Source organism: Caballeronia sp. LZ035 (assembly GCF_031451175.1).
In the GTDB taxonomy this organism is placed as follows: Bacteria; Pseudomonadota; Gammaproteobacteria; order Burkholderiales; family Burkholderiaceae; genus Caballeronia.
Window position 1 is genome coordinate 2,806,770 of the sequence record NZ_JARUXS010000001.1, and the last position, 57,671, is coordinate 2,864,440.

Below are 57,671 nucleotides of genomic sequence, written 5' to 3' on the forward strand. Positions count from 1 at the left end.
CGAGACGGTCAGCCTGAAAACCGGCCTGAACGGTTCCTATAGCCGCCCCGGCGATATCTTCGCGACGACCGACCCGACTCGTGCAGGCCTGCGCATGGGCGGTCGCACGCTGCGCGGCAGCACGAGCACGCATGTCGTGCTTGATGCACCGGTCACGCTGACGAGCAATGTCGGCACGACGCTTTCGCTGTTCCTGCCGAACGGCCAGTTCGAGACACGCACGCTCAACTCGATCGGCACGAACATGAGTGAGCTTGACGTGACCGCTGCATTCTCGATGCCGCCCACGCTCGGAACCGTGTGGTCGATCAGTGCCGCGAACCTCGTCAATGAGCAGTGGCGCTGCGTCGGCGTGACCGAGGGCAGCGACCATAATATCGAGGTCTCGGGCGTCGCGTACCGGCCTGACAAGTTCGCCGCGATCGAGCAGGGTTTGCAGCTTCAGCCGTTGCCGACTTCAGTCATCGACCCGTTCAATGTCGGGCCATGCACCGAACTGAAGGTGACCGAAAGCAAGTACGCGATCAGCCCGGTCGTCGTTGGGGCCAGGGCGACGTTCTCATGGTTGCCGCCGCTCGGCGCGGTGCGCTTCACGGTCATCTATCAGAAGCAGGGCGACGCCGCAGTGACGATCGACACCGGCATGCCCTCTGTGGATATCCAGCCGACCGAGGAAGGCCTCTGGACCTTTACCGTCATCGCAATCAATTCGATCGGCGTGCGCTCACCCGCCGCGACGCTTCAGGTGCAGCTACGCGCCCTGAACCAGCCGCCGCAGGACATGCAAGGCTTCCAGCTTGATATCTATAACGACAGCGCACAGCTTGCGTGGTTGCCCGCGACCGACCTCGATGTGATAGTCGGCGGGCAGGTGCATATCCGGTACTCGGGTCGCATGACGACCTCGGTCACATGGGAGGAGACGAACCCGATCGCGCAGTTCGCAGGCTCGCAAAGCAATGGCTTCGTGCCGCTGATGAAAGGCACATACCTCGGCAAGTTCGTCAACTCGTCGGGAGCGTTCAGCACGAACGCCGCTTATATCATCAGCACGACCGGCCCGCTGCGAGATTACAACCTGATTTATGACGTTGCACAGGACCCGACCTTCGCCGGCACGAAGAACGGCATGGAGGTCCGCACAGGCGTGCTGTATATCGCGCAGAACGCGGACGGCACCGCTGTCACGACGACGCCGACCTACACCTTCAGCCCTGCCTATATCGACCTCGGCAAGGTGTACACAATTCGCTGCTCGGCCTATATGGACGGCGCGATGTATAGCCTGCTCGATGACGTGGACAAGTGGCCCGACTTCGATGCTCGGCCTGACGTGGACGGCTCGAAGATCGACGAAGGCGGCGCGGTCGTCATGGTCTCAATGACCAACGTCGATCCGAGCAAGGCCGTCGCCACCGACTGGAGCGCGTACAAGCGGCTCGTCGTGGCCGACCTCACATTCCGCGCGGTGCGCTTCATGTTGCAGGAGGTCGTGCCCGACAACACGACCGGCATCGGCATCATTGATTTGGGCGTCAAGGTCGATGTTCCCGACCGCATCGAGTCGCGCAATAACGTGCCGGTCGCTGCGGCAGGCACGACGATCAAGTTCACGGTCCCGTTCAAGGATGCGCCCGCAATCAGCATCATCGCGCAGGGCCTCGCGAGCGGTGACAAGTGGGCCATCACCGGACAGACCGCGAGCCAGTTCACGATCCAGTTCCAGAACTCAAGTGGCACCGGCATCGCCAAGACATGCGACTGGATCGCACGCGGCTACGGCTACGAGCATACCGACCTGCTCGGCATCGGCGCGGTTGACCTTGAGCGCGGCGACCTCGATGTGCTGATCGCGCAGCGTGCAGCGATCGGTCCTGTGATGCAACGCTCGAACGAACTCGGAGAACTGCTATGACGCAAGTAACCAGCTATCAAGTCCCCGCCCATCCGTCAGGGCTGGACATGCGCACGCAACTGAACGCGATCGTGCTCGCGCTCGTCGGTGACAACGCAGGCCCGACCGCACCATCGCCGACCTATCCCGGCATGATGTGGGGCGACACGACCGCGAACCGGTTGAAGCGACGCACGAACGCCAACGATGCGTGGATTGACCTCGGGCCAATCGACAACTTCCTGAGCGAGATTAAGGCGAGCGTCGCGAACTGCGTGCTGCGCACAGGTGACACGATGACCGGGTCGCTGACCCTCGCCGCGACCGGCGTTATCTCGCAACCGCTCATGATGAAGGCAGGGAGCTATAGCCCGCACATTCGCAGCAACAATTCGATGTACGGCTTCGAATGGGTCAACGGCGCGAACAATGCCGTGCCGATGTGGCTCACCGATGCGGGCACGCTTCAGGTCGCGCAGGGCTTCACGACCGGCTCGCAGGGCGAAGTCCGATACTCGCATTCGAAGGGCATTATCCGCGTGCGTGGTGATGGTGGCATCGGCTATAACGGCGGCTTCGGCTTCGTCAATAGCGCAGGCACCGCATGGCGTTTTCAGATGTCCGACGAAGGCTACTGGAGTCTGCCGAACTACGGACAAGGCCCGATCAACGTTAGCAACAGCATCGCCGCGCCCGACACGAACGGCTATCAGGGCACGCTCGGTGCAGGCTTTATCAAGCTGAACGAATACAACTATGGGGCCTATATCGACTTCGCGCGTGCGCGCACGCAAGACTTCGTGTGGCGGCAGCATTACAACTTTAACAATGGCTATCTTGAGTTCATCGTCAACGGCGGCGGCTCTTGTTATATGTCGTCCGACGGCAATTTCTATGCGTCGGCGGTTGGCTGGCTGAGCAACATTAACGGCAGCATCGGCGGCAAGGCGAACGCAGGTGCGCGCGTGCAGTGGGATTCAGGCGTCAATGAGTGGGGGCCAATCAATGGGCCGACGACGCTCGACATGGGTGCGCCGTGGGTGATGGAAGGCTGGCGCACGAACTCGAACGGCAATTGGGTCAGCGGCGCACAGTGGATTCGCGGGGTCGTGCTGAGGAACCAATGATGACAAACGAAGAGCTTTTCTATCTGCTGCAAAAGTTCTATCCCGGCACGATCAACGGCACGCACTACCTCACCGGGCATCGGCTCGACACTGAGGGCAAGCAGTTCGGCGAAGCCTTCCTGCAATTCTGGAATCTGCCTGACCCGCAACCGAGCAAGGGCCAGTTACTCGGCTGGTGGGACGAGCACAAGGCAGAGATTCAAGACACCGTTGCGGGCGTGCATCATCGCTGGGAGCGTGCCGAGCGGCTGCTCAGGGCTGACGCGCTCGTGTATCGCGCCGAGGATGCAGGAGACAAACCGAAGGCCGCAGCGGCGCGTGCGTACCGGCAGGCCCTTCGTGACGTGCCGCAGCAGGCCGGGTTCCCGCGTGCGTTCGCCTGGCCTGTGCCGCCCGAGGATGACGAAGTGCAGAATGTCGCACGGCGTGACGCGGTGCTGCTGGAAGTCGAAAAGGCCGCGGCGAATCCGCGTGCGGTCATGAGCATGCCTGACGACCTGCTGCCGCCTGCTGAGCATGTCATCTTCCCGGACCTGCTACCGGACCCGCCGCCGCCGATGGCGCAGTATGGCAACCTTGAGGCGCACTATGCCGCGCAAGGTATTGCACCTACGACCCCGCCGTCAGTCCCATCGGCACCGGGCGATGCAGAGATAGCGGACCAAGGGCCGCAGCCCATTGTGCCGGTTCTGGATCAGCCAGCCGACGATTACGACCTGCCGCATCCGCCTGATCAGCTTCCGCCGCTGCCCGACGTGCCGGTCGAGCCTGTGCCGGAATCTGAGCCTGTGCCGTTCACGCCGAGTCCTGAGCCGTCTATCGACAGCGGCGGCAATGCGGCCGTTCTGAATGAACTCGCGATGATGACGGACCCGGTTGCGAAGCTGCACGCCTTCCTGTCGGCGAACCCGGACGTGGTGAACCTGATCGAAAGCTACGTGCCGCCCGATCACGAGCCGCCATCCGATGACGGCGGCACGACATGACACCTCGTGCGAAGGCAGTCGTCGGGCTCGTGCTGCTCGCCTGTATCGTCGTGCTCGGCATCTTCGGTATCGCAGCAGTCCTCACGTCATGCACGATCGTCTATGTGCGCGGCAATGACATATCACTAGAGCAGATCGGCGGGCACAACGGCTGGACCATCACGCCCGCGACACGCGACACGCCGAGCCTGCGCGAACGCATCTTTGGTCAAGGCCCGTCCGAGCCTAAGCCCGAAGTACCCCGGCAGCATAAACCCTTGGAGAGAGAGCAGCCATGAAAGTGAAGATCGAGAATCAGGGCGACAGTGATATCCGCATCGTGGCGGCTCACAACACGATCAACGACACCACGCTAGTAGCTCCGGTTCTGCTAACTGCTTTCCATAACGCTTACCTGCGCCGCTGTTAAGTCGAACAGCCCATAAACCTCAAGGTTCATGTTCTTCTCACATGTTGCAAGTTCAGCATTTATTTTCGCAATACGTGCACGGTCCTCATCAAATCTCGTCTGCCAGTCATCCCGTTCGTTGAACGGAATGGTAACGTCGAAAACCTTTTTGAGCTCCGACTGTAGTCCTTTGAAGTCCAGCAAATGCCAGTTCGTTAGTTTGGTAGAGGGCTTCTTGCTCGAAGTGCTTGCCACAAGGTCGGAAATCATTCGGCGAAGAAATGCTTGCAAGAGCATGTAACGTTCTTCCGCTAGATTTTGTGCCGACTCAGCGAGATCGGCTAGCTTCTTTCGGACAGCGGCAGACGCGTCAGGTATTGGGAGCGCCTCAACGTATTGTGAAAAAAGTCGAGAGAAGCCACCTCGATATGCCGTTGCCAGCCCTTTGGCTGCAAACCACAGCGTTTTAGAAGACAGAAGTGCAAGCAAATAGAGATCGTCACTAGGTATGAAGTAGGCGGTGTTCGCATAATAACTTCCTGATCGATCCAGTGAGAAGCGCGGTTTGTCCGCCATGTCGACGTATCCGATCTTGGGCTTTTTCATCGCCTCTTCATACGCGAGTTGCGCCTGTTGCAATTCGAACCAAGCTTGCTTGGTCGCTCGCCCCTCCAACTTTTCACGAAAGGGCAATAAATGCGCCTTTATCGCGGGGTAGTCGTCAATATTAATCTTATTTTTCGGTACGTAGATCAACCAGAGATCTCTCGATTCGATTCTCCACGGTTTGAGGTCCGTCCCCTCAATCAATGGCTTCAGTAGCACTTCGCAGCGGGGGTCGGCAGCAATGATGGCGTCTCTCGTTTTACGGCTGACGATGAATGCTCCGTTGAGACCAGTCTTGACACCGTACAGAGGTGACCCGTAAACCTCCTTAAGGGTCCGCCGTCCGTCGAAGAGTTTCTTACGTATCGCGGCCGAAGAATCCTCTTCCAGTTGCCAGCCATCTGTGCCGAGTTGCGCTTGGGGCATCAGCCTGGCGTTCTGCTCGAATGTCGCCGCAATACTCTCAGGCATCGTTCCGTTTAGAGCAAGGAACCGGATTTTGGGATCATCGACATGCGGGACCTTGCAGTCTGTGACGACAATGGCCGGATAAGTCGTGACACCTTCGAAGACTTGGATGTCACTGAAGTCGATCAAGTTTCTAATAGTGCTCTTTTCGAGCAAGAACTGTCTCAAAGGGCGGCCGGCGTTCGTTTTAAAGAAGGTCGACGAGGAGATGTACCCAATCCTTCCTTTCGGTTTGAGCAGGCGCAAGCCTAACTCGTAGAAGTAGCAGTAGAGATCGGCTCGCTCGCTTGCTACTGCATAGTGACTTTCGAGATAAGGCTTCACCGGTTTCAGCCGTTCCATTCGCACATACGGCGGGTTGCCAAGCACCACATCGAAGCCGCCGTCCGCGAATACGTTCGGAAACGCATCGGACCATTGGAAAGGACGATCCGTGAATGCGGAATCGGTTATTAGGCTGTTCCCGACGCGCAGATTAGCTTCGAGGCTCTCAAGCGGCTTTCCATGCTGTGCCGTCTTCAGCCAGAGAGACAGCTTCGAAATCTCAATGCTTTCCGGGTTAAGGTCGACCCCGTAGAGATTTCCGTTAAGAATTTCCCTGTTAATGTCAAAGAGATCAGGATTGCCTGTAATCGCCTGAATTTGTTCGTTTACACGTCGATATTCGGCGTCGAGCAATTCAAATGCGGCGACAAGAAATGCGCCCGATCCGCACGCCGGGTCGACCACCCGTATGGTTTGAAGTTTGTCACGCCACGCCGACCAGAACAGGAACTCAACGAGACGTTCGCTGTTTTTTAGCTTGGCTTGCCGTTTGCGGCCTGTGTAATCAGATACCTCAGCTTTTGTTGGCTTTCGCCATACGTCGCTCTCATTGTCCGATTTGGCATAAGCACGCCGCAAGGTCGCCTGCTGTTCGTTCAGATAGCTACCCAGCGTTTCCTCGACAATGAAGCGAGAAATTGCGTCGGGCGTGTACACGACGCCGTCCGATTTCCTCTTACCAGATACGGATCGCACTGACTCGCGAACTTGCAGCCTAAGCGCGCTCACTGTTAGCTCATCAGCGTCCGCGAGTTCCTTCAATTGCTCAAGGTCACTGATCGACTGCTCGAATATATGTCCCAATACCGTTACTGAGACGTCGTCGGCGAAATCGTATTCACCTAGCGCGGCGAACGTCTTGCAACTGTCATCGGAAAGCGGCAAGTCATCAAGCGCCGGATCAGGCGCGAACAATCCGCCGTTGTACGCGGGAATGCCTAAAGCAACGTTGCCTTTGTCGATGGCTCGAAAGAGGCCTAGAAAGTTCTGCCAAACAGGGCGGGGGTTGTACGGGTCTCTATGCGTCCAAGCGCCAACAAGGGATTTAGGAGGCAAAAGGCCTCGATCTTCCGCGAATGCCACGAACAACACACGATCAAGGAGTTTCTGTACCGGCTCCAAAAGCTCGTCTGCGGGCTTGCCGGTCGATTGCATCAAAGCAATCAGCAGATTTACGCGCCAAGTCTTGTAGTCGGAATAGAGCCTGCGAGTGACTTCTTTCTCTGCGAGGCCGCTTTCTTTCAATAGCTTGGTGGTCTCGCCGTTGAGAAAGCGGTCCGCGCCGAGTAACTGGCGAAACTTCCAATATGCGGCATCGGAGTCAGCTAGCTCAAGTATGTCAAATCGCTCATAGACCTGACGGGTATGGCCGACCGCATACAACCGGATCTCCACCATGTTTGAGACCAGTAGAAACTGACAGCCAGGAGTGTCCATCGCATACTCCCAAGCTTGCATTACCGGGCTTTTGTGACGACCCGGCATGATCGCGTCTAGGTTTGGAGTGTCTGCTCCTTTAAGTTCTACGGGAGCAAATACCCGCTTATCCGTCGCGTCATAATGGCCGAGCGCGGTATCAGCCGACCCGTTACCGGTCCGCTTCTCGTCGTTGATGGTCCAGTTGTGACCTCCCGAACCGAACGGCCGGTACCCTAAGATATCAACAAAGAACCTTTGAATGAACGGGCCACGAACCTCTGTCTCTTTCTGCTTGCGTAGCGTGCCCGCCTTTATCGCACTTGCCCAGTCGTGCAATATTTTTTTGTGTTCGGGCGGCGTCGGTTGACTCGATACGCGGTTGGCGAGAAAGCGCTGATTGAAGAGCGGCTCGTGAGAGGAAGGCATTCTAGGATGTTCGAGCGAGATCGCGAGGCCTGCATTCTACATCCCATCGCTTGTCTTGCTACTCGGCGCTCGTTAACTGAATGGGCCGATGCTTATTCAGGTCCTTGACCGACGAAGTATTACGCCGCAGCGTCGGTCCAAGAAAAGCGAGACACGACTGCACGACGAGGGGCGGCGGCTAGGTTTCCGAGACGAACGGCTAGGGCGTGGCGCGCTCCGCCTCATAGTCAAATTGAAGCTGAGGTGAGAGGGCCGGCATCGGCACTTCCCACGTCAAGATAGCGTTGAGCCCGTTTTCGGCCGCATGCTTCGCAAGCGTAGTGTCGCCCGTGTACAGCGCTTCGACCCGATTCGCTTTCGCGATGGCGATCACTTGACGGTCGAACTTAACCTTGGCCTTCGTTTCATTGGGCGTGAGCTTTCTCTTTCGTTTCGAATCGCCATCTTCGATCATTGCGCACTCAATCGCTGCGCGTTGATCGAAAGGAACGACCGAAAAAGCCCGAGAGCCCGCAAAGACTTGCAGCCGCTTGTCTTTGTCGTGTCCGCCTTCGACAAGGTACTCAGCCAACACAGGGGTAGGAATGAGAATACGTTGCTTCGACACACTTAGGGTGCGAATCAAATGATTGATCCGCTCTGCGCACTGCGTCAGTGGTTCTCGAGTCGTTGGGTCGAGCGGGACCTTGTAATCGCCGTCGAAGGCGAGTGCGAGAAAAGATGTATCAAACACTACCATCAGTGCAACCCGTCACTTTCGCCCCTCAAGGCGGTAATGTAGCCGTCCATGTCGTCATGCTTGCTCCAGCCGGAACTTTCCAGCTTACGGAGCCTATCCGTAACTTCGAGAAGTGTTTCATCGTCTAGGACGCTGAACTCGTTAATCTTCAACGAAGTGACATACCATGCACCGTCCTCCCGACGCTCCCAGCGAGCATCGCCGTTTACCCGCAGAATCGGACCTCTGTAGAGAAAAGGCGCGAGGTCTTGCGCGAGCTGGCGGCTGATCTCGCCGTGCCATGAGCGGCCGTCGGGGTCGATGATTGTGGCATGAGCACTCTTATCTCGACCGCCGACTCTGACGAGCTCGCCGTCGAACGTTGCGGATTCGGTGAACGGTCCGAATGTGAGTGGCGGCGGTAGGTCCTTGCCGGGAAATCGGAGGACGACGGCACTCGATTCTTGGCCGAGGAAGCGCTGGCGGAGTTCGCCGGTCGCATTATCGTCACGAAGCAGAACGTTCAGTTCGTCGTATCCAATGCGAGCATCGTTTGCAGCTTCCCCTCTGCTAAGGTCGGCGATGCGTGCTGACACTCTGGACACGGCCTCAACGTCGACCTTCAGAACGGGCATAGTGCTGCCTTCCTCAATGTGATCGAGGTGGACGCTGGCAGCGTTTCCGAACAGCTTTGCAAGCGAAGTCATGTACTTCGCAAGGCGCTCCATCGGTATTGTTCCCGGCGTGAAGGCGCCTATCCGAAACAGATATTCGTCTTGGTCATCCATGTCTTTAAGCCTCCGCTTCGTCAGGGCACCGTCGCGCATGGAGCAGCAGCACCGAACGTAGCTCCGCAAAGCCGAGCTAAGCTGGCGGATACTTCCCTATTTTCAGTCGGTTATTTGTCGACAGTGATCATATCAATGTCGGGGCGCTCAAGAAAAGGGGGCAGCACCACAAGTCTGTTCATATCCCAATTTCGGCATTCACTGTGTCATCGAAATGGGACATGCAACGTCCGTGCGCGACTGGGATGCCTTATGCCGGCTTTTTCGCGGTTATTCTTGTGCGGCGGGCGAGGCGCGACGACCGGCTGTTGGATGGAGTGTTGGATGGAAAAGAGGGATTTCCCCTGAAAATCCCTATCCACAAGGGTTTGAGCCTCATTCCCGTCTTTGCTGCTGCAAAGAAAGTTACCCCCGCCCCGGGGAGGGGCAGTGCAAATAGACCGACGCGAACACAGGAAGTCCATAGAAGCGCAGGCGAACACAAGCACCCCACGCGAAGGCCAAGAGCGCAAAACCCCGCCCCGGCGAGGGGCAGTGCTAACAGACCGACGCGAACACGAGAAGTCCATAGAAGCGCAAGCAAGCAGAAACAACCAAGCGAAGGCCGAGAGCGAAGAAACCTCAAGCCTGCTTGCCACCGACGAGATCGACCTCAACCTTCCTGCGAGCGGGAAACCACGCATCCCTGATGCGTAAAAACGGAAACTCGACGGCCCGCGTCGTCACATACCCCACGACGATGGCAATGGCAAACTGCGCCCCCATGATGGCAAACCACGCCGGCACGGCAGGCAGATGCAACGCCGCAGCCTTGCGGATCAACACATCACCAGGCGCGAGCGCGAGCGAATGCCACAGGTAGATGCCATACGAATACACCCCGATCCACCCGATCACCCGATACGCCTTCGACGTCCGCCAGGACCCGGAATATTCGAGCGTCAGCACGATCAACGCGCAAAACCCCACAGCCTGAATCGTGTACCCGATACTCTGATCCAGCGCGACATCGCGCGTCCCGAGTACGAGCCAGAACACAACCCCGACAACCATCGCGATCAACGTTCGCTTGCGTCGCGCAATCGCCTGATACACCGCCGGCTTCATCCAGTAGAGCGCTGCAAGCATCACCCCGAACAACAGACTGTCGATGCGGTACTGCGTATAAAAGAACGTCCCTTGCAGATCCCCGCGATAAACCGCAAAACTACGCGCCACGAGCACAACAAGACATAAGGTCCCGAGCACGCCAAGCAGTGCATCCACCCGCGTCCGCCAGCGCGCCAGCACGATCAACAACACCGGCAGGAACAGATAAAAATGCTCCTCGACCGCAAGACTCCAGGTCTGCGCAATCGACGACCCGAAGTAGTTCTGCAAATGCGTGAGGTTCTGCACGAGAAAGGTATTCGCCGGATGCCGCCCGACAATCACATGGAACAGGATCAGCACGTAGTACGCCGGCCAGATCTTGAAGATCCGCCGCACGATGAAGCGCCCCGCGTCGATGCGCCCCTGCTGCGCATACTGCTTGAGCAACAACCCGCCCACCAGAAACCCCGACAGCGTGAAGAACAAATTCACGCCCTCGTGACCGAAGTTCTTCAGCGGATATTCGATCGCCGCAATGAACGCGCTACCCGTCGGATACGAATGGAAGTGATACCCCATCACCGCGATGATCGCGAGTCCCCGGATGAAATCCAGTTCGATCGACCGGCTGGGTCCCTGCATGCGTGTCGCGCCGAACAAGCCCATGCTCTACCCCGTCTGCGAAGGTCGTTTATCGTCATCGAATCACGCGCGTGCGGCCGCGCAGCCCCATACCGGCGCTGCTTCTCATCTTCCTTCCGCCAATTCGGGGCAATCCGCCAGAATCACGCCATTTGCAGACATCAACCCGCGCCCACGAGGCACGCCCGGCCAGCGTGGTGCGGCGCACATGCGCATCCGTCCTTTCGCGCCGAACGCTAGTCGCTGGACGCCGCGCCGACGGCACGCCGCATGGCCCGCTGTATAGTCGGTTCACCTTTCCGGCACGCCGGGAACAACGCATTCGCCGGGCACATCGGCCCGGCACGGCATCGACACCGCGTTGAAGACTCGAAAGAGTGCTGCGATTCTCGAGAGAACGCCATGCGCAACAAGTTCGCCGTCGTCTGGGTCTGGCTGTTCCTGCTCCCGCTCGCGTTCGATTTCAAGGGCGCCGAAACGGCCAGCAAAGCCATCCAGATTCTGCTCACCGTGCCCTCGATTCTCGCGGGCTGCTTCCTGCTGCTCATCGCGCCGCGTTTCGCACAGCGCTCGCGCTTGCGCACGCTGGTCACGTCGCTGTTTCTCATCACGATACTCGGCAGCATCGCCACCCAGGCCATGCAGGGCAACGACTCCGGCAACTACATGCGCGTGATCCTGCCGTTCGGGCAAATGCTGCTCGGCTATTTCGTCGCCTGCCGGCCATGGGACTCGAAGCGCCTCGGACAGCTCGAACACGCCATGTACTGGTCGATGATCGCCTCCCTCGTGTTCAGCTTCGGCTTCGGCATGGCCACCGGCGGCAATCTCGAAAGCGTCCGCTTTCGCATCGTCTCGGTCACCTTCCTCTGTCTGCAAGGACTGCTGCTGCATGAGTTCGTCGTGGTCAAGCGCTACTCCCGCTTCACCGTGCTGCTGTTCCTCGCGACCATCGTCATCGAATTGCTGAGCGTGACGCGCAGTCTCGTCGTCGGCACCGTGCTGCTGTTCGCGTTCGCCACCTGGCTCGCCGCACCCTCATTCAAGAAGCTGCTGCGCGCAGGCCTGCGCGCCGTCGCCATGATGACCCTGCTCGGCGCGCTCGCAGTCGCGGCCAGCGCGTTCTTCCCCGGCGTCGGCGAGCACTGGATACAGCGGATGTCGTTCAAGAAGGACACCGAGTCCGGCCGCGATCCGACCACCATCACGCGGCTCGCCGAAATGAAGGACCAGCTCGATCAGACCACCGCCTCGACGCTCGGCACGCTCGTCGGCATGGGCTACGGTCACGACTATCGCTATTCGCCCACCTATCTGCCCGACCTCGCCGGCCAGTTCAGCAAGAAGGATTTCTACGCGATCAAGGAATGGTCCGCAGGCCACAATTTCTGGGTCTACCAGTTCTTCGCCGGCGGCCTGCTGTTCGGACTCGCGCTGCCCCTTGCGCTGCTCTGGGCACTCTGGAAAGGCTCGATGGCCTATCGCTCGTGGCGTCATCGCGCGCCCGAGACGCTCTATCTGCCCGTGCTCGGACGCGCACTGCTGGTGGTCGCGGCGCTGCCCGCCACGTCGATCGGCGGCAATCCGCTCGGCAACCGCTTCTCGGGCGTCGTGTTCGGCGTGGCGCTCGGGCTGCTGGTCGCGTCCTATGCGCGCATCGCTCACGCCATGCGCATGCGTGCCGCCGAAACCGCGTCGCAGCAGGCGCGCGCCCGTCGGCGTCAGGACGGCATGCCCGGCGCCGTGCCGCCCGATCTGCGCCCGCACGACGAACCGTTGCCGGAAATCCTGCCCGCCCACAGCGCCGCCGCACCGGGTCTGTCGCACGGCGCCGGACGCCACGAGCCGCCGCCCGGCGCCGGTTCGTTCGCGCCCAACGCCTGAAGTCACTGCGCTCGTTCACGGACCCGGCCTGCCTGTCATGAAGATCCTGCACCTGCTCTCCACCGTCGATCCCCGCGCCGGCGGCCCCACCGAAGGCGTGCTGCAAAGCGGCCTCAGCCTGCGCGCGATGGGACACGACGTCGAAGCGGTATCGCTCGATGCACCGGATGCGCCCCATGTCACGGGATTCGGTTTGCGGCTGCATGCGCTCGGACCGTCGCGCGGTTTCTACGGCCTGTGTCCGGCGCTCGTGCCGTGGCTGAAGCAACACGCGCCGCGCTTCGACGCGGTGATCGTCAACGGGCTCTGGCAGTACCACAGCTTCGCCGCCTGGAAGGCATTGCACGGCGGCAGCGTGCCGTATTACGTGTTTCCGCACGGCATGCTCGACCCATGGTTCAAGCGGACCTATCCGCTCAAGCATCTGAAGAAATGCCTCTACTGGCCCTGGGCCGAATACCGCGTGCTGCGCGATGCGCGCCGCGTGCTGTTCACGACGGAGGAAGAACGCCTGCTCGCGCGCGAATCGTTCCGGCTGTATCGCGCGAACGAGGAAGTGGTGGCGTTCGGTACGCGGCCGCCGCCCGAGGATTCGGCTGCACTGCGCGAGGCCTTCCTCGCGAAGTTTCCGCAACTGGCGGGCCGGCGCATCATCCTGTTCCTCGGCCGCATTCACGAGAAGAAAGCGTGCGACGTGCTGCTGAACGCCTTCGCGCGCGTGCGCGACACCGATGCGAACGCACACCTCGTCATGGCAGGCCCCGACGACAACGCCTACGCCACGCAGATGCGCGCACTCGCGGGTGAACTGGGTATCGAAGAGCGCGTGACCTGGACCGGCATGCTGAGCGGCGATTTGAAATGGGGCGCCTTCCGCACGAGCGACCTCTTCGCGCTGCCCTCGCATCAGGAAAACTTCGGCATTGCCGTAGCGGAGGCGCTCGGTTCGGGCCTGCCGGTACTGATCTCCGACAAGGTCAACATCTGGCGCGAGGTGCAAGCCGATGGCGCGGGCATCGTGACGACAGATACCGTCGAGAGCGCCAGCGCGGGTCTGTCAGCCTGGCTGGCGATGGATCCCGTCGCGCGCCACGCCATGCGCCAACAGGCGCTCGACACCTTCACAAAACGCTTTCATGTGGAAGCGATGTCGAAGGATCTGTTGCGCGTGCTGCGCGAAAACGCAGACCCGCAAGGCGGCGCCTTCACGCCCGCTACCTTTCCTGCGCGCTGAGGTTCGCGAGATCAGTTCGCGGGCAGGCGCGCCTTGAGATAAGGCACGAAACCGTTCTGAACCGAGAGAATTTTCTTCGCGCAATCGTCGAAGTCGGAGCCGCGTGCGCGCTCGTCTTCATACATGCCCTTGCATTGCGCGAACAGCGATACCGTCGCGCCGCCGCCGGCCGTAGCCACACGCGTCGCCGAGAACACCGGCTTGCCCGAACCGGACGGCACGTCGGTCTCGATCGCGAAGGCATCGGCGCGGGTCAGCCGCTCCTTCGAATTCTGCTCGACGTAGGTTTTCGTCAGCGACCACACGGCGTCGCATTGCGCGGCATCCCGGCAGGCGACGGTGGCGTTGCGCTGCGCGTCGTCGAGCGACTGCTGGGAGAGCATGAACGTGCGCTCCTTGCTTTGCTCCTTCTCGGCGGACGAGCAAGCGGCGAGATACATGGAAACGAGTGCGAGTGCGGTGAGCTTTTTCACGAGCGGGACACCAAAAAACCAGGTCGGACGGCGATTATAGCGATGCCCGACCCCCCCACACCGTTTCCCGCCCGCGCTACTTCTTCACCATCTGCAAGGGCAACGCGACCCCGGGCATATGCATCGCCGACGCGGCCATGGGCAGCGTCTCGCCCGGCGCGTCGCTCCTGACCGGCATGGCGGCCGGCGTGGCCAACGTGCCGGCGACATCGTCGCCCTTGATGACGCGCCCGAGATGACCCGCGAGCCGCAGGGTCAGCGCGGCGATCGTGATGGTCGGGAAGTTCGCCCCCACCGTCGGAAAGACCGAGCTGCCCGCCACATACAGATTGCTCATGCCGTGGATCTTCAGGTTGCGATCCACCACGCCCTGCTTCTCCGAATCGTGCATGCGCGTCGTGCCCATGTGATGCCACGTGCCCTCGAGCTGCGCGGGCCAGGGCTTGCCTTCGAGCGGCTCGTCGAGCGTCACGTCGGCCACGCCGCTGCGCTTCAGGTCCGCCGCGATATGCGCAACCGTGCGGTCGAACGTGCGTTTCACGAGCTCGGTCACGCGCCAGTCCACCTTCACGCGGTTCATGCCGAGAACGTCCTTCTGTGCCGAAAGCGTCACGCGGCTGTCGCGGTTGGGCTCGGCCTCGACGATCGTCTGGATCTTCACCTCGGTGATCAGCGGGCGCGGCTGCAACAGACGCGCGAGACCGAAGCAGGCGGTATCGACGGGATGGGTCGCCATCGCGAGCAGGTCCGCGGCCGTGCTGAAGCCGGGTTCGTCCTTTTTCAGGAGCCGTTGCTTCATGCGGATCAGCGCCTCCGAGCCCTTCGTGTTCTCGCCGCGAAACACCGAATAAAACCAGGCGCGCGCATTCAGCAGCTGTTCCTTTTCGAGCACCTGTTGCGTGAGCGCGAACTGAGACGAGATGAAGGTGCCATGCGCCGATACCGCACGATTCTGATAGTGATACTTGATGTCGTAGAGCTTGTTGCGCGCCCACTGTTTCGTGAAATGCACGTTCGCCGACATGATGCGCGGATGATCCATGAAGTAGCGGCCCACCAGATCATGGCCGTTGCCCAGTCCCGCGGCCTGCACGCGGTTCGACGACAGCAACAGGCGCGCATTCTCGATGCCGCCCGTCGCCAGCACGAAGACCTTCGCGCGCACCGCGAAGCGCCGGCCCGTCAGCGTGCCGACATCGATCTTCGTGACCGAACGCGCGTCGGCGTCGGTATCGATGTTGAGCGCGTTCGCGAAGAGCATCACGCGCACGTGCTTCGCATCCAGCAGATGCTGCCGATACACCTTGCCGAAGCGCACTGGCGGGCTGAACTGGGAGATCGTGTCGCGCACGGTGCCGCTCGGGAAGGGATGGCGCTTCACGTCGTCGCGATGAATCGCCGCTTCCCAGTAGGCCGGCTCGAAGTTGCTCTCGCCCAGTTGCAGCAACTGATGGGTGCGGGCGTAGTACGGCCGCAGTTCGTCGAGGCCGAACGGCCAGCCGCTGTCGGTGACCCAGTCGCGCTTCTCGAAGTCCCATGCGTCGAGCGGACGGCACCAGCCGCCCCAGCAATTGCTGCTGCCGCCGAGATAGCGGCTGCGGCAGCCGTCGGCGAACTCATACGGCACGCCGACGTTCTCGCCGCGATACAGGTCGCGGGTATCGTCGTCCGGCTTGTAGCCGCCGCTTTCCAGCATGCAGGCGTCGATGCCCTGCTTTTCGAGTTCCAGCGCCAGCGTGATGCCCGCCACGCCCGCGCCGATGATGCACACCGTGGTCTCGATGACTGCGCCTTCTTCCACACTCCGGCTGTCGATGAACATGCCCCGTGCTCCCTCTCGTTCCGTGCTTAAGAGCGGTGTCATGCAATGCTCGCCTGGTCACCGCGCTTCTGACCCAAGATCCCTGACGCCGTATCGCGCGCGCCATGCGCAACTGTCGATACGAACGATCCCGACGGTGTTCCTTCGCGTGTTCGCAGCGCGCGCCTGTCGCGCAGCCGCGTTCCCCCGGAATACCGCTTCGGCTTCACTGCCTCCTTCGCAAGTCGGTCCACGAAATCCCGGTGCTCGGGGCGGCTCCTTCGTGGAGCTCTTCGGTCCGTCGCGCCGGCGCGTTGTCTGTCTTGCCGCCTTCAACGTCATCTGCAACGTTGCAACGACACACGCCACGCCCAGGAATACCCCGCGCATGGCTCATCGGTTCAAACGGGAAAGCGCTTTCTGATGAAGCGCACAGGATTGCCGCCGTACACGCCTTCCGCTTCGAGCGAGCGATGCACGACCGAGAGCGGCGTGACGACCGCCGACCGCCCGATGGTGACGCCCATCTGCACCACGCATTTGGATGTGATCCAGACGCCGTCCTCGATCACGATCGGTGCGACTTGCAGGTCCATGTTGCCGCCCACGTCATGCGAGCCTGTCGTCAGGAAGACGCCCTGCGAAATGCAGACGTGATGGCCGATGCGAATTCCGGCCTGGTTGTAGATCCAGGCATCGACGCCGAACCAGCAGTGGTCGCCGATCTCGAGGTTCCAAGGCGCCTTGACGCGGATGGGATGCGGCATGCGGCAGCCGCGGCCGATACGCGCGCCGAACGCGCGCAGCAGCGCGACGCGCACGAACGACACGGGAATGAGTTTGTTGTTGATGAAACAGGCTTCGACGAAGAACCACACGAGTTCGGTCAGAAAACCGCGCTTCGCGACGAAGTTGCCGGGACCGGCCCGTGAGAGGTCGATCACGCGGCCGGGCGCCGTGGTGCCGCGCGTCGCGCGTGCGCCGGCATCCTCGGCGTGGCCGGCGCAGTGCTCCCCGATCGCTTCGTCCATATGCCCCCCGCGCGTTTGCTGCTGCTCGCTGCTTCTGGCCCAAGGGCGCCTTGCGGCGCGCCACGCATATCGTTTGAATCGTTCTTCGTTCGCAGCTTCGTCTGCCGGCGAAGACCTGCGCGATGACGTGCACGAGGTCTTCCGGTGTCTGCTTGTCTTGCCCGCATGATCCACGCTGAAGAGCGTTCTGTCGTCCACCCATTCGCAGGGAACGGACGCCCTCGCAGCGGCAGCATGCGGCGTGTGGTGAATGGATTATCGATGAAGGTCGCGCGGCGTCATCCGCGCCTTCACGCGAATGGCCGCTTCAGCAAGGCTTTTGGCGTTAGCGGGCGGTGCCGCGCAATATGCTGTTTTCATGCGCCGGGCCAGCGTTCCCGCCTGCTGTCCGGCGCTCCCCGAAACGATGCGCGATGCCTCGTTGCGAAGCATGGCGAAACGTTGCAACAGGCCCGGAGAATCCGATGAAACACGAACCGCGCACGGCGCTGCGCCCGCTGGTCATGACCGCTTTCGCGGCCGCTGCGTTCAGCGTCGTGCCCATCGCACACGCGGGCAACTTCTCTGATGCGGCGATCAGCAAGGGCGAAGCCGGCGGCGCCGCGCCGGCGGAGATGGACCTGCTCGGCAGTCCGGGCGCGTACTCGGACCCGTATGGCGCGCCCACCAATGGCCGCGGCGGACAGCGCGGACCAATCACCAATGGGCAGACCGCACAAGGCGTCTCGCCCACGGACAAGCTGCTCGCGCAACAGAACGGTTACGCCGGCAATGCGGGCGCGGGTGCGCGCATGCGTGCGACCGGACGCAAGCCCGACACGAAGGCCACGATGATGCCGCAAGGCGCGGCGGCAGCGCTCTATCCGACGCCCAACGGCCTCAAGCCGCCCGCGGCCAATGCGGCGCGCGCGCGGGACATCTACAAGTCGCCTTATTGATTTGAAAGTCCGCGTAACGGCGCGGTTCGCAAAAAAGGAACCGCGCCGGGGCAGACGCTATTCGATCTTCTCGACCTGCGGCAGGATCGGCGCGCGTTCCGTCTTGCGCGCCAGCGTGACTTCGGGGCTGTCGGCGGGCCGGGTCTGGGACACCGCTTCGCGCACTTCCGCCGCGTTCGGCAGACGCGATCCCGACAACTCGAACAGACGCTCCTCGAGCCGCGCGAACACGGCCGCCGGCGCGAGCCGTTCCTGCGCGAACCGACGGCCTTCCTCGCCGTGACGTGCGCGCAGTTCCGGGTCGGCCACGAGCCGTTCGATCGCGCCGATCAGCGCCTGTGCATTCTCCGGCTCGATCACCTCGCCGCGCCCGCTGACGGCTTCGAACAGCTCGGTGCCCGGATGCGCCATCGCGATCACGGCGCGCGCGCTCGCGAACATGCCGGTGAGCTTCGACGGCATCACGAGATCGGCGACGTCGCCGCGTTGCGGCAGCACGTGGATGTCGGCGAGATTGAGCAGTTCGTTGAGACGCTCCAGCGGCTGGAGACTCAGAAAGCGCGTGTTCGGCAATCCGGCGCAGCGCTTCTGCAATTGCAGCCGCGTCGCGCCGTTGCCGCAGAACACGAACACGATATCCGTGCGGCCGGCCAGCGCGGCCGCTGCCTCGGCGAGCACTTCGAGGCCTTGCTTCGCGCCCATGTTGCCGGAGTAGAGCACGACCGGCGCATGCTCGCCGATGCCGAGTTCACGACGGAAGGCGCTCCGCCGATCGAGCGGAAAGATCGCGGTCGTGTCAACCCAGTTCGGCAGATGGAACACGCGTGACAGCGCGACGCCCTTGTTCACGGCGCGATCGACCATCTTGTCCGAGATCGACGACACCACGTCGAAGCGCTTCATGAGCCAGCGCTCGAACGCAAGCGCCAGGCGGCCCGCGCGCGGGTTCTTGAGCATGCCGAGGTCGAAGGCGGCATCGACCTCGAAGTCCTGGATATGCAGCCACGCGCGCGCGCCCGTCATGCGCGACAGCATCAGCGCGCCGGGCGCGTTGAGCAGGCTCGGCGCAATCGTCATCACGACATGCGGCCGCCACAGCGCATGACAGGCCAGCGCGGGCAGCGACGAACACGCGAACGAAGCGAGATGCAGCATGCGCTTCGCGCCGCTCGGCTTCGCGGGCACCCACAGCGGCGCGCGCCACAGACGCACGCTCGCGCGGGTCTCGAAGCAATACTGCCAGCTCCGGTAGCCCTGCCCCACCTTCCACTCCGGGTAATACGGCGGCGCGCAGACGACGCGCACCTGATGGCCGGCGCCGGCCAGCGCCTCCGCCATTTCCGCCGTGTACTTTCCGGTACCCGTCAACTCGGGCGCGTAGTTCAGCCCGTAGATAAGTATTTTCATGTGGTCCCTCGCCCGACATGCGCGCCCGAATGCGCGGGCGTGTCCTCGCCGCCCGCCAAAGCGCCGGCCGCCGGGTACGCAGGACCGCGTGCCCGGCGGCGTTGGTGACAGCCTGTGGTTCCTCCTTCCAGGTCCTTCCAGTGGTTCCGGTCCTGTCCCGCTCAGTTCGTCAGCAGCAGCGCGCAGCCGCGTGCGATGTTGGCCGCCGCGGACGGCGGATCGAAGCGCTGGATCACATCGGTGCAGCGCACGGCGACACCTGCCGTATCCGCGAACGCCTCCAGCGACTTCAGCATCACGCGATGCAGCGCCGGCACGTCACCGGCGGGAAAGGCATAGCCGGACACGCCGTCGACGACGAGTTCCGGCACACAGCCGCAACTCTCGCTGACGAGGACCGGACAACCATGGGCCAGCGCCTCGTTGGTCACGAGACCCCACGGCTCGCGCACGCTCGGCAGCACCATGCAGGTGGCGCCGAAATACTCGCGCGAGAGCGGCTCGTCCTGCAGACTGCCCAGGAAATGCACGGAGTCTTGCAGACCGGCGTCGGCGACTTGCTGTTTCAACTGATTGCCGAGCGGTCCCGTGCCGACGATGCGCAACTCCGCATCCGGCACACGCTCCTTCAACATCCTGAACGCTTCGACGAGCGTGTTTATTCCCTTCTCCGCCGAGAGCCGCCCGACGAAGAGAAACACCGGCCGGCCGCCTTGCCGGTGCGCGAGCCGGTCGGACACGACGGTGCCCGGCGAGAACGCGCGCGGCAACGCGGCCGCCTGACACGGACTGAAGATCGTGTCCTGCTTCGCGCCGAGCGACATCAGATACTCGCGGCTGCGCATGCCGAACGCGAAATAGCCGTCGCACAGCGTGAAGAACACGCGCTTCGGAATCGAGGTGAGCATGCGGCGCGGGTTGTCGCGCGCGGTCGAGTCGCAGAACACCGCACGACGCTTGCCCGTCACGATGCAAGCCCCCAGCATCGCCCAGTATTCAGGACGATGATAGCCCGGCAAAACCACGAGATCCGCCTTGGTGCGGAGCACTTCCCACGTGAGGCGCATCGTCATGCGCCATCTCGGCACGTCTTCATAGCAGCCGTTGAAGAGCTTCCTCATCGGGTAGCGGTGAAACGAGTAGTCCACTTCCGAGAAGCCGATGCGATCGTGTTCCGTATCCGCGATCTGCACCATCGAATAGCGGATCGCGCCGGACCCCGAGATATGGTGGAGCGCCGACAGCACCTCGCCCTTGTGCCGCGACCACACGACGTTGTGAAAGATGGTCACTGATGCAGACATTGTTGTTCTACCCTGTGTCGTTTTTGTCGTAAGCGATGCCGGCGCGTAGCCTTAAGCGGCAACGGGCGTCTGCTGCATCGATGCGTAGCGCGTCAGGAAATCTTCATACGTCGCGCGTATTCCCGCCTCCAGTCCGATCGACGCCGTCCATCCCATGCCGCCAAGCTTCGAGACATCGAGCAGCTTGCGCGGCGTGCCGTCGGGCTTGGTCGGATCGAACATCAGTTCGCCCTGGAAGCCCGCCACGCGGCAGATCGTTTCCGCCAGTTCGCGGATGGTCAGGTCCGTGCCCACGCCGACGTTGAATACGCCCTCGCCCACGTCCTGTTCCATCAGGAAGATCGCGGCGGCGGCGAGGTCATCGACATGCAGGAACTCGCGGCGCGGAGTGCCCGAACCCCACACGGGCAGCGTCGCGTCGCCGCGCAGACGCGCTTCATGCGCCTTGCGCAGCAGCGCGGGCAGCACGTGACTGCTCTTCAGGTCGTAGTTGTCGTTCGGCCCGTAGAGATTGGTCGGCATCAGCGAGACGAACTTCGTGCCGTACTGGCGGTTGTAGGCTTCGCACATCTTGAGACCGGCGATCTTCGCGATCGCGTAGGCCTCGTTGGTCGGCTCCAGCGCGGACTGCAGCAGGTATTCCTCGCGGATAGGCTGCGGGCAGTCCTTCGGATAGATGCACGACGACCCGAAGAAGATCAGCTTCGACACGTTCCAGCGGCACGCCGCATGGATCACGTTGGTTTCGATCGCCAGGTTCTCGTAGATGAACGAGGCCGGCCGCGTCGAATTCGCGAGAATGCCGCCCACGCGCGCCGCCGCGAGCAGCACCACGTCGATCTTCTCTTCCTCGAAGAACAGGTTCACGCCGCCCTGGTCGGTCAGGTCGAGATGCGCCTTCGTGCGGGTGACGATGTTCCGGTAGCCGGCGTCCGTGAGGCGGCGCACGAGCGCCGAGCCGACCATCCCGCGATGTCCTGCAACGAAGATCCGTGCGTGCTTGTCCATGCGCTTACTCGTGATGTTCGAGGGCCTTGAAACCGGCGAGCGTGACGAGCGCGTCGCGCCGGGCAATTTGAAAATCCGCGCGCACCATCTCCTTGACGAGCGCCGAGAACGGGGTGGCGGGCCGCCATCCCAGCCGGGCGTGCGCCTTGGACGGATCGCCGAGCAGGGTTTCGACTTCGGTCGGACGGAAGTAGCGCGGATCCACCCGGACGATCACCTGACCCGGCGCGAGCTTGGTTTCGCGGCTCTCGACGTGGTCCACGATGCCCACCTCGTCCACGCCTTCGCCCTCGAAGCGCACGTGCACGCCGAGTTCGGCGGCCGCTTGCTGGACGAATTCGCGCACGCTGTACTGCACGCCGGTGGCAATGACGAAATCCTCAGGCTTGTCCTGCTGGAGCATCATCCACTGCATCTCGACGTAGTCGCGCGCATGGCCCCAGTCGCGCAGCGCGGAGAGGTTGCCGAGATAGACGTCGTCCTGCAAACCCACCCCGATCCGGGCGATCGCGCGCGTGATCTTGCGCGTGACGAAGGTTTCCCCGCGCACCGGCGACTCGTGGTTGAAGAGAATCCCGTTGCACGCGTACATGCCATAGGCCTCGCGGTAGTTCACCGTGATCCAGTAGGCGTACAGCTTGGCGACCGCATACGGGCTGCGCGGATAGAACGGCGTGGTCTCGCGCTGCGGGATTTCCTGGACCAGCCCGTATAGTTCGGATGTCGAAGCTTGATAGAACCGCGTTTTCTTCTCGAGGCCGAGAATCCGGATTGCCTCGAGAATACGCAGCGCGCCCAGGCCGTCGGCGTTGGCCGTGTACTCGGGTTCCTCGAACGACACCGCCACATGGCTCTGCGCGGCGAGGTTATAGATCTCGTCCGGCATCACGCGCTGGATGATGCGCACGAGGCTGGTCGAGTCCGTCAGGTCTCCGTGATGCAGGAACAGGCGCTGGTCCGCTTCGTGCGGATCGCGGTACAGATGGTCGATGCGGTCGGTATTGAAGAGCGAACTCCGGCGTTTGATGCCGTGCACTTCATAACCCTTGCTGAGCAGCAGTTCGGCAAGATACGACCCGTCTTGCCCAGTGATGCCCGTGATCAACGCGACTTTGCGGTCCATGCGTAACCTCTCCATCTTCGGTCTCAAGATGCGGCGCGCGGGGACGCGCCGACATTGTTGTACCGGGCACTTCTACCGAGCTATTGTTTTGCGCTGGTCACTCCGCGATGCTTTCGTAGCCGTAATACCCGGCGTATGTACTTCCCATCAACATCTTCGACTGCGGCACATCCGTCAGCAGCACGCCCTTCATGTTCACGCCGCCGTGGTGCAGGCGCTTCATCGTTTCGCCGATCTCCTGCACCTGGTTCTTGCCATGCCGCACGACGAGCAGGCTCGTGCCCGCGTGCTTGCCGATGACGGTCGCGTCGGTGACAGCCAGCACGGGCGGCGTGTCGATGATCACGAGGTCGTAGCGCTGCTTCAGCTCACCGAGCACCTCGCCCAGCCGGTCGCTCGCGAGCAGCTCCGACGGATGCGAGGGCAGCGAGCCCTTGGTGATGAGGTCGACGCCCGGCAGGACGTCGGTGAGAATCGCGCTCGTCACGTCCGCGCCCATCAGGACGTCGGAGAGACCCGGCGAATGACGCACGCCGAAGTGCGAGTGGATGTCGCCGCGGCGCATGTCGCCGTCGATCAGCAGCACGCGCTTGCGGGTCGAGGCAACCAGCGTCGCGAGATTCACGGACAGGAACGACTTGCCCGCCTCCGGCCGCGAGCCGGTCAGCATGACGACGTTGTTGCGCGCATCGGCGAGTTGCAGTTGCAGCGAGGTGCGCAGGCCGCGAATGCCTTCCACGGCCGCATCTTCCGGCGCCTGCGCCGCGAGCACATGCAGTCCTTCGCGGCGCATGCCGACCTTGCGTTGCAGGCGCAGTTGCTCGGTGCTGCGCGGCACGATCGCGAAGACGCGCACGCCCAGTTGCTTCTCGATCTCCTCCGGCCGCTCGACGCCGCCATACAGCGACTTGCGCACGAACGCGAGCAGGATGCCGAGCACGAGGCCCAGGCCTGCCGAGATCAGGATCACGAGCACGCGCTTCGGGCGTACGGGGTCGTCCGGCGTCTGCGCGAAATCGACGACGCGCACGTTGCCGATCTGGCCCGCCTTGGCGATGCGCAGCTGCTGCGCGCTGTTCAGGAGATTGGTGTAGAGCTCGGTGTTGACACGCACGTCGCGCAGATAACGCAGCGCGGTCTGCTCGGTATCGGGCAGCGTGGACACGTTCTTGGCCATGCGCGACTGCGCGCCGGTGAGCGAGGCAATCTGCGCGTCGAGCGCCTGCACCGACGGATGGTTCGCGGTGAAGCGCAACGACAGTTCGGCGCGCTGCTGTTGCAGGTCCGAGAGCTTGGTCTTGTTGTCGACGATCTGCTGGAGCAGCAGGCGGCTCTCTTCCGAGAGATCCACCGTGCCCTGCTTGTTGCGGAACGAGTTGTACTTCTGCTCGGATTCGTCGAGCTGCTTCTTGAGAATCGGCAGTTGCTGGTCGAGGAACGCGAGCGTGTGCTCCGCTTCGGCCGAGCGCTTTTCCGAATCCTGCGCGACATAGCGGTTCGCGATGTTATTGACGATCTGCGCGACTTCCTTCGGGTTGCTGCCTTCCAGGCTGAGCCCGATGATGCCGGACTGCAACGCCGTTTCCGCGACCGTCAGGCGCTTCTGCAAACTGTCGATGGTGGTGAGCGTCGAGAAGCGCTGCAGCTCGAACTGCACGCCCGGGTTGCCGACGAGCTTGTCCACCTTGAGCTTGACCGGTCCCTGCTGCGTCACGCCCGATGCTTCCTGGCCCACGCGTCCCGTGAGAATGGCGACGCCGTCCGGATCGTTCAGCACGTAGCCGCCGTTCTCGCCGGCGACCAGCGTGAACTTCTTGTCGTAGAGATCTTTCGGCGTGTCGAAGAGCGGCACCTCGATCTGCTCGCCGCCCCATGCGAAGCGCGACAGATAGCCCGAGGGCACCGTCATGTTGAACATCGAGAAGGCGCTGCCGAGCAGCCCGCCCAGTACGGGCAAGCCATGCGGCGCCGCGCTGATGTCGAGATGCAGGCGGCGCACCGCGTCGTCCACCACGAGGCGCGAGCGCAGCAGTTCGATTTGCGCGGCCGTGGTGGCCTTGCCGTCGAACATCTGCGACACGGCCTGCACGGCATTGGCGTTCGCGTTCGGATTGTTGTTCGGGTTCGTTTCCTCGACCTGGATGAGCGCGTCCGCCTTGTAGGTCGGCGTCGCGATGAACGCGTACGCCGTTCCTAATGCGACCACAGCGAGCATCACGACCGTCACGAGCTTCCAGTTGCCGAGTACGGCCGCCAGATAGTCGGAAAGCCGCAGTTCGTCGCCCGTCGATACGTCGGAGTATCGTGAATCGAAGTTCATCGCCATGGTCTCGCTCGCTCAGTTCTTGAAAACGAACAAACAAACCACCGGCGCGCCCCTGCGCGCCGGCCACAACCCTTACTTCGTCAGGACAGCCGCCGTCAGACCCGCATTGATGGCCGGCAGGAGCAGGTTCAGCACACGCGAGAAGCGAACCAGTCCGTTGTTGTCCACATAAACCACGTCATGCGGCTGCAATTCGAAGCCGTTCGCGAGCAGCATCGACACCGGCGAACGCGCGTCGAGGTGATACACCTCGGGCTGGTCGGACTGGCCGTTGCGGATCACGTACACCTGCTTCGGATCGGACGTCTCCGGGTTGAAGCTGCCCGCCTGCGACACCGCATCCGACAGCGTCAGCTTGCCGTTGCGCATCGGGATCACGGTGGCCGGCTTCGACACTTCGCCCATCACATAGACGCCGTTGTCTTCGCGCGAGTCGATGCGCAGCGCATCGCCCGGCTTGAGCATGATGTCCGACGGGCTCTTGCCCTTCGACGTCATGCCCGCCATGTTGATGTGATACGTGACGCCGTCGCGGATCAGCGTGACGCGGCTCTGGTCCGCCGTCGTCGCGAAGCCGCCCGCGCGGCCGATGGCCTCGGTGAGCGTCATCGGAATGTCGTTGATCTGCTGCGAGCCCGGCGTGCGGACGTCGCCGTCGATATACACCTGCGACGCACGGAACGATGCAACGCGCACCGTCACCTGCGGCTTCACGAATACTTTCGAGAGCTCCTGATACAGCTCGCGCTGCACCTGGCCTTCGGTCTTGCCCGCCACATGCAGCGGCCGGTTGACGTACGGGAACTGCAGGTTGCCGTCGGCATCGACGACGAAGCCCGGCGCGGCATCCGCGGTACGCGTCTGCTGCGGCGGCTGGCCGAGCGCGGCGACGAGTTCCGGGTGATCCCACACGGTGACCTGCAGGACGTCGCCGACGCCCAGCTTGTACGCGCCGGCCTTGCCGTACAGCGAAGCGTTCGGGTCGCCCGTGACGACCGGTTGCGCGGCCTTCATTTTCTTCACGAGCGAGAGGTCGATCGGCGTGATCGGAATGTTGACCGTGGACGCAGGATCGCCCTGGTCGTTCGAGGTTTCGACGAGTTGCGCCGGCTGCTCGAAGTGCATGCCCGGCGCCAGTCCGCAGCCCGCGAACAGCACGGTGAAGGAAGCAGCCGCAGCCAGGCTCGTGAGGCGGAAGATGCGCGACACGTTGGTATTGGCGGCCATGGAGGTGGTGCCCGGTTGTTGTTGATTGTGCATAATGGTCGTCCCCTACATCAGTAAGCGTTGGTGTGGCGTAGTCCCTTGAAGATCGTTGCGGCGATGATTCTCATGTCGAGGCCGAACGACCAGTTACCCAGGTAGTACAAATCGTGTGCGACGCGTCCTTCCATCTTCTCGATGCGATCAGTCTCTCCTCGAAATCCGTTGACCTGGGCCCAGCCGGTAATGCCCGGCTTGATCCGGTAACGATGGATGTACCCCGATACGACCTTCTGATACAGGTCGTCATGTTCCAGTGCGTGTGGACGCGGGCCCACGACCGACATGTCGCCGAACAGAACGTTGAGGAACTGCGGCAGCTCATCGAGGCTGGTACGGCGCAGGAACGCTCCGACCCGGGTCACGCGCGGGTCGCCGCGCGTGGCCTGCTGGAGCACTCCGGCCTGTTCCGTATGCAGACGCATTGAACGGAATTTGTAGATTCGGAAGACGCGGCCATCCGCGCCCTTGCGGCGTTGCCTGAAGAACACCGGCCCGCGCGAGGTCAGCTTGATCGCGAGCGCAATGCCGAGCATCAGCGGCGCGACGGCGATCAGCGCGGCCAGCGCGAACGCGCGGTCGAACAGTTCCTTCTTCAGCAGCGCCGACGCCGACAGCGGCGACGCCACCAGGTTGATCGCGGGCGTGCCGAGCAGATCCGTCACGCCGCTTTCGAACAGCGCGAGACTGCGCACGTCCGGGATGAAACGCACGTTGATGAGGTCATCGCGGAACTCGTTCACGAAGCGCAGGATCATGCGCTCCTGCGACAGCGGCAACGCGAGCCACACTTCATCGACGTGCTGGGTGCGCACGAAATTGACGAACGCCTCGTAGTTGTCGAACACCGGCACATCCGTGTTGATCGCGCCGCTTTCCGGCGCCGCATTGAAGACGGCGGTGGCGCGGAAACCGGAGTCGGTGGCGCGGTCGACCTTGCGGATCATCGAATGGCAGTGCCGCCCGCAGCCGACGATCGCCACCTGATGCAGGTTCATGCCCGCATGGCGCATGTGCGCGAGCACCGCGTGCGTGATCAGCCGGCCGGCGATCATCAGGCCGCCGGACATCGCGGTCCAGTAGGCAAACCACAGACGCGACACATAGTCGAGGCGATGCAGGGAGAACATCAGTGCGAGCGCGCAGCCTTGCACGACGAGCCAGCCGAGCGACACCTGGCAGGCCAGTTGCAGCTTGCTGCGGCCGCGCCACGACTGATACACGCCAAAGCCCGGAAACAGCGCGAGCGAGAACGCCGCCGCGAACGCGACGAACGCCACCGAATAGGCGTGAGCCTCGATGTACTCGAACCTGATCTGCGATGCCACGGCCGCGCCGCCGACGATCACGATGACGTCGAACAGCCTGGCCAGCAATCCCTGTAAATCGCGCATGTCATTCCCCCGAATGCTTATCGCCCCTGTACTGCACCCGCTCGTGCCCTCCCTCGCCAGCCAGTCTTTGATCTGGTGTGAAGCCGCTGCAAAGAAGTGTCGCGTGCTGCCTGTTTGTTGCCTGTTCCTGCTCTCGTGCCGTGCTCAGTTGCAGCGGCCGTAGGTGTCGTCGAAGCGCACGATGTCGTCTTCGCCGAGATAGCTGCCCGACTGCACCTCGATGATCTCGAGCGGCACCTTGCCCGGGTTCTCCAGCCGATGCGTCACGCCGAGCGGAATGAAGGTCGACTGGTTCTCGGACAGCATGAACTGCTCGTCGCCGCGCGTGACCAGCGCCGTGCCGCACACGACGATCCAGTGCTCCGCGCGGTGATGATGCATCTGCAGCGAGAGCTTCGAGCCCGGCGACACCACGATGCGTTTCACCTGGAATCGCTCGCCGTGTTCGATCGAATCGTAGAAGCCCCACGGACGGCGCACCTTGCGATGCGCGTTGGCTTCGGGCGCATGCTGTTCGCGGATGCGCGCCACCAGTCCCTTGATGTCCTGCACGCGCGAACGGTCCGCCACCAGCACGGCGTCATCCGTCTCGACCACGACGATGTTGGTCGTGCCGACGCACGCCACCAGGCGGCCGCCTTCGGAGCGCGCATAGCTCGACGTGGCGCCTTCGAACATCACCCGGCCGCTCGCGACGTTGCCCGACTCGTCCTTGTCCATCGCGTCCCACACGGCGTCCCACGAGCCGAGGTCGGACCAGCCCGCCACCAGCGGCACCACCACGCCTTCGCACGGCCGGTTGTTCGTGCCGATGTGCTCCATCACCGCGTAGTCGATCGAATCCGACGGCGCGCGGCCAAACTCGGCGGCCGACGGACGCACGAACTTGCCGTCGTCGCGACCTTCAGCGAGCGCGGCGCGGCAGGCCGCGTGCATCTCGCCATTGAGCTTCTGCAACGCGGCGAGCCACACGCTCGCGCGCACCACGAAAATGCCGCTGTTCCACCAGTACGTGCCGGCCGCGACGTATTGCGTCGCCAGCTCGGCCGCGGGCTTCTCGACGAAGCGCTCGATCTTGTGCGCGCCGTCTTCCAGCGCCTCGCCCAGGCGGATGTAGCCGAAGCCGGTGTCGGGGCGCGTCGGCGGAATGCCGAGCGTCGCGATCACGCCGCGTGCCGCATGCTCCGCCGCGATGGCAATCGCGCGATGCAGCGCCGGCAGGTCGGCGATCGAGTGATCAGCGGGCATCGCGACCATGATGGCGTCCTCGCCGTCCTTGATCGCCGCGAGTGCGGCGAGCGTGAGCGCGGGCGCCGTATCGCGGCGCGCCGGTTCGACGATGATGCGGGCATCGACGCCTGCTTCACGGGTCTGCTCTTCCGTGGTGAAGCGATGCTCCTCGCCGCACACGATGATCGGTGCAGCGGCCACCTTGAAGTCGCCCGAGAAACCCTTGAGACGGCCGACAGTAGCCTGCAACAGCGAATCCCGGCCGACGATGCCGATCAGCTGCTTCGGGAACTGTTCACGGGACATCGGCCACAGGCGCGTGCCCGAGCCGCCGGCGAGAATGACCGGCACAAGCCTGCGGCACGCGGCCGTCTCCATGCTTGTCGTGCCAGTCATCTTCTCGCCTACCGTGCGTGCCTCATTCGTCATATGGACTCCTGCCTGCGATTTCGGTCGGGCAGCACACTGCCGCCCGAGCATGATTGAGTGCCGAACCGTTCTGGTCCGGCCAAACCTTCGACGGTATACGCCATCGTTGTTCAGACCATGCGCGCTAGCGCGCTTATCAGCCGTTCGGCCGTTCAGCCGTTTGCTTCGCGCCTGCTCTGCGTCCGGTACTCGGTCGGAGAGATCAGGAGGCGCTTGCGAAAAATCTTCGCCAGCCGGTCGCCGTTGCCCATGCCGCTGCGGCGCGCGATCTTGTCGACCGGCAGTTCCGAATCCGTCAGCAGCGCACAGGTGACGGCGAGCCGCGCCTGCAACAGGTAGTCGGACGGCGTGATGCCCATCTCGATCTTGAAGCGGCGCAGGAAGTTGCGTTCGCTCATCGAGGCCACCTGCGCCGCGTCGACCACCGAGATCGGCCGCTCGCAGTTGTCCTGCAGCCAGCGCGCCGCCGCCCGGATCTTGTCGCCGGCAGAGGCCGCGCCGCTGTCGCCGAGAATCGACACCAGCTTCGCCGCCGAACCCGGCATCAGGCGTTCCGCGACGCTGCGCGACACGTCGATGCCGAGGTCGCGCTTCACGATCAGCAGCGCGCCCTTCATCGACTCGTAGCGGTCGCCGGCGTCGGCCGACTGCTCTTCGCGCACCAGATGGATCATGGCGCCGCCGTAGCGCGCCTGCGGATCCTGCACCGGGCCGATGCCCGCGGCGTCGAGCACCTTGCGGCCCTCGGAGATGGCGCGGACGACGGTGGTCTTGGTCTGCACGCGGCGCAGCCATTCGACGATGCGGTCGTCCTTCGCGGCGCCTTCCGCGCCCCGGCCGCCGGCAACGAACAGCGCGTCGAAGCCGCCGTAGTGGCGCGCGTCCAGGCCGTCGGTCCACACGCGCACCGACGACGAGCAGGCGACGTTGCCGCCTTCCACCGACAGGAAACGGACGTCGTAGGTGCAGTCCACGCGGGACCGTGCCGACGACAGCTCGTTGGCCATGTGGAAAACTTCCGCGACGATCCCCGCGCCCAGCAGGGAGAATCCGTCGAACAACAGGATCGCGATGCGGCGGACCTCGGTCTGCGAAGTTCGCGCCGCGGGCGGCGTCCAACCCATGACTGCGGGTTCGAGATTGGCGTAAGGCATGGTCATCCTCTGCAGCTTTGTTTCCAAGGAGGTGCGGAAGAGTTCTCGGTCATTGCGGCGCATCAAAGGAGTTTCCCGAACTTCGCCGGGTTGCCGTGACCGATTGGAACGGAGTGATGGCGGAATCGATCCGCTGGCTTGAATAATAAGCAGACAAACTTTTTTGTGCTCTAGATTTTCGCGCTTGAACCACAAAATCTGTCGCGCTATGAGGGTGAGCGCACATTGATATCCCTCCCCAAATTCCGAATGCGCGGCTTTCTAAAGAATCACGCGATAGAAACACGATTTGTCATACAAACTTTTAGTCCGTGGCTTAGTGCAATCCACGCCCGTCAGCCGCCCGATCGGCCATGGACAAAGTCTGAAAGCCCCGCCCCACGGCCCTGTGCGGCTGGCGCCCGGAGGCTCGGCCCAAGTCGGAGCAAAGAAACTGATTCAACGGTGAAACATTGCTGCGTTCAGAGGGCCGTGTGTGTATCGCTCAAATCGGGAATTTTTTTCCTTTCCTGCTGGTTCATAAAGCAAGCTTAAAGCTGTTTTCGCATTTCCATTAATTCCGTCAATTTGAACGAAATTAATAAAGCGCTATTTTATCGCTCTGGATAATCGAAGCGTTTTCGTGCTCATCTTTAATCAGCGATATTTTAAGTTAATCACGATTTCAAAGCGTGCTCATTTGATTCCCGATGCTGCACTGCGAAACAGCGGCACCCGTATCAGCCCACGCATCCGCCGGGATGCGGCACCCGACCTGTCCGCCATTCTCTAGTGCTTTGCGGCGGTGCACGGTTTGACACGGCTTTCTCCATGCCGTTGAAAGCGGCTGTAATCATCGGGAGAATACGCACGCTTGTTTGCAAACCTCTCATGTCATTCAAATCACGCTGGCTTTGGTGCGGCGAAGCCGTGTCCGAGCCGGTCAGCTTTGCCGGGTTTTCACAGGCAGATCCCATTGTCGTGGTCATCCTTCCATGTTTCACTCCTGAAATTGGATGAGCGCCCACGCACATGGATGCCGCCCCTGAGCGTTCACATTCGAAACGCCAGGCATCCGGTCCAGCATTCATCCGACGACGCACGCCCACGCGTGCGCGCGCGCACGGTAGGCCGCCGGCGCAGGCAGCATCGTGTGCGCTTGGCGCGTAGCCCGAGCGCCTTCGCCGCATGGGCGGCACAGAGCGCTCACGCGCCAGGCTCACGATGAACCGGACACCCGCTTCGCGTTTCTCCGCCGCTCGCCGAACCCAGCGCGTCCGGCGGGCGCGCATCGCCATGGCAGCAGGCGCGCTGCTGGCGCTGGCCGCCTGCGACAAGACGGGCCCCGCCGAAACGCTGGCCACCCGCATCGAGACGCTCGCCACGGAAGGACCCGGAGCGCCGCGCGCGGCGCTCGTGAAGGTCGCCGAGAACGAGGCGCCAGACCCGGCCGACACCCCGCCCTTGCGTTGCAGCGCGCCCGCGCCGCCCATCGCGGCGAAACCGGGAGGCGAACCGATCGAAGCCGATACGCCCGGCAGCGACGGCACGCGCATGTTTCCGCTCGATGCGCCCGTCCGCATCGCGATCACGACGCGGACCCAGGCCGCCGACACGGTCGAATGGCAGATACGCGATGCGTGGAATACCCCGAAGGCAAGCGGCCGTTTTCCGGTGAAGGCCCAGCCGGGCACGTACACGCTCGCCTGCATGTCGGAGGCGGCGGGGTATTTCTCCGTGAGCGCCTCGCTCGTTTCGGGCAAGAGCACGTTGCCGATGCGCGGCACACGGGCCGCCGGCATGGCCACCTTCGGCGTGCTGCCGGACGTGTCGACCACGCTGCCGCCCGTCACCTTCGCGCATCCCGATCAGCACCGCTTCGGCGGGCAAGGCTCCGCGTACCTCAAACCGGGCGAGGACTGCTGCTCGGGCGACGGCTATCGGCCGCTCTACACGGACCTTGGCCTCACCTGGGTGAACGACAACCGCAACTGGTACGTGACCGAAGAAAAAGGCCCCAACACCTTCAACGCCTCCGCCGACAATCTTGCGGCGTTCTTCAAGCCCGGCGACCTGCTGCGCCTCATCCAGCTCGACGGCATTCCCGCCTGGGCCAGTCCGACCAAGGAGCGCACGCACAGCTGGGCGCCGGTTTCGCTCGATGCTTACAGCGCCTATATGAAGCGTGTCGGCGAGGAATCGAACACGGTGCGCAAGACCTGGTTCGCGCGGCAGACGCACAACTACTATCAGGTGACCTGGGAGCCCGACTACGAGGGCGGCCTGCCCTGGAAGGATACGGACGCCAATCTCGTCGCGCTGTACAAGGCCACGCACGACGCCATCCACGCGGGCGATCCGAATGCCGTCGTGATGGGGCTGACGCTGTCGAATCTGGCGTCGAACACGAAGTGGCTGCGACGCCTCGCGCCGCTCGGCATCGGCAAATATCTCGACGGCGTCAGCGCCCATGGCTATTACGATGTCGGCACGTCGCCGTCGCATCCGCCGGAGCGCTTCGACGCCTCCCCGGCCACCGCCGCGAAAGCCATGCCGGGCATGATGCGCGACCTGCGCCGCGCGATGACCGACGTGGTCAAACCCGGCGCGAAGCTGTTCGTCACCGAGACAGGCGTGAGCTATGACATCGGCAGCAAGTACGGACCGAACTCGCCTGGCTGGAACGTGCTGTATGCGCAGGGCGCGGTGGTGGCGCGCGCGCATCTGATCCTGCTTGGCGAAGGCGCGGACGTGAGCTTCGTGTTCTATTCCGCCGATATCCCCAACGAGATTGGCTACGGTATCTTCTTCGACCTCGTGAACCCGCAAGGCGGCTTCGGGCAGAAGCAGATCAGTCCGAAGCCCGCCGCGATGGCGGTAGCCGCGATGACGCGCCTCATCGACGGCACGACTACGCTGGGTCCGGTGAAGGACACGCCGAAAGGCGTCTACGCCTATGCGTTCCAGCGCCTGAACAACGGCCGCGTCGTGACCGCGCTGTGGACCCACGACAACGCCGCATGGCCCGGCGCCAAAGGCTTCGATGCGACCCGCGCAGTGAACTACCGGCTCGCCGTGGATGCGCCGGGCAAGTCCGGCTCGGTCACCGTGTTCGACATGATGGGCAACGCATCGACGGTGCCGTACAGCGACGGCCAGGTGCCGCTCGTGCTGACGGCCGCGCCGGTGTACGTCGTGTCGAACAATGCCGATTCGATGCGCGCGAACGTGATCCGTCCGGCTGGATACGTGGGGCAATGAGCGCTGCGCGGCATGCTTGCCGCATGGCCTGCGCTGACGGGATTCAGGCGGTTTTCGCCAGTGCCGCGCATGCCGGCGAGGCGAGCCCGCGCGCTACACTCGATTCGCAATGAACCCGGCCACGATGGACGCGACCTACGGAGCGGCGATGCTGAGCGAGGCGGATTTCCTGACCGTGGTACGGCTTGCGCCGCTGGTCTCGATCGACCTGATCGTCACCGACGGCAACCGGCACATTCTGGTGGGACGGCGGCGCAACCGGCCGGCGCAGGGCACCTGGTTCGTGCCGGGCGGGCGCATCGCCAAGGACGAATCGCTCGATGGTGCGTTCACGCGCATCGCCCACAACGAGCTGGGCGTGGCGAGCATGGAGCGCGCGGGATCGCGCTTCTTCGGCGTGTATGAACATCGCTACGACGACAACTTCGCGGGCGCCGGCGGCTTCGGCACGCACTACGTCGTGCTCGCCTACACGCTGACGCTGAACGCCACGGCGGCCATCGGCCGCTTCGATCAGCACAGCGAATATCAATGGCTTTCGCGCGACGAACTGCTCACGCGCGACGACGTCCACGAGAACACCAAGGCGTACTTTCGCTGAGCGCCTGCACTCGGTCCAACGCTAAAAAGACAAACGGCGCGCATCGCTGCGCGCCGCCCATCCTTCCCGCCAAGAAACCTGTTATGCCTCTACGATCGGGCACGCGCTCGCGTCATCCGCGGCAGGCGCCACTACTGCTTGTTGCTGCACTTCCTGCACAGCGAATTGCGCGCGCAGATAGCGCTCGAACTCGTCGCGCACTTCAGGATGGCGCAGCGCGAATTCAACCGTCGCCTTCAAATAGCCGAGCTTGCTGCCGCAATCGAAGCGCTTGCCGCGATAACGGAACGCCAGCACCTGTTCCTGCGTGAGCAGCGCCTGGATCGCATCGGTCAGCTGAATCTCGCCGCCCGCGCCGGGCTTCTGCTTGCGCAGGAAGTCGAACACGCGCGGCATCAGCACATAGCGGCCCACCACGCCGAAGTTCGACGGCGCCTGCGCCGGCTCCGGCTTCTCGACCATGCGCGAGAGCTTGAAGAGCCCGTCGTCCCACGGCTTGCCTTCGATCACGCCGTACGAACGCGAGTCCTGCCGGTCGATCTCCTCCACGCCGATCACCGACGAATGGTAGTGATCGAACACATCGACCATTTGCGAGAGCACCGGCGGCTCGCCATCGAGCAGGTCATCGGCGAGCACGACCGCGAACGGCTCCGCACCCACCAGCTTCTCCGCGCACAGCACCGCGTGGCCCAGTCCGAGCGCTTCCGCCTGGCGCACGTAGATGCAGTTGACATGGCTCGGCTTGATGCTGCGCACGAGGTCGAGCAGCTTCTGCTTGCCGCGCGCTTCGAGTTCGGATTCGATCTCGTAGGACTTGTCGAAATGATCTTCGATTGCGCGCTTGCTGCGGCCCGTGACGAAGATCATCTCGGTGATGCCCGCGGCCATCGCTTCCTCGACCGCATACTGGATCAGCGGCTTGTCGACCACCGGCAGCATTTCCTTCGGGCTCGCCTTGGTGGCCGGAAGGAAGCGCGTGCCGAGGCCCGCGACAGGAAACACCGCCTTGCGTACTTTGAGCATCGGCTCACCTCGTCTGATGGTTGTCGGGAGGCATGCCCGATGCGTCGTCGAGCGTTCGCGGCACGCCTCTTGTTATGCAATACGGGTCGCCGGTTTCGTCAGACGACAGAAATGATGTGAGCTTATTCCTCGAGTATCGAAATCATCTGCCAACACTTCGCCTTTTTCCGACTGCGCGCGTGGCGAATGTTGCCTGCCGCGTATAGTGCGACGCATGTGAGCTCACATTGCCGCACCTTGCGCTGCCTTCAACGGAGGTTCGCGTTCCTTGCATGTGACCGGTCCGGACGCCTTGCGGGTCCGTTTCGGTCGAGGGAGAAAGTCGATGGAATACGCCAATGGCATGGGCAGGCTTCAGGTGGTGCGCGGGGTCACGCCCGGCATCGAGCCCGAGCCCGCCGGCATGGCCGGCACGGAGAAGCGGATCGGCATTCTGATCTTCGAGGAATTCTCGCTCGTCGAGGTCAGTTCTATCTCCGAAGTTTTTTCGCTCGCCAACGAAGTCCATCTGCCGGCGGATGCTGGCCACCGCACGGAAGCGCCGCACTATTCGCTGCTATTTTTGTCCAGTGAAGGCGGCAGCGTGGCGAGCAGTTGTTCGATGCGCATCTGGACCGACAGCCTGGAGACGCGCTGGATGAACGAATGCGATGCATTGTTCATTGCGGGCGGCGCGGGCGCGCGGCAGGCGCGGCACGACACGATGCTGCGCAAGCGCCTCGGCCGCGTGGCGCCGAAGATTCCGTTCATCAAGGCGATCGGCGAAGGCGCGCACATTCTCACGGCAGCCAATCTCACCGTGCAGAGCCGCTCGCTCGATTTCGCCGGAGAAGCAGCGGCGCCGGCGTTTCCGGCCGCGCACCTGCCCGGCATGGCGAATCCGCTGTTCATCGCCGAGCAGACGCTCACGCTCGATGATCCGAAAGGACCGATCGCGGCGGCGCTGTCCATCATCAAGCGCGACTATGGCTCGGCGGTGGCGCGCGAAGTATCGGAACGCTCGATTCCGGGCGCGTGGCACAAGCTCGCGACGCTCCTCGACGACACCGACGGCGGCGGCGTGCGCCAGAAGATCGACGCGGCCGCGCGCTGGATTCGCGAGAACTACGTGCGGCCGATCTCGATTGCCGATGCGGCGCGCGTCGCGGCGATGAGCGAACGCAATTTCCTGCGCCGCTTCAAGGCGCAGATCGGACTGACGCCGTCGGAGTATCTGTTGCGCGCGCGGCTCGATGCGAGCTGCATGCTGCTCGCCGGCACCGACCTGCCGGTGGACAAGATCGCGCGGCGTTGCGGCGCCGGCAGCGGCGATGGTCTCGCCAAGATCTTCCGCAAGCGGCTGTCGATTTCGCCGACCGAATACCGGCTGGCAGGCCGCCGCAAGGAGGCCGATGCCAACAGTACATAGGCGCAAGCAGGCGCATGCGCCGCCACGTTCGTTGACCTTTTCGTCGGCGCCCGTGAAGTTACCTGGAACGAATACGCATGGAAACAAGGGTACTCTGGACTCTCTCGAATCTCGGCGACGCGGCGCTCCTGTTGCCGCTCGCGCTCGTCTGCGCGCTCTGGCTGCGCACGGTGGACCTGCGCCTCGCGATCCGCTGGGCCGCGCTGCTCACGCTCGGCATGGGACTCGTCGGGCTCTCCAAGGTGCTGTACGCCGGCTGCGGCCTTGAAATTTCCGCCATCCAGTTGCGCATGATCAGCGGCCATACGATGCTCGCCGCCTCGATCTACACCGTGGCCGGCGGGCTGCTGTTCGGCGGCCTGGGCGGCGCGTGGTACCGGCTGGGCGCGGTGGGCGGTCTCGCGCTCGCGGCGGCCATCGGCGCGAGCCGCATCATCCAGGATGCGCACACGCCGGCTGAAGTCGTCGCCGGCTGGGTGCTCGGCGCGTTGGTGGCAGGCCTGCTGCTCGCACGCGTCTTCGATCAGCCGCGCAAGATGCCGCGCGCGCTTGCCGCGGGCGTCGGCCTGCTCGCCGTCTCCTCGATCGCCTACGGCCATCACGCGCCGTTCCAGCGGATGATCGAGCACTACTCCTGGTGGCTCTGCCAGGGTCTCGGACTCTGACGCGCGCGGCTTGCCCCGTTCACGTTTGACGCGCGTCCGTGCGATCTTCAGTATGATCGTCGCTTGAAAAAAGCAGGCCGCCGGCATGCTGAGTCATCGCGCGCGACCACGCGGCCGCGCCGACACGTTTCCGGACCCCGAGCATGGATCGCTTCCTTGCAATGAAAGTCTTCGCGCGGGTTGTCGAGGCGGGCAGTTTCTCCAAAGCCGCCGACGCCCTGCGCCTGCCTCCCGCCAGCGTCTCGCGCACGCTCCAGGCGCTCGAAGCGCATCTCGGCGCACGCCTCATCAACCGCACCACGCGCAGCATCAGCATCACCGAGGACGGCGAAGCCTATTACGAGCGCTGCGTGCGCGTGCTGGGCGAAGTGGACGACATGGAAGCGTCGCTCGCGCACTCGAAGACCAATCCGAAAGGACACATCAAGATCAGCCTGCCGCAGGTGATGGCCAAGAGCACCATCATCCCCGCGCTGCCGGAATTCTTCGCGGCGTATCCCGAGATCGGCGTCGAGTTGCTGCTGACCGACCGACAGGTGGATCTCGTCGAGGAAGCCGTGGATTGCGTCGTGCGCGTGGGCGCGGTCGGCGACGTCGGGCTGGTGGCGAAACGCATCGGCGCCTATACGCAGATCACCTGCGCCGCACCGAAGTATCTCGACGCGCACGGCGAGCCGCTGACGCTCGACGATCTCGAACAGCACCTGGCCATTGGCTACGTGCTCAACCATTCGGGACGCGTGCGCAACTGGGAATTCGGCGTCAACGGCGAGACGCGCAGCATCACCATGCAGCACAAGATCGCGGTCAACGACGGCGATTCGTACATTGCCGCCGGCGTCGCGGGACTGGGCTTGATCCAGGCGTCCAGCTACACGCTCGATCCGCTGCTGAAGAGCGGCGCGCTCAAGGAAATCTTGAAGGAGTATCCGTCGTATCCGCGCGTGGTGTCGGTGCTGTATGCGGCCAACCGGCATCAGCCGAGGCGCGTGCGCGTGTTCATCGACTGGGTTGCGGAACTCTATAGCCGTCTGCCGACGTTTCAGGTGCGCAGCGGCGGTAAGCCGGAGTAGGCGTTCAGGCGGCGCTTTGGGGTGGTGTTGGCGTGGGTGGCGTTGATACCGTTGATGGCGTCGGCTGCGTGAGCGGCATAAGCTGCACTGGCGGCGTAAGCGGTGTAAGCACCGTTGGCGGTGTGGGCGGTGTGGGCGGTGTGGGCGGTGTGGGCGGTGCGGGCGGCGTTGTCGGCGTTGTCGGCGTTGTCGGTGTGGGCGGCGCAAGCGGTGCAAGCGGCGTCAGCGGCAGGAGCGGCATCGCGCTCCAGTCGTAGTCGCGAAACGCGCGCTCCAGCTTCCCCAGATCGGCGGCACGCGCGCTCGCGTGCATGCCGCGCAGATCCGGCACGTCGATCTCGACAGCCACACAGTTCGCGTAATCGCGTGCTCGCAAGTGCGCGGGAATCGTTGTGAAGAACGCGGTGGTCGGCACCCCGAAACCCGCCGCGACATGCAGCGCCGCAGAATCTGCCGTCACCAGACAGCGCGCGTGCCCGACCCACGCGAGGAAGGCCACTGTATCGACGGACAGCGGCGCGATATTGCGATAACGCGGATGATCGACGGCACCGAAGCCCAGCACGTCGAGGCCGGTTGCATGGGCGAGACGCTCGACGATGCTTGCATGCGCCGACGCGCTGATGCTCCGCACCGGCGTGCTCGCGCCCGGACAGAACAAGGCATAGGGCGGGTGCGCCAGCGCCGGCAGCGGCAGGTCCGCGAGCCAGCGATTGCACTTGTCGGCCGCGGCGACGCTCGTGGGCTCGAGCCCCAGCGCCCACAGGAAGAAATCGATCATCGGCAGCGCGGCGAACTGCGGCCAGAACAATTGATTGCCTGCATCGATCTTCAAGTCGGCTTCGGGAAGCGCCGCGAACGGCACAGGCAGCACGGCAAGCTCGCCGAACTGCGGCGCGGCCAGTTCATAGAGCCGCTGCACGTAACGCGGCGCGCGCGACGGTCGATAGATCGTGAAGCTCAGATGAGGATGGCGACGCTTGAGCGCGAACAGCGCCGTCAGCCCGATGATCGAATCGCCCAGCGTCACGCCGAACGCGTTGATCAGGTGAACCCGCCGCGCGTTCGCATAATCCGCCTGGAACGGCGCATGCCCCGCGTGCAGGATGCCGGGATATTCGCTCAATGGCCGATGCCCGGAAGCGTCGCCGCCCGCGATTTCGAGGTCATACGGCGCGACGATCATCCCCTCGCCCGACACCAGCGAGCCCGCGTGGGTCAGCGCCTGTACGTCGTCGAGCGTCGCCGTCATGCGTCGCCTCGCTGTGGTTCAGCGCCCCGCGTTGCGCTCGTTCGCGGCCTTCACGACCGGCACGCTCTGCAGCACCGGCAGCATCGTGGTCTGATACTCCGGCACCCACCGGCGCAGGTCGCGGCGCACCTCTTCGTCGGACAGCACGCGGTGCTGCATCAGCCACGGCAGCAACTCGTCGATGAAATCGTCCGGCACGCCCCGCGCCTGCGCAATGCGCAGCTTCGGATGCGGCGTGCGCGTGGTGGTTTCGTCGTCGGCGAGCAGTTCTTCGTAGAGCTTCTCGCCCGGCCGCAAGCCCGTGAACACAATGCGGATCTGCTCTTCCGAATAGCCGTACAGGCGGATCAGGTCGCGCGCGAGATCGACGATCTTCACCGGCTGGCCCATGTCGAGAATGAAGATCTCGCCGCCGCGCCCCATGCTCGACGCCTGCAGCACCAGCTGCGCCGCTTCGGGAATGGTCATGAAGAAGCGCGTGATCTCCGGATGCGTGACCGTGACCGGACCGCCCTTCGCAATCTGCTGCTGGAACTTCGGAATCACGCTGCCCGCGCTGCCGAGCACATTGCCGAAGCGCACCGTCTCGAACTGCGTGCGCGGCGCGGACTGCTGCAAGGCCTGGCACGCCATCTCGGCGAGACGCTTGGACGCGCCCATCACATTGGTCGGGTTGACGGCCTTGTCGGTGGAAATCAGCACGAAGTGGCGCACGTCATGGCGGATCGCCGAACGCGCCACCCGCAAGGTGCCGAGCACGTTGTTGCGCACCGCCTGCCACGCGTTCTGTTCTTCCATCAGCGGCACATGCTTGTAGGCCGCCGCGTGGAAGACGATGTGCGGCGTGAAGCGACCCATGGTCTGGTCGAGCAGCAGCGAATCCTTCGCGTCGCCCACCACCGGGATCACCGAGCACTCCGGAAACTTCTCGTGCAGTTCCTCGATGAGCCGGTACATCGCGTATTCGCTGAGGTCGTAGGCCACCAGCTGGGCGGGCGAGAAACGCAGGATCTGCCGGCACAGTTCCGAGCCGATCGAGCCGCCTGCGCCCGTCACCATCACGACGCGCCCATGCAGCAGGCGTTCGACGTGCGGCATGTCGATCTTCACCGGCTCGCGGCCCAGCAGGTCCTCGAGGTCGATCTGCCGCACGCGCGACAGGAAATTACCCTCGCCCGCCGTCAGCTGGCTGAGCGCGGGCAGCACCATCACCTTGACGCCGGCGCGCACGCACAGCGTGGCCACGCGCCGTTGCTCGTCGACGGAGGCCGACGGGATCGCGATGATCGCGTAATCGGTCTTGTACAGCTCCGCGAACTTCGGCAGGTCGCCGAACTTGCCGAGCACCTTATGGCCGAGGACTTCGCGGCCCTGCTTGGCCGGGTCGTCATCGAGCAGGCCGACGAGACGCCATTCGCTGGACCGTGCCAGCTCGCGCGCCAGCATCGCGCCGGCCGTGCCCGCGCCGAGCACGATCACGGGCTTGCCCTGCCCGACCAGCCCGCCGTACAGATAGAACTCCTTGCCCGCGCGATACAGCGCACGCGCGCCGCCCATGGTGAGGAACAGCAGCAGCGGGGAGACGATGAGAACGGAACGCGGGATGACGGGCAGCGGCTGCCACATCACGGCGCCGATCATCACGAGCAGCGCGCCCACCACGACCGACTTCGAGATGCGCATCAGGTCCGGCAGGCTCGCGAACACCCACATGCCGCGATACAGGCCGAAGACGCGAAACACCACGCCATAGAGCGGCAGCACCCAGATGAGCGCGTCAATCGCGTTCTCCCGGAACGTATGCGGCACGCTGCCGTTGAAGCGGATGACGTAGGCGGCAACCCAGGAACCGGCGACGGCAACCAGATCGAAGAAGAATGCCCCCGCCGATAGCCACGAAGCTTTGATTCGATTCATCAGCAGGACCTCAAGATTGTTCGGAACGGCGCGTTTCATGCCGCCGCCAACGCGCGTCGATGACCGCGCCCGCTGCCACAACCACGACTGCCCAGCCCGCAACTGCCAGCCACTGCATGGAGAGGGAAAAATGCAGCGCTGTATTGGCGAGAATTATGCCCGCCAGCATGAACAGATACCAGACAAGCGCCGTACGTGCATGTCCGAAACCCATACGCACCATACGCTGATAGTAATGCTCGCGATGCGCTTGCCAAAATCTTTCGCCGCGCGCGAGGCGCCGGATCAGCGTCACTGAAGCGTCGGCGATGAACGGCGCGAACACCAGCGCCGGGAACCAGATGGGCCACACGCCGTGCTGCCAGCCCCAGTAACCCAGCGCGCCCGCGAGAAACCCCAGCGAAATAGACCCGGCATCGCCGAGAAAAATCCGGGCCGGATGAAAATTCAGGGTCAGGAAGCCGGCGGCGGCGCCGGCAATGCCGATGCTCGCCAGACCCAGGCCGACCGCCGGCACAGGCGCGGGGCCGGCAAGTGCGGCCGCGGCGTACCCTGCGAAGCCGAACAGCGCCATGCCGCCGGCAAGGCCGTCCGAACCGTCCATGAAGTTGTAGAGATTGATCAGCCAGAGCATCAGGAAGGCGATCACCGCGAGCGCCCACCACGGCACGGTGGCCGGATGCCCGACGATCACCGCGATCACCGCGACGAAGTGCGCGGCAAAGCGCACACGCGCGGGCAGGCCGCGGCGGTCGTCGATGAGCGAGACGGCGGCGAGGAAGAGCATTGAGGCGGCGATGAGCCACATGGACGGCGCACAGACCAGCATTGCAGCGGCGCCCGCCGGCACGATACCCCAGCCGCCGACGCGTGGCGTGGGCCGCTCGTGCAGCGAGCGTTCGTTGGGAATATCGGTGGCGAGGCGCCAGGCGAGGCCGGTGCGCAGCAGCGTCTGGAGAATCAGCACGCACGCGACGAAAGCCAGCACCGCGACGATGATCGCGGTCAAGACAGGCGAGTTGTCAGGAAACGAAAGCGGCATGCGGGGTTATTGGATGATCCAGGCGAAGAACGCGCTCCGGAGGGCGAGTTTCGCTTGGCAAAACCCCAAAGGATACGCGATTGTCCGACGGCTCCGTTTTTTTAAATCAGACCAATAGCGTTACCCCGTGCGGCTTCCTTGCTGCGCCTGACGCGCGCAGGCTAACGGCGCTCCGAGCGATACCACGCAGCCGTCACGGCCAGCCCCTGATCGAGCGTCTGCGGCGCACGCCAGCCCAGCGCCTCGCGAATCCGGCTGGAATCCACCCGCAAGCTGTTCGTCAGGCGTTCGACCTGCGCGGTCTTGCCCACCAGCCGCGCCATGCCGCGCAGCCAGCCGGCCGGCACCGGGACCAGCCGTGCCGGCCGGCCCAGATGCACGCCCAGCCGGCGCACGAGTTCCGCGACGCCCGGGTCTTCGCCGTCCGTCACATGGAACACGTGGCCCGCGGCGGCAGGATGCAGTGCGCATTCGACCGTCGCGCTCGCCAGGTTGTCCACCGAAACGAGGCTGCGGCGGGCGTCGATCGCGCCCAGTGGCAGCGGCACGCCGCGCGCGACAGCGTTCATCATTGCAAGAAAATTCGCGCGTACGCCGGGACCGTAGACCAGCGGCGGGCGCACCACCACCACCTCCATCCCCGTGCGACTGCCGAATTCGAGCAGCCGGACCTCGGCTTCTGCCTTCGAGACGCCGTACGCGTCCGGCGGACGGCGCTCGTCGTCTTCGGTGAAGGGGCGGCCCAGGTCGTGCTCCCCCAGCGCCTTGATGCTGCTCATCAGCACGAAGCGGGTCGCGCCCGCGCGGCGCGCGGCCTCGGCGGCGCCGAGCGCGCCCGTCACGTTGACCGCCCGGTAGGCTTCGAGCACGGCCTCGGCTTGCGCCGCGGCCTCGCCCATCACATGCACGCGGGCAGCAAGATGGATCACCGCGCTGCATCCCGCGAACGATTCGGGACTGAGCGCGTCGAGCCCTTCGACGACACGCGTCTCGACGCCCGGCCCGCACTGCGCGCCAGGGCGCACGAGCCCTGTCGCCGCGATGCCGCGTTCGAGCATCGCGCGGCTCACCGCCCGGCCGACGAAACCGTTCGCGCCCGTCACCGCGATGCGTTGGCCCGGCGCGCTCATAGCCACTTCCAGCCGAAGCGGTTGAAGAAGCGGAACGCCGACGTGACGAACAGCTTCACATGCGTCGAACCCTTGCGTGCCGCGCCGCCGCCGTGATGCAGGATGCGCACCGACGGCACATACACGACACGGGCGAAGTCACGCGTGCGCAGGCTCAGGTCGTAGTCCTCGAAGTAGAGGAAATAGCGCGGATCGAAACCGCCGAGCGACTTGAGCAGATCGGTCCTGAAGAGCATGAAACACCCGCTCACGATGGGCGGATCCCATACGACATCCCGCTCGCCGATGACATCACGCATTTCATAGCGCGCCAGGCGTTGCGCGAAAAACTTGCGCAGCGACGCGGGCAGGAAGCCGCGCGCGAACAAATCGAGAACGGTCGGATAGCGGCGGCACAGGAACTGCTGCGCACCGTCGTCCCCGCCGATCCACGGCGCGAGCAGTCCCGCGCCGGGCTCGGCCTTCAGAAAGGCGAGCGCGCGGCGCAGGCCGTCGGCGTTCAGCTCGACATCGGGATTGAGGATCAGATGAAAGCGGCTGTGGGTCCGCTCGATCGCGAGATTGTGGCCACGCCCGTAGCCGACGTTGCCGTGCCCCCGGATCACGATGGTCTCGACGCCTTCGTTCACGGGCGCCGGCAGATCGGCGAACTCGTCGGGATTGCCGTTGTCGATCAGGTAGAGCCGCGTGTGTCCCGCCACGTCATGCAGTTCGGCCAGCGCGGCGTCGAGTGTCTCGACGGTGCGCGCGAGCAGCGCCGCATCCGGCCGGTAGACCACGATGGAAATGCTGAGCGGACAGGCAGCGTCGGGCTGGACGGGCCGGGCGGTGGTGCGGCCTTGCGGTGGAATCGCGTTCATCGGGCAAGGAGAAGTGTCCGCGCCACGAAAGGAATACGGACCGCGTCATGAAGTGGAAACCGCACCGATTGTGCTCAAAGTCACCCTTTTCGGCAACCGCATGACAATTCGGAAAAGCCGCGGCCAGCAAGATTTGTAAAATTACGTGCTTGCGTTTGTGCTAAATTCCGCCCACTTGCAGTGACCATGCCCTATCCGAATCGGCCCCTGCTTTTGCTTCGGCTCCAACCGGATCCTCGCAGTGGGCTTACCCTGATCACCTTATCGTGAACTGAATGAGCAAGCCCATCGTCGTCGATCTCGACGGTACGCTGATTCGCTCCGACATTCTCGTCGAGAGCGGTTTCGCCTTCCTGAGAGCGTTTCCGCAGAAGTTCTTCCGTCCGCTGCAATGGCTCGCGAGCGGCGGCAAGCCCGCGCTCAAGGCGCGTCTCGCGGAGCACGTGTCGATCGACGTGACCACCCTGCCCTACAACCTCCAGGTCATCGGCTGGCTGAAGGAGATGCGCGCGGCGGGCCGCGACCTCGTGCTGGCCACGGCGAGCCACGAGTCGTTCGCGCAGCGCATCGCCGAGCATCTCGGCCTCTTCGACCGCGTCTTCGCCAGCGACGAGCGCGTCAATCTCTCGTCGCATCGCAAGCGTGAGCGGCTCGTCGCCGAATACGGCGAGAAAGGCTTCGACTACGTCGGCAATTCGCACGACGACATCGCCGTCTGGCAATCGGCCGACCGCGCCTATGTCGTCAATCCGCATGCGGGCGTGATGCGCGCGGCGAATCGCGGCGCCAACGTCGAGCAGGTGTTCGAGAACCGTCCGCCGCAACTCAAGGTCTGGGCCAAGGCACTGCGCGTGCACCAGTGGCTCAAGAACCTGCTGATCCTCGTACCGCTGCTCGCCGGGCATCATCTCGGCAACCTGCCGCTGCTCGGGCAGGCCGTGCTCGCGTTCGTCGCGTTCGGCCTGTGCGCGTCGAGCGTCTACCTGCTGAACGACCTGCTCGATCTCGAAGACGACCGCCATCATCCGGTCAAGCGCAGGCGGCCGCTCGCCGCCGGCACCCTGCCGCTGCTGTGGGGCATGGCCTTGTGTCCGGTGCTGCTCGCCCTCGCGTTCGGCATCGCCGCGGTATTCCTGCCGTGGCGCTTCAACGCGGTGCTGCTCGGCTATTACGTGCTGACGCTCGCGTACTCGCTCGTGCTCAAGCGGCACGTAATGATCGACGTGGTCACGCTGGCCGCGCTCTACACGACGCGTATCATCGCGGGGGCGGCTGCGATCAGCGTGCATCTGACCTTCTGGCTGCTCGCCTTCTCGATGTTCTTCTTCCTGAGCCTCGCGTTCGTGAAGCGTTACGCCGAACTGCACGCGATGGTGCAGGCCGGCCGCGAAAAAACCCGCGGACGCGGCTATCTGTCCGACGACCTCTCGATGGTATCGTCGCTCGGCACGGCATCGGGCTACATCTCGGTGCTGGTGCTCGCCATGTACATCCAGGACGGGGGCACGACGATGCTGTACCGGCATCCGCAATACATCTGGCTTGCGTGCCCGGTCATGCTCTACTGGATCAGCCGCACCTGGATCATCACGCATCGCGGCGGCATGAACGACGACCCCATCGTGTTCGCCGCGCGCGACCGCATCAGCCTGCTGGTGGTCGCGCTGTGCGGCCTGGCCTTCTGGCTCGCGACCTGACCGATGAGCGAACTGCTTTCCTGGGGCCGCTACCCTCGTCTGCCGCAGACGCCGCACGCCGCCCACTGGCGCGATCAGGCACACGCGCAGTGGCGCGGCGTGCAAGAGACGCACGGCACGACGCTCGCCTTCGGCAACGGCCGCAGCTATGGCGATGTCTGCCTCGCCAGTTCCGATCACGTGTTCCAGACGCTCGCGCTCGACCGCATCATCTCGGCCGACTGGACGCGCGGCATCGTGCGCGCCGAGCCCGGGATCACCTTCGAGCAGATCCTCGACGTCGCCGTGCCGCGCGGCTGGATGCTGCCGGTCACGCCGGGCACGAAGTACGTGACGCTGGGCGGCGCCATCGCCAATGACGTGCATGGCAAGAACCATCATGTGCGCGGCACCTTCGGCCGCCACGTGCGCGCGTTCGGCCTCGCGCGCAGCGACGGCACGGTGCTCGAATGCTCGCCGGACACGAACCCCGAGTGGTTCAAGACGACCATCGGCGGCCTCGGGCTCACCGGGCTCATCCTGTGGGCCGAATTCGCGCTGATGCCCATTCGCACGAGCCTGATCGACGTGACGAGCATCCGCTTCGGCAAGCTCGACGAGTTTTTCGAGCTCTCGGAAGAGTACGACGCGAAGCACGAATACTGCGTCGCCTGGGTGGATTGCGCGAGCCGCGGCGCCTCGCTCGGACGCGGCCTCTTCATGGCGGGCGATCACGCGATCCACGGCTCGCTCGACGTCGAAGCACGCCGCAAGCGCAGCGTGCCGTTCACGCCGCCCGTGTCGCTCATCAACGGCCTCACCCTGCGCGCATTCAACGAGCTGTATTACCGCAAGCAGCGCAAGCCGGTCGAGCTGTCGCGCGTCGGCTACGACGGCTACTTCTATCCGCTCGACAGCCTGCTCGAATGGAACCGCATTTACGGACCCTCGGGCTTCCAGCAGTACCAGTGCGTCGTGCCGGCCGCGACCGCACGCGATGCGGTGCGCGCGATGCTGGACCGCATCTCGTCGAGCGGGACCGGCTCGTTCCTCGCGGTGCTCAAGCGCTGCGGCGACATTGCGTCGCCCGGACTGCTGTCCTTTCCGATGGAAGGCACCTCGCTCGCACTCGACTTCCCCCAGCACGATGCGCGCAACGCGCAGCTGTTCGCCGCGCTCGACACCCTCGTGCGCGAAGCGGGCGGACGCATCTATCCGGCGAAGGACGCACACATGTCCGCCGCCGATTTCCGCGCCGCTTATCCTCAATGGCAGCAGCTCGAATCGCTTCGCGATCCCGCGATGCTGTCGCACTTCTGGAAACGAATGATCGCCTCATGAAGAACATCGTCATCGTAGGCGCCACGTCCGCCATTGCCCTTGCCTGTGCCCGCGAATGGGCCGCCAAGGGCGCGCGCTTCTTCCTCGTGGCGCGCAATCAGGACCGCATGGAGCAGGTTGCCGCCGATCTCACGGCGCGCGGCGCGGCGTCCGCAGCGGTGTACCGGCTCGACCTCGACACGCTCGACGAGCACGCCGCGATGCTCGCCGCCTGCGCCGCGCAGATGGATTCCATCGATATCGTGCTGGTCGCCTCCGGCACCCTGCCCGACCAGGCCGCGTGCCAGAACGACCCGGCGGTGGCCGTGCGCGAGTTCCACACCAATGCGCTCTCGCTGATCGCGCTGCTCACGCCGCTCGCCAACCGGCTCGAGGCGCAGCGGCACGGCGTGCTTGCGGTGATTTCATCAGTGGCGGGCGATCGCGGGCGGCCGTCGAATTATCTGTATGGCAGCGCCAAGGCCGCGCTCCAGGCCTTCCTCGAAGGGCTGCGCGCGCGTCTCTTCAAGGTCGGCGTGCATGTGCTGGACATCAAGCCGGGCTTCGTCGCCACGCCGATGACCGAAGGGCTGCCTTTGCCCGGTCCGCTGGTCGCGACGCCGGAGAAGGTCGCGAAGGACATCGTGCGCGCGGTCGAGCGCAAGAAGGACGTGCTTTATACGCCGTGGTTCTGGTGGGGCATCATGCTGATCATCCGCAACGTGCCGCGCTTCCTGTTCAAGCGCGCGTCGCTCTGACGCGACGCTGCGACGCCGGGGCGACGAGCATCAGTCGCGGCCGGCCAGCGCGGCCTGCTCGCCGCCGAAGCTGCGGAACACGTAGCGCTTGTCGAGCCGGTACTTGATCACATAGCCGATCGCCAGCCCGATGCACGCGCCCACGTAACGCATCGTGGCCGTCCCGAAGACATGCTCGAACGCGAATTCGACACCCCAGAAAATCGCGGTGGTGACGAGGCCCATCGTGACGTAGAGCGTGAACATGGTCGCGTCGTGGCGAGCGTTCTCCGCCTTGAAGCGGAAGATCCATTTCTTGTCGAGCACGTACTTCACGACCAGCCCGACGCCCGTGCCCACGAGCACCGACAGCACGATATGCCACGGACCGCCGTAGACGCGCGTCGTGAGATCCTGCGCGCCGATGTTGGCGAGCGTCGCGATGGCGGCGAAGAACGAATAGAGCAACACGAGCTGCATGTTTCAACACCAGGTTGAGTGAGTCGACGGTCCCGGCAGCGCTTCGGCGTCTCCGGTGTGGAACGTTCGTCGTTTCATGGAAAAAAGCCTGAACCCGGACACGAAAGAAACGATCCGGGAACCGGGCGACTATACCTCTTCAGGAATTCGCCCAAGGCAGTTGCCTGCCGTGACGTGCGATCTCACCAGGCAGCAACGCGGCTTATTCCTTGACGGCTGGCTCGGTGACAGCATTCCGCGCTGAAGAAGCGGCACCCTCCGTCTCCAGACGGACGTAGCGCAGCCTCACCGAACGCTGACGATTGTCCGAATCGATCTGCGGGATGTAAGGCACATGCTGATCCGCTCGCAGGTCGATCTCGAATGGCTTGCTCTCGTCTGAACCTGGACAGTCCAGCGAGAGCACAAGCGTATGAACACCGCTCTCGGCGAGCTCGATTTTCCGGTCGAGACAGCCGGTGCTCGAGATCTCCAGCATCAGACTGCCCGACTTCGAGGCCTTGAACAATTCATTCGGCACCTCGAGCCCAATCCGCACGGTGTCCTCGTGCTTGCGTGCGAGCAAGATCGCGGCACGCGGCGACATCCATGCATCGCGGTCCGCTTCGCGCTGATAGATGCCGCGGCGCGCAGCGTAATCGGCGCGCGAGAAATCGAGACTGCTGGACAGCTTCGCCACGTTCTCATCGTTCGGCGTGAAGGGATCGTACGGCCGCACGGACGTCAGCCGGTAAATCGATCCGCCATCCGATTTCATCACCGGAACATAGGACGAACGCTGCAGCAATTCCTGGATGGCCGAGGCGTCGATGCTCTGCGAGTACATGTCCGTCACGAAATACTTGTCCGGCGCGGCGTTGATCCTGTCGATCGGCCAATGCGCGAGATTCATGAAATGCCGTCCGGAGAACAGCGCGATGACGGGCGATTGCCACCAGGCCGTGCCGAACAAGGTCGCCCCGGCCGGCAAGGCCTTCACATCTTGCGCGACCCGCAACATCTCGAGCGCATAGCCCGGCGGACGCGGCGGGTTCGACACGAACTCGCCGGAGCGCATGAGCCTGAATTGGCCGAACACCGCGACGGCGAGCAACGGCACGGCCAGCGCGGTCATCAGCTTTGGACGCGTTGTCCGGCTGGCGATCCATCCGGCGACGCGGACATAGACCACCATGAGCACGGCGGCCAGCAGACACTGCAGCAAGAGCAGCCCGGCGATGATGCGGCGCAGCCAGAGAAAGGCCTCGGGCGTGATGAAAATCCACCAGAAGAAGTAGAGGCCGCACACGATCGACAGCAAGCCGATGCCGAGACGCAAGCGCCCGGGCGTCGAACGCTTGATCGCGAAGATCAGACCGAGACCCACCGGCGCGGCGATCAACAAGGCAAGCGCGGCCGTCGGCACGCCCGTCATGTTCGAGAGCGCCTTCAGGTGATTCAGTCCGGTGACGATCCGGCCATGCTGCATGCCCATCGGCCTGGCGCCGGACTGCGCACGAATTTGCGCGAGCTGATAGTGCCACCAGTCGACATAGTTGTGCAGGTTGCCCAGCTGGACGTAGCGGAACAACTCCCAGAGCACGACCGGCAGGGCGAAGCCCGCTGCGAGCCGGAACAGCCGGGCCCAGCGGCGCGGCCGGGCAAGGATCATGCAGCCCAGCACCAGAACGGCGGGCGCGATGCACACGAGCGCCACGACCTTGGTGAGATACGACACGCCGAACAGCATCCCCGCGACGAAGAGACGCCGGTCGCTCATGCCCTCGGCCTCTCTCGGCAGCAACACGATCAATCCGCCGATGAACCATACGAGCATGGGAATCTCGCCATAGCCGTTCATCGAGAACTCGGCGAAGCCCGGGGTCATCACGCACGCCATGACGGCGAACAGCGCGAGCCAGAGCGGCACGTCGAGCCGCCGCAACAGCGTGACAACGACGACGACGAGCGCAAACACATAGGCCAGATTCACGACTTGCGTCGTGAACGGCGTCACGCCGCCGATCCAGAAGGCAAGCGCCGCGGGCAGGATGAACGGCCCGTCGGTCTGCGCGGGGAAGGAGAAGAAGCGGTCGTAGAAGAAGCCGTAACCGGTACCGTGCAGGAGGGACCGCGCGGTGTTGAGATTCATCGCACCGTCGAAGCTGGGGGGCGCAACAAGCGCGTACTGCCACAGGAGCACAAGCATCCAGACGATGATCGCGGCGAACGCCGCGCTTGCCAGCGCAGCGGCAAATCGAAGTCCTGACGGGAGACGTGATGTCATCGGTTGTAGTCTAAGAGTTGGGTCTCGTTGCATACATGCGGACGCGAGCGTCAGGCGCCGATCGACTGGCGGCGTATCACCGGCATCAAGCGGGCAGTCCGCTCAGTTCTGCGGGTTCGGGTCGCGCTTGGGCCGTCGAAACACCCAGAACTTCGCCACGGTGTAATTGACCAGCAGACCGGCAATCGAACCGACGCCCACCGCGATCAGCGGCAGAAGATGCGAGTAGGGGAACGCGGCCATCACGACCCGGTAGCAGACGAGATTCACCAATCCCCCGCCGGACATCGCGACGAGGTAGCTTACCCACTCGCGCAGCACACTTCGATGTGTGCCAGGAGAAAACGTGATGCGCCGGTTGATGATCCAGGTTGTGGTCGCGGCACAGAGAAAGGACACGATGCGTCCCGACATGAAGCCCATGTGAAGCCAGAGCATCACGTACAACACGCCGCTGTCGACCAGAAAGCCGATCACCCCGACGACGCCAAAGCGAAGAAACTGACCCATTACCGGGCGCTCGTCGTGGTGGGACCCGGTATGGCCAGGTAGGCGAAACGCTTGGCCTCGAGCCGCCCCTTGGTGACCGTGTCGAGCACGAGTCCGCACACCAGAAACAGGAAGCCGAGCAAGGCGAGCGCCGCGCACAGCAAGGCGGTGGGCAGACGCGGCACGAGGCCGGTGGCGAAATACGTCTCGAAGACAGGCACTGCCAGAATGATCGACAGCAACACACTCAGCGCGAAGCAGATGCCGAAAAAAGCCAGCGGACGCTCGAGCTTGAACAGCCGAAGAATCGTCATCAGGATGCGGAAACCGTCGCGATAGGTGTTCAGCTTGCTTTCCGAGCCCTCTGGCCGGCTGCCGTAGAACGTATCGATCTCTACGACCGGCATGCGAAGTTCCAGCGCATGCACAGCCAGTTCCGTCTCGGTCTCGAACCCTTTGGCATGCGCCGAGAACGACTTCACGTAGCGCCGCGAGAACACCCGGTAGCCGGACAGCATGTCGCGGAAAGTGCGGCCGAAGATCGCCGCGGCGAAGCCGGTCAGCATCACATTGCCGAAGCGGTGACCCGGCCGGTACGCAGCGGTCTCGTCAGTCACGCGGCATCCGACCACCATGTCCAGCCCATCGCTGACGAGCGCCTCGATCAGCCTGGGGGCAACGCTCGCGTCGTAGGTGTCGTCGCCGTCGACCATGACATACACGTCGGCCTCCACGTCGGCGAACATTCGGCGGATGACATTGCCCTTGCCCTGCAAGTTGACCTTGCGCACCTGTGCGCCCGCGCGCAGCGCCGTCTCAGCGGTGCCGTCCGTCGAATTGTTATCGAAGACGTAGATGTCGGCGTAAGGAAGCGACTGTCGAAAATCGGCAACCACCTTCCCAATTGACTTTTCCTCGTTATAGCAAGGAACGATAACCGCGATCCTGTTGCTCAATTCGTTCCTCCGGGTCTGTCTGATTTTCGCGCTTCATGTCACGCCTTCCAAGGGCCGGCCCACGATGCCCCCGGAGCGTTCCCGGTGGACGAGAAGCGGTGTCATGCCGCCTTTCAAGGGAACATGAGTGATGCCGCGGAAGCCCGTGGCATTGCGATTCCGGAGGCACGCCATAGTGCCGCGCCCTATTCATCCGGCGAATTCGCTAACACGAATGCGAAGAGAACAACCCGCCATACTAATATAAAACTGTAAGGTAGTTGATTCGAAAGCTTTTCATTTCGTAACGAAATATTTCGGAAACTTCCTAACGCTGTTTAAACGCTCTATTAACGTTAGGATTTATGATGATAACCATGCTAGCCAAGCAAAGAATGCCATGACGAGGTCAACTCATCCCGCTAATTGCGCCCCGTACAGCGCTTCCAGCATCACGACGCGTCCTGGATGCGTTTTCTGGCTGACAGGCTTGTCGGGGGCGGGAAAGTCCACCCTCGCCTATGGCGCGAGTCGCACGCTTGCAGAAAGAGGTTTCCGCACCATTGTGCTCGACGGCGACGTGCTGCGAAGCGGCCTGAATCGCGACCTCGGCTTCTCCGCCGAAGCCCGCGACGAGAGCGTGCGGCGCGCAGCCGAGGTCGCCGCATTGTGTGCGAGCGCTTCCATCGTCGTATTCGTTTCCCTTGTCTCGCCTTTTGAAGCGGGTCGCGCACGCGCGCGCGAGATCATCGGCGAAAGGTTTCACGAGGTCTATGTCGAGGCCAACTATGAGACCTGCCAGCAAAGGGACGTAAAAGGCTTTTACAAGCTCGCCGAAGCCGGTCAGATCAAGGATTTCACGGGCTTGACGTCGCCTTATGAAATTCCGCTCAGGCCGGATTTGGTCGTCAACACCATGGCTTGCGATGCGCGCCATTGCGTCGACCAATTGAGCGCTTATGCGCTCAGACATAGCGACGAATATCAGAACGAAAAATAGCCATAGGAAAACACCGATGCGCTCCGTGATCATTCACTATCACCTGTTCAAAAACGCCGGTTCGACCATCGACGGAATTCTGAGTCGACATTTCTCCGACGCGGAACATGGCCATATCGAGGGCGAGCACCCCTGGTCAACCGTGAGTCCGAGCGATCTGCTGGCGTTCGTGACGGCCCATGGCGAGCTTCGCGCGGTGTCGAGTCATCAGGCGCGCCTGCCGCTGCCGCAAGACCGCGGTATCAACTTTCTTCCTATCCTGTTCCTGCGGCATCCGCTGGACCGCTTTGCGTCGGTGTATGAGTTCGAGCGCCGGCAGTCCGTGGACAGCACGAGTCCGAGCGTGGCCATTGCGCGAAGCGGCGGACTGCGCGAATTCGCGGAGTGGACCGTCAGCCGCGACGCCACCGCTGTCTGCCGCAATTTCCAGGTCATCCATCTGGCCGGCTTACAAGGCGATATGCGCCATGCGCGCGCAACGCACGACGATTACATTCGAGCGCTGTGCGTATTGGCAGGGCTGCCGTTCTTCGGGCTGGTGGAAGCTTTCGACGAATCGCTGGCTATCATGCGAACGGCACTCAAGCCGGTCATTTCAGAACTGCAAAGCCAATTCGTCATCGAGAACTCCTCACCCCGCAGAAGCGGAAGTCTCGAGGAGCGTGTCGCGAAGATTGAAAATGAACTTGGCACGCCGCTATTCCGTGAATTGACGGAAGTCAACGCGCTCGACATGCTGCTTTATGAAACCGCTCGACGCAAGTTTCGCACGCTGGTCAGCCAATTCTCCGCAAATACGACAGGTGAACTGGCCGCGTAAGGCGATGCAATGGCGCGGGCCGGTCGGCCCGCGCCATTGATCAGAACTTGAAGTAGATGAAGGGAATCTGCAGACCGAATTGCCCAAAGACCTGGATGGCGACCAGCACGATCGCCACGGGCACTCCCGCCATCACATAGGGCATGCGTTCGACGAACCAATGCTGCACGCGTCGGTTCCAGTCGATGAGACACCAGATCGCACAAGCGGCGAGCAGACCCCAGTAGTAATGCGTCGCGCCCGCAAGGCTCAACACGCGCGGCGATGCGACCTGCCGCAAGATCAGGGCGGTCGAGGCGAAATCGTTCGCTCTGAACGGAATCCACGCAAGACACACGAGCACGAAAGTCAGGACCACGCACAAGGCCGTCGTGACCGGCTTGAGCGCGGCCGGCGCCACGAGGCGCCGCCCGAGCGTACGGTCCCACAAGCGATGAATGCACAGCATGGCGCCGTGCGCAATGCCCCAGACCATGAAGTTCCAGCTGGCGCCATGCCACAGTCCACCGAGCGCCATCACGATCATCAAGTTCACATAAACCCGTGATGCCGATGTGCGATTTCCGCCCAGCGGAATGTAGAGATAATCGCGCAGCCAGGTCGACAACGAAATATGCCAGCGGCGCCAGAAGTCCGCGATGTTGATCGCGAGATACGGGCGCTCGAAATTCGATGGAAAGCGAAAGCCCAATAACCCTGCACAGCCGCGCGCAATATCCGTGTAGCCGGAGAAATCGAAGTAGATCTGCATCGCGAAGGCGATGATGCCGATTGCCGGTGCCACGGCGCCACTCGTCGGATCGTTGAAATAAGCATCGGCGACGATCGCGAAGTAATCGGCAAAGATGATCTTCTTGGCCAGGCCTTTGATGATCTGGCAGAGTCCCCATTTCACGTCGACCGCTGTCAACCCATGGTTGTTGCGCACTTGCGGGAAGAAGTTTTCCGGCCGGATGATCGGGCCCGCGACGAGGTGAGGAAAGAACGAGATGAACAAGGCGAAGTCGATGAAGCTCCGCACCGCGCGCACGTGCTTGCGATAGACGTCGCAACAATAGGCAATGCCTTCGAATGTAAAGAAGCTGATGCCGACGGGCAGAATGATGTCGAGCGCCCACGGGTGACCTGACAGGCCGAGCAGCGCGGTCAGCGAGTTCGCGAAGAAATCGAAATACTTGAAGAAGCCGAGGACGACGAGATTCAGCGCGACTGCGACGGTCACGAGCGCTTTCTTGCGGCGCTCGGGCGCGTCCTCGATCAGTATACCGAGATAGTAGTTGGCGACGGTCGATGCAAGCAGCAGCACGCAAAGACGCGGGTCCCAGAACGAATAGAAGATAAAGCTCGCGACGACAATAATGAGGCGCTTCGCCTCCGGCCGAAGAAACGCCAGAATGACAACGACGATCGCAAAGAATATCCAGTATTCGAAGGTATTGAACAGCATGTGCTATCGAGCCGCGGGGAGTTGTTGTGAGACGAGACGCGCGATCGCAGGGCTCATGATATGGCGCCCCTTGTCGTTGACGTGCAGCGAGTCGAAGAAATAGCCCGGCTCTTCCAGTTGTTCGAGGGGCTTGGGATCGAGCAGCGTGATGCGGCCCTGCTGCGCGAGCTGACGCAGAACTCCCTTGCCGGTATCCGCCGCGGACGCCGTGCCGTAGGCTTCATACGGCCCTCGGGGCGCCTGGAACACGAACACCGGCACGCCTGCATGCTGGTATTCATCGGCGATCGCACCGAACCATTTCTGGCGATAGAGGCCGAACTGGTCCGCCGAAATCAAGCGGCTCTGTCCCAGCAGACCCTTCACGTATTCGTTCATCGCGTTGACCTTGAGCGGCGGCAAACCGGCCGACTTGAAGTCGAAGCTTGCAAGGTCGCTCTTGCCGAGCGCCGGAACCGCGCCTTGTTGCCCGGGATATTGGAGCGACCATTGATAGAAGTGCGCGTGCCATTCCTTCGCCTGGTCGACGCGCTTGACCTTGTGTGCCAGGAAATCCTGAATGTCCAGCCGTGCGGTGTTGAGCGGAAGCATCATCGCCGTGAAAGCATGCACCCGCTCGTCGAAGCCATGGAAGGTCTCGGCGACGGCCACCGAGTCCTTGAAAGTCGTCAGCGGCTGAAGATAGGTCAGATCGTCGATGCGCTCTGCCGGATCGTACGGTTGATGGCTGTCATCGAAATGGGACGCCATGAGCACGATGCCCGCAAACTTCTGCTGCTTGGGATCGATCTTGCGCAGGAAGTAGTACCAGACGCGCGGCTCGGTGCCGGGCATTCCCGCCTGAATGAAATTGAGGTCGGGACGTTTGCTTTCCTCATTCGCGATGACCGCCGAGAAGCCCTCGCTGACACGCGAATCACCGATAACAATGATATTGCGCTTGCCGGGAACGATTTGATGCTCGACGAGGCCCTCGGTCTGAACCACCATGCCCATGACCGAATCGGGCTTGACCCAATGATAGTAATTGAGGGTTCGAAAAACGAGGATATTGATAAGGACCAGCAGGATTGCTGCGACAACGATCGGGATAGCAAGCCAGCCCAGAAAACGAAAGCCGGAAACTCCACCTGTCGCCGACGTTCCCTGCCGTGAGAAATCAACGGGAGTATCTACCATGAACCGTTGCCTGTAAGAATTACTTGATAACAAAGGCCGTTAGCGTAACACGCAAAGCTTTCTGCGCATTATTCGTGACGTATTTCCAGGGGAAGGTTGCATCGAACGACCTTCGGTCAGTCGCCCGAATGCCGGCGCGCCAAGCTTCGATTGGCTGTCGCCCGCACGCTGAGCCCCGCATTCTACAGAGTCGGCGCGCGGCACGACATTGCTGTCATCCCTATCGAATGG

45 protein-coding genes and 1 pseudogene (1 of these 46 only partly in view) are annotated in these 57,671 nt (G+C 63.3%); 17 read left to right on the forward strand and 29 right to left on the reverse strand.

Annotated elements, in window-relative coordinates; all coding sequences use genetic code 11:
• The 4 genes in view from QCE88_RS13230 to QCE88_RS13245 are tightly spaced (each overlapping or abutting the next) and all read left to right on the forward strand, a layout consistent with a single transcriptional unit that may run on beyond the window.
• Window positions 1-1,915: the 3' portion of a phage tail protein gene (locus tag QCE88_RS13230; protein WP_309902515.1), read on the forward strand. Its footprint begins 1,439 nt before the window's first position; 1,915 of the gene's 3,354 nt are visible here — the last part of the coding sequence; its start codon lies off the left edge, out of view; the stop codon is at window positions 1,913-1,915.
• Window positions 1,912-3,021 (forward strand): hypothetical protein, encoded by a 1,110-nt coding sequence (locus tag QCE88_RS13235; protein ID WP_309902517.1) that lies wholly within the window; start codon window positions 1,912-1,914, stop codon window positions 3,019-3,021. The genes QCE88_RS13230 and QCE88_RS13235 overlap by 4 nt, the downstream gene beginning before the upstream one ends.
• The gene (locus QCE88_RS13240; protein ID WP_309902519.1) at window positions 2,970-4,007 is read left to right on the forward strand and encodes a phage tail assembly chaperone; all 1,038 of its coding nucleotides are present in this window, start codon (window positions 2,970-2,972) and stop codon (window positions 4,005-4,007) included. The genes QCE88_RS13235 and QCE88_RS13240 overlap by 52 nt, the downstream gene beginning before the upstream one ends.
• Window positions 4,004-4,285 (forward strand): hypothetical protein, encoded by a 282-nt coding sequence (locus QCE88_RS13245; RefSeq protein WP_309902521.1) that lies wholly within the window; start codon window positions 4,004-4,006, stop codon window positions 4,283-4,285. Before QCE88_RS13240 ends, QCE88_RS13245 begins: the two co-directional genes overlap by 4 nt.
• A 92-nt stretch (window positions 4,286-4,377) precedes the next feature.
• Here the strand turns inward: QCE88_RS13245 and QCE88_RS13250 are convergent, their stop codons facing one another.
• The 4 genes from QCE88_RS13250 to QCE88_RS13265 form a co-directional block, all read right to left on the reverse strand.
• Entirely contained in the window at window positions 4,378-7,638 is a 3,261-nt protein-coding gene (locus tag QCE88_RS13250) for an Eco57I restriction-modification methylase domain-containing protein (protein ID WP_309902523.1), read from the reverse strand.
• 199 nt (window positions 7,639-7,837) lie between these two features.
• Entirely contained in the window at window positions 7,838-8,377 is a 540-nt protein-coding gene (locus tag QCE88_RS13255; protein WP_309902525.1) for a hypothetical protein, read from the reverse strand.
• A complete protein-coding gene (locus tag QCE88_RS13260; RefSeq protein ID WP_309902526.1) occupies window positions 8,377-9,144 on the reverse strand; it encodes a hypothetical protein in 768 nt (255 codons plus the stop codon). Before QCE88_RS13260 ends, QCE88_RS13255 begins: the two co-directional genes overlap by 1 nt.
• Before the next feature lie 621 nt (window positions 9,145-9,765).
• Complete coding sequence (locus QCE88_RS13265; RefSeq protein ID WP_309902528.1) at window positions 9,766-10,902, reverse strand: acyltransferase; 1,137 nt, start codon at window positions 10,900-10,902, stop codon at window positions 9,766-9,768.
• Between the two features lie 378 nt (window positions 10,903-11,280).
• On the opposite strand from QCE88_RS13265, the gene QCE88_RS13270 reads away from it, so the two are divergent.
• A complete protein-coding gene (locus tag QCE88_RS13270; protein ID WP_309902530.1) occupies window positions 11,281-12,762 on the forward strand; it encodes a hypothetical protein in 1,482 nt (493 codons plus the stop codon).
• A gap of 37 nt (window positions 12,763-12,799) precedes the next feature.
• Window positions 12,800-13,996, forward strand: coding sequence for a glycosyltransferase (locus QCE88_RS13275; protein WP_309902532.1), 1,197 nt, complete (start codon window positions 12,800-12,802; stop codon window positions 13,994-13,996).
• An 11-nt stretch (window positions 13,997-14,007) separates the two neighbouring features.
• Here QCE88_RS13275 and QCE88_RS13280 read toward each other — a convergent pair whose 3' ends face one another.
• The 4 genes from QCE88_RS13280 to QCE88_RS13295 form a co-directional block, all read right to left on the reverse strand.
• Window positions 14,008-14,469, reverse strand: coding sequence for a hypothetical protein (locus QCE88_RS13280; protein ID WP_309902535.1), 462 nt, complete (start codon window positions 14,467-14,469; stop codon window positions 14,008-14,010).
• 76 nt (window positions 14,470-14,545) lie between these two features.
• Window positions 14,546-16,291: a GMC family oxidoreductase gene (locus QCE88_RS13285; RefSeq protein WP_309902537.1), complete on the reverse strand. Its 1,746-nt coding sequence runs from the start codon at window positions 16,289-16,291 to the stop codon at window positions 14,546-14,548.
• A 380-nt stretch (window positions 16,292-16,671) separates the two neighbouring features.
• Window positions 16,672-17,301 carry a DapH/DapD/GlmU-related protein gene (locus QCE88_RS13290; protein ID WP_309902540.1) on the reverse strand — a complete coding sequence of 210 codons (630 nt, stop codon included), beginning with the start codon at window positions 17,299-17,301 and terminating at the stop codon, window positions 16,672-16,674.
• 255 nt (window positions 17,302-17,556) lie between these two features.
• A complete protein-coding gene (locus QCE88_RS13295; protein WP_309902543.1) occupies window positions 17,557-17,733 on the reverse strand; it encodes a hypothetical protein in 177 nt (58 codons plus the stop codon).
• 32 nt (window positions 17,734-17,765) lie between these two features.
• Here QCE88_RS13295 and QCE88_RS13300 point away from each other — a divergent pair, with 32 nt between their 5' ends.
• Window positions 17,766-18,239: a hypothetical protein gene (locus QCE88_RS13300; RefSeq protein ID WP_309902545.1), complete on the forward strand. Its 474-nt coding sequence runs from the start codon at window positions 17,766-17,768 to the stop codon at window positions 18,237-18,239.
• 57 nt (window positions 18,240-18,296) lie between these two features.
• On the opposite strand, the gene QCE88_RS13305 is transcribed toward QCE88_RS13300, so the two are convergent.
• The 9 genes from QCE88_RS13305 to QCE88_RS13345 all read right to left on the reverse strand — a co-directional run bounded on the left by QCE88_RS13305 (window position 18,297) and on the right by QCE88_RS13345 (window position 30,877).
• Window positions 18,297-19,646, reverse strand: a complete 1,350-nt coding sequence (locus QCE88_RS13305) for a glycosyltransferase WbuB (RefSeq protein WP_309902547.1) — start codon at window positions 19,644-19,646, stop codon at window positions 18,297-18,299.
• A gap of 161 nt (window positions 19,647-19,807) precedes the next feature.
• Window positions 19,808-20,950, reverse strand: a complete 1,143-nt coding sequence (locus tag QCE88_RS13310) for a glycosyltransferase family 4 protein (RefSeq protein WP_309902549.1) — start codon at window positions 20,948-20,950, stop codon at window positions 19,808-19,810.
• 51 nt (window positions 20,951-21,001) lie between these two features.
• Complete coding sequence (locus QCE88_RS13315) at window positions 21,002-21,958, reverse strand: GDP-L-fucose synthase (RefSeq protein WP_309902551.1); 957 nt, start codon at window positions 21,956-21,958, stop codon at window positions 21,002-21,004.
• Window positions 21,959-21,962: 4 nt separating this feature from the next.
• A complete protein-coding gene (gene gmd, locus QCE88_RS13320; protein WP_309902553.1) occupies window positions 21,963-23,081 on the reverse strand; it encodes a GDP-mannose 4,6-dehydratase in 1,119 nt (372 codons plus the stop codon).
• 97 nt (window positions 23,082-23,178) lie between these two features.
• Entirely contained in the window at window positions 23,179-25,407 is a 2,229-nt protein-coding gene (locus QCE88_RS13325; protein WP_309902555.1) for a polysaccharide biosynthesis tyrosine autokinase, read from the reverse strand.
• Between the two features lie 72 nt (window positions 25,408-25,479).
• Window positions 25,480-26,634 carry a polysaccharide biosynthesis/export family protein gene (locus QCE88_RS13330; protein ID WP_309903578.1) on the reverse strand — a complete coding sequence of 385 codons (1,155 nt, stop codon included), beginning with the start codon at window positions 26,632-26,634 and terminating at the stop codon, window positions 25,480-25,482.
• A 50-nt stretch (window positions 26,635-26,684) separates the two neighbouring features.
• Entirely contained in the window at window positions 26,685-28,064 is a 1,380-nt protein-coding gene (locus QCE88_RS13335) for an undecaprenyl-phosphate glucose phosphotransferase (RefSeq protein WP_309902557.1), read from the reverse strand.
• 144 nt (window positions 28,065-28,208) lie between these two features.
• Complete coding sequence (locus QCE88_RS13340; protein WP_409018090.1) at window positions 28,209-29,723, reverse strand: mannose-1-phosphate guanylyltransferase/mannose-6-phosphate isomerase; 1,515 nt, start codon at window positions 29,721-29,723, stop codon at window positions 28,209-28,211.
• Between the two features lie 152 nt (window positions 29,724-29,875).
• On the reverse strand, window positions 29,876-30,877 hold the full coding sequence (locus QCE88_RS13345; protein WP_309903582.1) for a helix-turn-helix domain-containing protein: 1,002 nt from the start codon (window positions 30,875-30,877) through the stop codon (window positions 29,876-29,878).
• A 1,275-nt stretch (window positions 30,878-32,152) separates the two neighbouring features.
• Between QCE88_RS13345 and QCE88_RS13350 the strand changes: the two genes are divergently transcribed.
• Window positions 32,153-34,117 (forward strand): hypothetical protein, encoded by a 1,965-nt coding sequence (locus QCE88_RS13350; protein WP_309902559.1) that lies wholly within the window; start codon window positions 32,153-32,155, stop codon window positions 34,115-34,117.
• Window positions 34,118-34,265: 148 nt separating this feature from the next.
• Window positions 34,266-34,718, forward strand: a complete 453-nt coding sequence (locus QCE88_RS13355; protein ID WP_309903584.1) for a GDP-mannose mannosyl hydrolase — start codon at window positions 34,266-34,268, stop codon at window positions 34,716-34,718.
• Between the two features lie 81 nt (window positions 34,719-34,799).
• Here QCE88_RS13355 and galU read toward each other — a convergent pair whose 3' ends face one another.
• The gene (galU, locus tag QCE88_RS13360; protein ID WP_309902561.1) at window positions 34,800-35,744 is read right to left on the reverse strand and encodes a UTP--glucose-1-phosphate uridylyltransferase GalU; all 945 of its coding nucleotides are present in this window, start codon (window positions 35,742-35,744) and stop codon (window positions 34,800-34,802) included.
• Window positions 35,745-36,069: 325 nt separating this feature from the next.
• Here galU and QCE88_RS13365 point away from each other — a divergent pair, with 325 nt between their 5' ends.
• The 3 genes from QCE88_RS13365 to QCE88_RS13375 all read left to right on the forward strand — a co-directional run bounded on the left by QCE88_RS13365 (window position 36,070) and on the right by QCE88_RS13375 (window position 38,890).
• Window positions 36,070-37,152, forward strand: coding sequence for a helix-turn-helix domain-containing protein (locus tag QCE88_RS13365; RefSeq protein ID WP_309902563.1), 1,083 nt, complete (start codon window positions 36,070-36,072; stop codon window positions 37,150-37,152).
• A gap of 77 nt (window positions 37,153-37,229) precedes the next feature.
• Window positions 37,230-37,817, forward strand: coding sequence for a phosphatase PAP2 family protein (locus tag QCE88_RS13370; RefSeq protein ID WP_309902565.1), 588 nt, complete (start codon window positions 37,230-37,232; stop codon window positions 37,815-37,817).
• Between the two features lie 143 nt (window positions 37,818-37,960).
• Window positions 37,961-38,890 carry a LysR family transcriptional regulator gene (locus tag QCE88_RS13375; protein WP_309902566.1) on the forward strand — a complete coding sequence of 310 codons (930 nt, stop codon included), beginning with the start codon at window positions 37,961-37,963 and terminating at the stop codon, window positions 38,888-38,890.
• A 217-nt stretch (window positions 38,891-39,107) separates the two neighbouring features.
• Here QCE88_RS13375 and QCE88_RS13380 read toward each other — a convergent pair.
• The 5 genes and pseudogenes from QCE88_RS13380 to QCE88_RS13400 all read right to left on the reverse strand — a co-directional run.
• Window positions 39,108-40,142 (reverse strand): annotated as a pseudogene (locus QCE88_RS13380) (ADP-heptose--LPS heptosyltransferase); the annotation flags it as partial.
• Between the two features lie 18 nt (window positions 40,143-40,160).
• On the reverse strand, window positions 40,161-42,059 hold the full coding sequence (locus tag QCE88_RS13385; protein WP_309902568.1) for a nucleoside-diphosphate sugar epimerase/dehydratase: 1,899 nt from the start codon (window positions 42,057-42,059) through the stop codon (window positions 40,161-40,163).
• Window positions 42,060-42,069: 10 nt separating this feature from the next.
• A complete protein-coding gene (locus tag QCE88_RS13390) occupies window positions 42,070-43,101 on the reverse strand; it encodes a glycosyltransferase family 4 protein (protein ID WP_309902570.1) in 1,032 nt (343 codons plus the stop codon).
• 161 nt (window positions 43,102-43,262) lie between these two features.
• Entirely contained in the window at window positions 43,263-44,231 is a 969-nt protein-coding gene (locus QCE88_RS13395; RefSeq protein WP_309902572.1) for an NAD-dependent epimerase/dehydratase family protein, read from the reverse strand.
• Window positions 44,228-45,091, reverse strand: a complete 864-nt coding sequence (locus tag QCE88_RS13400; RefSeq protein ID WP_309902574.1) for a glycosyltransferase family 2 protein — start codon at window positions 45,089-45,091, stop codon at window positions 44,228-44,230. The genes QCE88_RS13395 and QCE88_RS13400 overlap by 4 nt, the downstream gene beginning before the upstream one ends.
• A gap of 275 nt (window positions 45,092-45,366) precedes the next feature.
• Between QCE88_RS13400 and QCE88_RS13405 the strand changes: the two genes are divergently transcribed.
• The 3 genes from QCE88_RS13405 to QCE88_RS13415 are packed head-to-tail and all read left to right on the forward strand — an operon-like array spanning window position 45,367 to window position 48,845.
• Entirely contained in the window at window positions 45,367-46,788 is a 1,422-nt protein-coding gene (locus tag QCE88_RS13405; protein WP_309902576.1) for a UbiA family prenyltransferase, read from the forward strand.
• Between the two features lie 3 nt (window positions 46,789-46,791).
• Window positions 46,792-48,108: an FAD-binding oxidoreductase gene (locus QCE88_RS13410; RefSeq protein WP_309902578.1), complete on the forward strand. Its 1,317-nt coding sequence runs from the start codon at window positions 46,792-46,794 to the stop codon at window positions 48,106-48,108.
• The gene (locus QCE88_RS13415; protein ID WP_309902579.1) at window positions 48,105-48,845 is read left to right on the forward strand and encodes an SDR family oxidoreductase; all 741 of its coding nucleotides are present in this window, start codon (window positions 48,105-48,107) and stop codon (window positions 48,843-48,845) included. The genes QCE88_RS13410 and QCE88_RS13415 overlap by 4 nt, the downstream gene beginning before the upstream one ends.
• Before the next feature lie 30 nt (window positions 48,846-48,875).
• Here the strand turns inward: QCE88_RS13415 and QCE88_RS13420 are convergent, their stop codons facing one another.
• From QCE88_RS13420 to QCE88_RS13435, 4 genes are all read right to left on the reverse strand, one after another.
• Window positions 48,876-49,304, reverse strand: coding sequence for a GtrA family protein (locus tag QCE88_RS13420; RefSeq protein WP_309902582.1), 429 nt, complete (start codon window positions 49,302-49,304; stop codon window positions 48,876-48,878).
• A gap of 202 nt (window positions 49,305-49,506) precedes the next feature.
• Window positions 49,507-51,570, reverse strand: a complete 2,064-nt coding sequence (locus tag QCE88_RS13425; RefSeq protein WP_309902584.1) for a hypothetical protein — start codon at window positions 51,568-51,570, stop codon at window positions 49,507-49,509.
• 102 nt (window positions 51,571-51,672) lie between these two features.
• The gene (locus QCE88_RS13430) at window positions 51,673-52,080 is read right to left on the reverse strand and encodes a GtrA family protein (RefSeq protein WP_309902586.1); all 408 of its coding nucleotides are present in this window, start codon (window positions 52,078-52,080) and stop codon (window positions 51,673-51,675) included.
• Entirely contained in the window at window positions 52,080-53,015 is a 936-nt protein-coding gene (locus QCE88_RS13435; RefSeq protein ID WP_309902588.1) for a glycosyltransferase family 2 protein, read from the reverse strand. The genes QCE88_RS13430 and QCE88_RS13435 overlap by 1 nt, the downstream gene beginning before the upstream one ends.
• A 379-nt stretch (window positions 53,016-53,394) precedes the next feature.
• Here QCE88_RS13435 and cysC point away from each other — a divergent pair, with 379 nt between their 5' ends.
• Together cysC and QCE88_RS13445 are read left to right on the forward strand one after the other, a co-directional pair.
• A complete protein-coding gene (gene cysC / locus QCE88_RS13440; RefSeq protein WP_309902591.1) occupies window positions 53,395-53,994 on the forward strand; it encodes an adenylyl-sulfate kinase in 600 nt (199 codons plus the stop codon).
• A 16-nt stretch (window positions 53,995-54,010) separates the two neighbouring features.
• Window positions 54,011-54,814 carry a sulfotransferase family 2 domain-containing protein gene (locus QCE88_RS13445; RefSeq protein WP_309902593.1) on the forward strand — a complete coding sequence of 268 codons (804 nt, stop codon included), beginning with the start codon at window positions 54,011-54,013 and terminating at the stop codon, window positions 54,812-54,814.
• Window positions 54,815-54,854: 40 nt separating this feature from the next.
• Here QCE88_RS13445 and QCE88_RS13450 read toward each other — a convergent pair whose 3' ends face one another.
• The gene (locus QCE88_RS13450) at window positions 54,855-56,261 is read right to left on the reverse strand and encodes an MBOAT family protein (RefSeq protein ID WP_309902595.1); all 1,407 of its coding nucleotides are present in this window, start codon (window positions 56,259-56,261) and stop codon (window positions 54,855-54,857) included.
• 3 nt (window positions 56,262-56,264) lie between these two features.
• Window positions 56,265-57,440: a hypothetical protein gene (locus QCE88_RS13455; RefSeq protein WP_309902597.1), complete on the reverse strand. Its 1,176-nt coding sequence runs from the start codon at window positions 57,438-57,440 to the stop codon at window positions 56,265-56,267.
• Window positions 57,441-57,671 lie beyond the last annotated feature (231 nt).

Bases quoted from the DNA above. Each gene is read 5' to 3' on its own strand.
- QCE88_RS13450 (WP_309902595.1), bottom strand. From the start codon at position 56,261: ATGCTGTTCAATACCTTCGAATACTGGATATTCTTTGCGATCGTCGTT.
- QCE88_RS13375 (WP_309902566.1), top strand. From the start codon at position 37,961: ATGGATCGCTTCCTTGCAATGAAAGTCTTCGCGCGGGTTGTCGAGGCG.
- QCE88_RS13425 (WP_309902584.1), bottom strand. From the start codon at position 51,570: ATGACATCACGTCTCCCGTCAGGACTTCGATTTGCCGCTGCGCTGGCA.
- QCE88_RS13325 (WP_309902555.1), bottom strand. From the start codon at position 25,407: ATGGCGATGAACTTCGATTCACGATACTCCGACGTATCGACGGGCGAC.
- QCE88_RS13285 (WP_309902537.1), bottom strand. From the start codon at position 16,291: ATGTTCATCGACAGCCGGAGTGTGGAAGAAGGCGCAGTCATCGAGACC.
- QCE88_RS13345 (WP_309903582.1), bottom strand. From the start codon at position 30,877: ATGCCTTACGCCAATCTCGAACCCGCAGTCATGGGTTGGACGCCGCCC.
- QCE88_RS13260 (WP_309902526.1), bottom strand. From the start codon at position 9,144: ATGGATGACCAAGACGAATATCTGTTTCGGATAGGCGCCTTCACGCCG.
- QCE88_RS13365 (WP_309902563.1), top strand. From the start codon at position 36,070: ATGGAATACGCCAATGGCATGGGCAGGCTTCAGGTGGTGCGCGGGGTC.
- QCE88_RS13290 (WP_309902540.1), bottom strand. From the start codon at position 17,301: ATGGACGAAGCGATCGGGGAGCACTGCGCCGGCCACGCCGAGGATGCC.
- QCE88_RS13390 (WP_309902570.1), bottom strand. From the start codon at position 43,101: ATGCCGCTTTCGTTTCCTGACAACTCGCCTGTCTTGACCGCGATCATC.
- QCE88_RS13410 (WP_309902578.1), top strand. From the start codon at position 46,792: ATGAGCGAACTGCTTTCCTGGGGCCGCTACCCTCGTCTGCCGCAGACG.
- QCE88_RS13270 (WP_309902530.1), top strand. From the start codon at position 11,281: ATGCGCAACAAGTTCGCCGTCGTCTGGGTCTGGCTGTTCCTGCTCCCG.
- cysC (WP_309902591.1), top strand. From the start codon at position 53,395: ATGACGAGGTCAACTCATCCCGCTAATTGCGCCCCGTACAGCGCTTCC.
- QCE88_RS13400 (WP_309902574.1), bottom strand. From the start codon at position 45,091: ATGAACGCGATTCCACCGCAAGGCCGCACCACCGCCCGGCCCGTCCAG.
- QCE88_RS13305 (WP_309902547.1), bottom strand. From the start codon at position 19,646: ATGAAAATACTTATCTACGGGCTGAACTACGCGCCCGAGTTGACGGGT.
- QCE88_RS13275 (WP_309902532.1), top strand. From the start codon at position 12,800: ATGAAGATCCTGCACCTGCTCTCCACCGTCGATCCCCGCGCCGGCGGC.
- QCE88_RS13255 (WP_309902525.1), bottom strand. From the start codon at position 8,377: ATGGTAGTGTTTGATACATCTTTTCTCGCACTCGCCTTCGACGGCGAT.
- QCE88_RS13300 (WP_309902545.1), top strand. From the start codon at position 17,766: ATGAAACACGAACCGCGCACGGCGCTGCGCCCGCTGGTCATGACCGCT.
- QCE88_RS13310 (WP_309902549.1), bottom strand. From the start codon at position 20,950: ATGTCTGCATCAGTGACCATCTTTCACAACGTCGTGTGGTCGCGGCAC.
- QCE88_RS13315 (WP_309902551.1), bottom strand. From the start codon at position 21,958: ATGGACAAGCACGCACGGATCTTCGTTGCAGGACATCGCGGGATGGTC.
- QCE88_RS13250 (WP_309902523.1), bottom strand. From the start codon at position 7,638: ATGCCTTCCTCTCACGAGCCGCTCTTCAATCAGCGCTTTCTCGCCAAC.
- QCE88_RS13340 (WP_409018090.1), bottom strand. From the start codon at position 29,723: ATGACGAATGAGGCACGCACGGTAGGCGAGAAGATGACTGGCACGACA.
- QCE88_RS13350 (WP_309902559.1), top strand. From the start codon at position 32,153: ATGGCAGCAGGCGCGCTGCTGGCGCTGGCCGCCTGCGACAAGACGGGC.
- QCE88_RS13335 (WP_309902557.1), bottom strand. From the start codon at position 28,064: ATGCGCGATTTACAGGGATTGCTGGCCAGGCTGTTCGACGTCATCGTG.
- QCE88_RS13355 (WP_309903584.1), top strand. From the start codon at position 34,266: ATGCTGAGCGAGGCGGATTTCCTGACCGTGGTACGGCTTGCGCCGCTG.
- QCE88_RS13405 (WP_309902576.1), top strand. From the start codon at position 45,367: ATGAGCAAGCCCATCGTCGTCGATCTCGACGGTACGCTGATTCGCTCC.
- QCE88_RS13330 (WP_309903578.1), bottom strand. From the start codon at position 26,634: ATGGCCGCCAATACCAACGTGTCGCGCATCTTCCGCCTCACGAGCCTG.
- galU (WP_309902561.1), bottom strand. From the start codon at position 35,744: ATGCTCAAAGTACGCAAGGCGGTGTTTCCTGTCGCGGGCCTCGGCACG.
- QCE88_RS13265 (WP_309902528.1), bottom strand. From the start codon at position 10,902: ATGGGCTTGTTCGGCGCGACACGCATGCAGGGACCCAGCCGGTCGATC.
- QCE88_RS13455 (WP_309902597.1), bottom strand. From the start codon at position 57,440: ATGGTAGATACTCCCGTTGATTTCTCACGGCAGGGAACGTCGGCGACA.
- QCE88_RS13445 (WP_309902593.1), top strand. From the start codon at position 54,011: ATGCGCTCCGTGATCATTCACTATCACCTGTTCAAAAACGCCGGTTCG.
- QCE88_RS13430 (WP_309902586.1), bottom strand. From the start codon at position 52,080: ATGGGTCAGTTTCTTCGCTTTGGCGTCGTCGGGGTGATCGGCTTTCTG.
- QCE88_RS13420 (WP_309902582.1), bottom strand. From the start codon at position 49,304: ATGCAGCTCGTGTTGCTCTATTCGTTCTTCGCCGCCATCGCGACGCTC.
- gmd (WP_309902553.1), bottom strand. From the start codon at position 23,081: ATGGACCGCAAAGTCGCGTTGATCACGGGCATCACTGGGCAAGACGGG.
- QCE88_RS13295 (WP_309902543.1), bottom strand. From the start codon at position 17,733: ATGCTTCGCAACGAGGCATCGCGCATCGTTTCGGGGAGCGCCGGACAG.
- QCE88_RS13415 (WP_309902579.1), top strand. From the start codon at position 48,105: ATGAAGAACATCGTCATCGTAGGCGCCACGTCCGCCATTGCCCTTGCC.
- QCE88_RS13370 (WP_309902565.1), top strand. From the start codon at position 37,230: ATGGAAACAAGGGTACTCTGGACTCTCTCGAATCTCGGCGACGCGGCG.
- QCE88_RS13245 (WP_309902521.1), top strand. From the start codon at position 4,004: ATGACACCTCGTGCGAAGGCAGTCGTCGGGCTCGTGCTGCTCGCCTGT.
- QCE88_RS13385 (WP_309902568.1), bottom strand. From the start codon at position 42,059: ATGAATCGAATCAAAGCTTCGTGGCTATCGGCGGGGGCATTCTTCTTC.
- QCE88_RS13395 (WP_309902572.1), bottom strand. From the start codon at position 44,231: ATGAGCGCGCCGGGCCAACGCATCGCGGTGACGGGCGCGAACGGTTTC.
- QCE88_RS13235 (WP_309902517.1), top strand. From the start codon at position 1,912: ATGACGCAAGTAACCAGCTATCAAGTCCCCGCCCATCCGTCAGGGCTG.